Genomic DNA, 45,430 nt, shown 5'->3' on the forward strand with positions numbered 1-45,430 from the left:
CGCACTGCAAATCGCGCTGGCCTATTGCAGTGCGCCGAACACCATAGGCAGGGCAGAGGGCACGCAGATGGTGGTAAAGATCTGCCAGTCTGAAGCGCCGTAGGTTCTCGCCATCTGGATATGAACGGGGTTGGTCATCCTTACGCCTGTATAGGTATTGATGACACAGGGAACAATACCCGAAAGCCAGATGATGAAGACCTTGCCGGGCAAGCCGATGCCGAACCAGAAAATGGTCAGCGGAATCCAGGCAACAGGCGGAATGGGACGGATAATTTCAAAAATGGGGCGCACAAGGCCGCGCACAGTGGTGAACCAGCCCATAGCAAGGCCAAGGGGCAGGCCGACAATCAGGGCGAGCACATAGCCAAGAAAAGCTTCCTGCATGCTGACCCAGGCGTGCTGCAAAAGCACTGCGCCGTCGGGGGCGGGGTTGGTCAGCTTGTCGATCATCAGGCGAAGCACATCCAGCGGAGACGTCAGCAGGGTGCTCGGGATGCGCCAGTCTTCCACGTCTGGCGGCGCAATGCAGATCTGCCACAGGATCAGGAAGCCACAGACGCTGAGAACAGGAAGAATGCGAAGCCGAAAGGGCTTGCGAAATGCTTTATCGTTGATATCCATGAACAAAATCCTTCCTTGCTTTGCCTACCACCAGCGGATGAGGTCTGTGACCTGCCGGCGAAGTTCGATGAATTTCGGATCCCTGAAATCCCTCGGACGCGGCAGGTCAACAACTACCTCCGCCCGGACCTTCGTGGGCTTGGGGCTCAGAACGAGAATACGGTCAGCCACGTACACGGCTTCCTCAATATTATGTGTGACGAAAAGCACGGTGCTCTTCAACGTCTGCCACAGCTTCACCAGTTCGTCTTCAAGGTAGAAGCGCAGCTTGACGTCCAGCTGGCCGTAAGGTTCGTCCATCAGCAACAGGTCGGGATTTACGGCAAAGGCGCGGGCCACGGCGATGCGCTGCATCATGCTGGCCGAAACCTGGTTGGGATAAAGATTGGCGGTATCTTTAAGGCCCACAAGGTCAAGAATGAAGTTCAGGTGCTTTTCCATTTCAGGCTTGGGCATTTTTTTAATGCGCATGCCGTAGGCCACGTTTTCGGCCACGGTCAGCCAGGGAAGGGCAGTGGGTTCCTGAAATACAAAGGCCAGGTTGTGTTTGCGCGGGTTGGCCACTTCGCCGTCAATATAGATATTGCCGGAGGTGGTTTCCGTAAGTTTGGACATGCAGTTAAGAAAGGTAGTTTTGCCGCATCCGGTAGGGCCAACAATGCTGACCAGCTCTCCTCGCTTGATGCTGAAGTTGATCTTGTCCAGAACAACAAGATCCCCATACATTTTGGTGAGGTCCCGGACGGCAATTTTCGCGTCGAAACCGGTACAGTCAGCGCTTTGCTGCACGGTGGCACTCCTTGAATGAAAAAGTAACAAAAGCGGCGGGATAAATGCCGAATAATCGCTGTCCACCATGCGCGCCAGCTTTTGGCGCATCCGAGAAAATACCTGAGGCTATAGGCAGCACAATGGTGGGATAATGGAGGGTTTGCATTTTATATACCAAATTTCACAACCGGTGAGCAATCAAGGTTTCTGGCTTGTTTTGTTTATTCTTTTTGGGCAGGCAGGCCGCTTGCGCCTGTCTGCATGCGGCCTTTTGCGACACCTATGTGGTAGATAGCGACAAATGTGACATATTGTACAAGGCTGGCTGGATTACGCGCCTCACCGATAAAAAACCACTGAAAAAAGGGGTGCTAGAGGCGGGCGAATTGGTTGAAAGCGCGGCCGGGATATTTGGTGCGACAATAGTGTCGCATTGCGGCTCTCATGCCGCGTCCTGCGTGGACAGGGGCATGAGTATTTGGTCACAAATTTCTATCTCTAAACATAGCTTTTCACTTAGTTACACAGCGCAATGCAACTTAGCAGCAAAACCATCGGTGGTCGAACAAAAATAAAATGGTGTCGGAATCAGAGAAGATGAATATATGGGGGAGTAGAGAAGTGTTGGCTTTCACACGGTATTTTGATCAGCCAGTAAAGCTTACAGATATTTTTTTACACGCCTTTCGCCGTCGACACTGATGATATACAGCGTGTCTGCATTGGCATTTTGCATATCATCGCTATCAGTTACGGCAAGAATGCCCACTGCCCTGAGCGATTGCAGATGATTTTCAAGGTTGGTCAGATTAACTTGCTTTTCTCCTCGGTACTGAGGCGCAAGCTCGTCGTACACATTTTGGGCGGTACGGGCTTTGCCATCAAGCATGAGTTCCCCAATGGCAAGCCGCATGGGTGGTTTCATCTGACTTTTCATGCCATTGCAGGGGTGCGCAGATTAACCATTTCACGGGGATTGCCAACAACCAGAATTATTCCGGTAAATATGCCCAGAGCCCCCAGAACCAGATTTGCCGTAATGACCACCTCGGTAAAAAGCGCGCTGAAAAGCACGCCCCACAAGGCGTAAGTGACATTGAGCGCCATAGCTCTGCTGACTCCGGTCATATTCATACCCGCATACCAGCACCTGTAGGAAAGGCAGCCGATAAATCCTGCCAGCGCGAAGAAGATCAGCGCCGGACTGCTGAGGAAGGCCCCGGCCAGCTCAACCGGGGCCTGTATGCCGACCCCGCGGAGCACTAGCGAGGTATAGGCAATTGGTATGATAATCGTAAAGTACAGCAGCGTAGAGATGATCTGGTACACGTTGAGCGCCAGGCCCGGTTCGATGAAATCCATGCCCGATGTCACGCAAACCCCTTCAGCTGCCCAGCCGAAAGCGGCCAGAAAAGCAAAGGCGATACCCGCGTAAAAGGCAGGTCCTGATTCGCCCCCTGGCGGCGGGGTCCAGCCGATGGTAAATGCGCCGATGACACAGAGCGCAAGCCCACACGCTCCTCTGAAGGAAATGTGTTCCTTAAGAAAAATGCGGGCCAGCACTGCCGCCATAGCCGGATACAGGGTGGTGATGGGCAAGGTGTACGCGGGTCCGGCCAGAGAGAGGGACATAAGATAGCCCCCCATACCCAGAGGGGCCCCAAAACATGCGCCGAGGATACACAGCCTGCCGGGTTTGCTGCAAAGGGTACGCCCTATTTCCTTGATTTTTCCCTGCCTGAAGTTGATGACCACAGACATGATGGCAGCTGAAAAATCGTGAAACCCTGCGGCAAACAAGGGAGCCAGCAGCCACAGGGCGGGCGCGTTGAAGGGCTCCGCCACAAGCCCTTGTTTAAGAACAATACCGTCCCAGCAAAAAATTACACCAGTAAGAGCCGCGAGGAACAGACCCTTGCGAACGTAAGCCAGTTCTTTGCTCTGGCGTGGTGTGGCGGTACCGGAAAGGCTTTTCATGAAAATGGCTCCTAAATGAGAGCCTAGCCCTTTTGCAGCAGAGCCTTGTAGGCGGCGCTGTCAGACAACGTGGCGGCGTCAGCGGCGCAGTCGAGCTTGATTCGCAACATCCAGCCCTTTTCATAGGGGGAAATGTTCACGAGGGTCGGGGTGGCTTCAAGCTCTTCGTTGGCAGTCAGAACCGTGCCCGCCACGGGCATGTACAGGGGGTTGACGGACTTGAGGGATTCTACGGTGCCAAACTCGTCGCCAGCGCCAAAGTGCGCGCCTTCAGAAGGCAGGTCTATAAAAGCGATTTCCCCCAACTGGTCCTGAGCAAAATCGCTGATGCCTATCAGGGCTTCCTCACCCTCAAGGTGAAGCCACACATGCTCATCAGTGAAGCCCAGGCCGTCGGGCAGGATGATGTCGTTCAGTTCTTTCATAATCGTCTCCAAAAAATTGGTGTAACGCGTATGCGAGCATTCTGGATGTAAAAGGCTCTGCGGCTGCCAGGCAGACGCCTGCCGTCAAGGCGCAAACGCTATTTATTGCGTGATTACACGCTGTGGTAACCGTGCTTTACACACGGCGATCATACTTTCTTCAAGCTGACCAGCTCTAGAAAAGGCGCTGTACAGCTTCGCCCAGAGCTTCGGCCAGTGTGGGATGCGCGTGGATTGTTTCGGCCACATCCTTGGCAGAAGCGCCCATGTGCAGGGCAAGCACAGCCTCGGCGATAAGGTCGGTGGCGTGGGCCCCGGCCATATGTACGCCCAGCAGAGCGCCGCTGTCGGCATCGGCCACCACTTTGCAGAAGCCCGGCAGGGCGTCCATCGCCTGGGCCTTGCCCAGTTCACGCACATGAAGCAGGGACGTTTTTACTGCAAAGCCCGCATCGCGTGCCTGACGCTCGCTCATACCCACGCAGCCTATTTCGGGCGAGGTGAAGATGGCCGAGGGCACATGACGGTAGTCCATAATGGGGCTCTGGCCATCGCTCAGGCAGTCTTTTACCGCGCACATAGCTTCCATTGAGGCCACATGGGCCAGCATGACGCGTGAAGGGCCAAGGGCGTCGCCAATGGCGTAAACATTGGGCACCGAGGTGCGCATATGTTCGTTAGCCCTGATCCAGCCACGTTCGTCCACGGCAACGCCAGCTTCCTTGAGTCCAAGGCCTTCGGTATTGGACGTCCGGCCCACGGTGACGAGCACCATTTCGGCGGAAACGGGTTTTTCGGGGCGCGGTTTGGCGTCGGGGCCAGCAAAGGGCGACGTGGCGAGAACACCGTGTACGCCGTTTTCGTCCACGCGGATCTGGGTGAGGGTTTGCCCAAGTTCGCAGGTGATGCGGCGTTTTTTCATTTCGCGCTGCAAAAGCGTGCTGATTTCTTCGTCTATGGAGGGCATGGGCAAAAGGCGGTTCTGCCCTTCAACCACAGTGACCGTAGAACCGAAAGCCTGATAGATGCAGGCCAGTTCACAGCCAATAACGCCGCCACCCACAATAATCAGTGATGCGGGCACGCGGTCGAGCTTGAGGGCGTCGTCGCTGGTGAGAATGTGCTTGTGGTCGGCGCGCAAGCCGGGCAGGTCCACGGGGCGCGAGCCAGTGGCAAGAATCACGTAGTCAGAGGCGATTTCCTGCCTGCCTTCGGGGCAATCAACCTCGACCATGCCGGAGGGAAGCAGTCGGCCCCTGCCGCGCACCAAGGTAACCCCAAGGGCGGCGCAAGTTTTTTCAAGGCCAGTGCGCAGAGTGTCGCACACGCGCTCTTTTCTGGTCAGCACGGCAACAGGGTCAACGCTGACGCTGCCTTCAAGCCGAAGGCCAAATCGGGCGGCATTCTGGGCGGTTTCAAGCGCTTCGGCAGAAGCCTTGATGGTCTTGGTGGGGATGCAGCCGTTGTTAAGACAGGTGCCGCCCATAGCGTGGCTTTCCACCAGGGTCACGGCCATGCCCGAGCGCGCGGCTTCAAAGGCTGCCGTGTAGCCGCCGGGGCCACCACCAATAACAGTAAGTTTCTTTTTCTGGTCGGACATTGCAGGCACCTAGTCGTCGGCTTCAGCAAGCTTGAGATTGTATGTGACGGGAAAAGCCTGGTGCAGTGAGGCAGTCACAAGGCAGCCCTGCCGCATGACTTTTTCCACACGGTCAAAAATGAACTCGTATTCCTCGTCCATACGAACAGTCACATCAATGGCAATGCCGGTCACGCGGCCGCGGCCCATATCGTCTGTGCCTGTCTGCAATGTCGCCTTGCCTTCGATAATTTCATATTTGGCGTTGCGGGTATCCAGAGCTTTGTCCAAAGCGGCACAATAGCAATACAGAGCAGAGGCAGCCAAAAGCTTCTTGGCTGTTCCCGCCTTTTCATCAGGGGAGGCGGTGCTGCCGTCAATGGTGAGTACGCCAAGGACGCCGGACTCCATGTCCAGATCTACCTTGCTGCCCTGACGGGTAAGAGAAACGCTGAGTTCGTGAGACATAAAAATCCTCCGGTTCGGAAAAAAAGCGGGAGCCCGGCGGCTCTGGTTGGTATTGGCCTGCCTATTGCACTATTGGTGCCACAAATCGCACTGCGTGAGGAAAGCGCTTTTGTGGTTGTGTTTTTCAGCACATGAGTACAGAATGGCTTTAAGTTACGACAAATAAGTCGCGTCTTGCGACAAATTCCGCAAGGGTGGTGTTTTATGTTCCCGGTTGCCGCTTTCCCTGTTCTGGACGTTGAAAAAAGTTATCGACGTTTGCTTAACCACCTTCCAGGGATGGCGTACCGCTGCCGTATTCTCAATGGAAGTGAGGTGCCCCTAGGCTTTCTTGTGAATGAGCTGGAATTTGTAAGCCGTGGCACGTACGAACTTTTGGGCGTTACCCCGGACGAAATGATGGGCGGACACCACAATACCATCGAGCGGATGACCCACCCTGACGACCTGGATGCCAGCAGAACCGCTATACGCGACAGTATTGTCGCGCATGAGCCGTATCAGGTCATGTACCGCCTGCTTTTGCCCTCTGGCCGCGTGAAGTGGCTGTGGGATCAGGGCGAGGGCGTATACGATGAAGAAGGCTGTCCACGGTATCTGGAAGGCCTGATTATGGATGTCAGCGAGCAGAAGTTTCAGGAGCTCGCCCTGCTTGAAGAAAATCAGGCCTTGCGCACGTCGGTTATCAATCTTTACGGCCTTGGCAACATCGTGGGAAAAAGCGAACCCATGCGCCGCATATACAGCCAGATTCTCAAGGCCGCAGAAACTGATTCCAACGTCATCATTTACGGTGAAACAGGCTGTGGTAAAGATCTGGTGGCGCAGAACATCCACGAATACAGCGGGCGCAAGGGGCGCTATGTGCCCGTCAACTGCGGGGCCATTCCCGAGCAGCTGCTTGAAAGCGAATTTTTCGGTCATGTCAAAGGGGCTTTTTCCGGCGCGCATGCCAATAAAGAAGGTTATATAGGCGCGGCAAACGGCGGTACGCTCTTTCTTGACGAAATAGGCGAGCTGCCGCTGCACCTTCAGGTCAAGCTGCTGCGAGCGCTGGAAAACAAAATGTACACGCCTGTAGGCGGCAATACACCCAAAGAATCTTCCTTTCGTCTGATCGCTGCCACCAACCAGGATCTTTCGCGCATGGTGCGCGAAAAAAAGATGCGCTCAGACTTTTACTACCGCATCAACGTGCTTTCCCTGACCTTGCCCCCGCTACGGGAACGCCAGGGCGACATCCCCCTGCTGGTGGAGGCCTGGCTGGAGAAAAAAGGCCACAACATGGTGCTGCCGCCGCATGTGCGTTTGATCATCGAGCAGTATGACTGGCCCGGCAATGTGCGTGAATTGCATAACTTTCTTGACCGTTTTCTGGCTTTTGGCGAAGAGGCGCTGACGTCGCTTGGCGATGCCGGGCGGGCTGACCTTTTGCTGGCGACGCCGCAGGGCATCACGCTTGATGAAGCCGTGGACCAGCTTGAAGAAAGGATGATTCGGCAGAGTCTTGAGCGCTGCCGCTGGCACAGGGGCAAGGCCGCAGAATCGTTGGGCCTGAATCTGCGCACATTTCAGAGAAAGATGAAGCGTCTGGGTATGAATGCTGACCGCAAGCAGGGGGGCGTTTAGGGCCTTCAGCTTTGAAAATTTAAATGCGTTAACGGTGCATGAGAAGAAAGAACGCCGCAATGCGGCGTGGATTTTGCCGAAATTGTATTTTGTGTCAGTATGGGCACTTTGAAATCACCAACATTTCAAAGAAAATCTGTACCAAAGACGTTTCAGGTAAGACTGGTTAGTCCGAAATTTGTATTTGAAGCCCTTGCCGCCAAGGGCACAGCAAAGCTCCGTTGTCATACGCTTACGCATGACAACGGAGCTTTGCTGTGTATGCCCGTCTGTGGCGGGGGCGCAGGCCGTAAATTTCGTTCTTACTGCCTATAAAAAGCGCGAACGCCCGGGCGGCAGTCCCGGGCGTTCGCCATCGGCATGGAGGAGGTCAGGTATGGCTGTTAAACTGGGCAGTGCGTGCGCTTTTGGTCAGCCTTGCGGCGAACTTCGCCTCTTATCCCGGTCATGCACCTTAGAAGTACACGGGCGTTTTAAAGGTTGAGTCCGCGCTGTACCGCAAAACGCAGTCGCGGCTGTTTTGTTTAGGCGCAGTCGTGTTTGTCCCAAGGTTCGCGGTTGTCGCGCTGGATGACAGATTCCATACGCATGAGGGCTTCCTTGAGCTTTTTAATTTCGTCGAGCTTCAGGTTGGGGTTCTTCATCACCTGATAGATCACAGCGCCAGTGCAGTCTTCGCCCACAGGCAGATCGACAATGGTGGCGATGGTCACGGCGATGTCCTGCGCGCAGACTTTGCGGTCTACGGAACCGGCTTTGCCGTTGATGGCCAGACCGTAGAACGCCACGCCGTCAGCGGCGGCCACCACAATAAGGGTACGGCGGTCGGCGGCTTCAAGAGCGGCGGCCAGGGCGGCTTCATCGCCATGCACCACCAGAAGGGCGTCTTCAGCGCCAGCAAGGGCTGCGCTGTCCACAGTCTTGCCTTCAAGCCCGGCAGCCAGAGCTTCCAGGCCAGTGGCATCAGCGTTGGGCAGAATGGCAGCCTTTTTCTTCAGGGCGGCCAGAGTGTCGGAAGAGCCGTTCAGTTGCAGCGTAGGGAGCAGAAGGAGGATAGATTTTTTTTCAGCCATGTTGTTATTCCTTGTATTCTGCGGCCTCCCGGCAGGGAGACCGCAGATTTTTCCGGCACTTGCGCATTGGCCGGCTGTGGAGGTGGCAGGCCCGCCGCAGACTTTGGGTTCTGCATTTGGGGACTGCGGTAGAACAATTTCAGGTTGAATTGTTCTGACGGCTGCGCAAGCAGACGTCCGCCACGGGGGCATAGCGCAAACTATTGCGCGGTTAAACGTCGAGATAGTCGCCTGTACTCTACCGAGAATGTGTATTCCCGGAATCAAAATGCCTAGGAAACCAGATTGGGGTTGTCCATGATCTGATAGATCGGCGCGCCTTCGGCATCCGCGGGAATGGGGTTGCCCGTGATGTAGCAGAGGGTGGGCACGATATCGGCCAGCCAGCGGGGCCGGGTGTAGCGGAAGCCCTTCTTGATGTTGGGGCCGCGGAACATCAGCAGGTTTTTAAGGCTGCCGCAACCGGATTCGCCAGTGGGCAGGCCGTAGCCGTGTTCAGCCATATACTCGGGCTTGAGCACGTACACCACGTCGCCAGCCTGTGCACCGCCCATGCCGAACACGTGGGCGTCTTCCTTGCGAATGGCCAGCAGCACGGGCCGTTCGCCAGTGTCAGGGTGCTTGTAGTCAAGCAGGGCGTCGATGATCTGGTCGCGCACTTTTTCGTAATCTTCTGCTTCAACGATGCCGCCAGGGTATTTGTCCTTGAGGTTCACGTAGACGAACATGTAGCGCTGCGGCACTGCCACAGACTTGCTCACGTCGAGCACGTAGTTGAAACCTTCGGTTTCTTCGTAAATATCCCAGTAGTTTTCAGATTTCTTGGGCTCGTAGGAGCACAGGCCAGCTTCCTTGAGGGCGTGGGCCGTGTTCAGGATGGGGCCCATTGGCGTGGCGCCGTGGTCAGAGCAGACGCACATGAGGGTTTCGTCGCCCATAATATCCATAAGGCGGCCAAGCAGACGGTCTTCCACTTCATAGATGTGGCGTTCCATCTTTTCAGCGCGGGTGCGCACAACGTCGTCCTTGCTTTCAAGGTCGCTCAGCCAGCCGTGGTAGAACCAGTCAATGGGGTGGGAGTGCATGTACAGCAGATCCCAGTCTGCGTTGGCCTTGATCAGCGATTCAATGGTGTTCCACAACCACGAGCTGTGGTAGTCCACCAGTTCGCACACGGTGTCGGTGTCGATGATGCCGTGCATGTAGGCCACCAGGCCAATGTCGTTGGCAGTGATGTCCTTGGAAAAGTCGATATGGCTGGCGGCTTCAGCCGGGGAAATGAAGCCGCAGCGGCCTGCAATGCCCGAAACATACAGCTTGAATTCTTCAGCGTCGTCAGAAAGCTGCATGAGCTTGCAGCGGAAAACGCCTTTCTCGGTGCGGCCATCAGCCTTGACGGTGAAGTCGTGCTGAATGGGTTCGCTCCATTCGCCGAGCTTGAGGGTGAAGAATGCCTTGGAAAAATCTTTTTCAGGGCACAGAGACATGCGGTCATAACCGTCGTCATCGCTCTGCCACACTAGACAGTGCCAGGTCTGGTCTTCAAGGGTTTCGATAGCTTCCTTGAAATGCATGGTCACGGTCATTTCCAGGGGCTCGTCGCTGTCGGGCAGGTTGCTCCAGCCTTCGGCGTCGTCAAAGCTGCCCTGAACACCCATAGGATAGAAATCGGTGGAAATCACGCCTTCAGAGCACAGGAATTCCCTGTGTTCGTTGCCGTGCAAGGGCCAGCGGGTTTCAGCCGGGCTGAGGCCTTCGCCCATAATCATGACGCCGTGCTGCATCTTGGAAGGCCAGGACATGGGGTAGTTGACCACAATGCACTTTTTGCCAGCTTTGTCCCACGCGTCCCAGATGGTCTGGGCGGTCAGGATGTCAGAACCGAAGGCCTGCGTGGTTTCCTTGTAATCAAGGCTGCGGCCTTCGTGATAGTAATAATAGTCTTCCACCCCATGCGTACGCGGCCACGCGCCGGTGCAAATCGTGGCCCACGAAGGCGGAGTAACCGTGGGCAGATTGAAACCCTCGGGGATATAGCTGCCTTCGCTCATGAACTTGCGGAAGTTGACGAGGCCCCCTTGGGCAAGCAGGACTTCAAGCCTTTTGGGGATAAGGCAGTCATAGCCAATGAGGGCGGCGCGTTTCGCTTTTGAGGCCATAGAAATAACTCCTTGCCGTGCTCGGGGCGCACGGGCTGCAGTGTGTTTTATGGCTGCTCTAGTTCAATTTGTATGCCACCACGCCACAACTTGCCTGTTTGTTAATAAAAACTGGTTCACTGTGGCTTTTTGAACAAAAGCGTCACAAGGATTCCTTTGGTGCTGTTAGGTGGTTTGCGACCATAGTGTCGTGATTTGAGGGGTAGTTATTTTAACATACTTAAATTTAAAGTATTTTTTGTAGTTCTTTTTGTCGCTACCAGCGACATGAATGTCGCAATATGGCAAGCCTTTTGCTGTCAGAACAATTATATCCAATTATTTCAGTCAGGTGATTTTTGGCACGACGGCTGCATTTCATATCCAACACATTTAATCCTGCAAACCTCAAGACTTCACTTGATGAGGCCCTATGGTAAGGCACCTGTTTTACTCGTTCTGCTGCTGGATCGACGCCGCGCGTTTTGGCTGGCAGAAGACAGGCGATTCATGCTGTATTGCGCCTGCTTACGCCGTAACCGCCTGGTATGGCGTTGCCCGCAGGAACTTGTGCCACTCCCTCTTCAATGTACTTATTTGTTGACTCTTCAATGTGCTTTTTGCCCTGCCGTACTTGTTGTATGGCAGGGCTTTTTTCATGTTTTTTGCGGTTTTGACAACATCGGATTTGTGCAGTCCAGGCAGGCTGAAACACAAAAAAACACGTTAAAAAGAAGGTTGTTATGCAAAAAAAGAACAGGGTGCTATGGTGCGTGATAGCCTTGGCGCTGTTTCTGGGCATGGGCATTGCCGGAAAAGCCCAGGCCATTGAATTCAAAGCCAGGGGAATATGGTCTATGGGCTACGGCGTCGGCGACCCCAGCCTGACCCAGGATGTCACCACCAAGGGTGACAAAAAGAAAGTCAATAATGACGACAAGTTCGTGGCGCGTCAGCGCGTGCTGCTTTTCCTCGATGCCGTTGCTTCCGAAAACCTCATGGGCGGCCTGCAGCTCAAGCTTGGCCCGCAGGACTGGGGCAAGGCCAGACAGGGATCTGCCCTTGGCGCTGACGGCACAAACATCAAGCTCACCCAGGCTTACCTGCAGTGGGCCGTGCCGCAGACAGATCTGAAAATGAAAATGGGCCTGCAGTATTTCTCCATGCCCAATGCCGCTGGCGGTTCTGCCGTATTTGACACCCAGGCGGCTGCGGTGGTTGCCAACTATGCTTTCAATTCCAATGTGGGCCTCACCGCCCTGTGGATGCGCCCCTTCAACGACAACTACTCGGGCGGCAATTACAACGGCATTCTCAGTTCAGAAGGGGCCAACTATCTGGACAATATGGATCTCTTTGCCCTGACCCTGCCTTTGACCTTTGACGGCATCAAGATCACCCCCTGGATCATGCCCGGCATGATGGGCCGCAATACCAACAAGTTTGACGGCTTCTGGCAGAACGGCCTTGGCGACGGCTACCCCGCTGTGACCCTGTACCCCTACCTTAACAAGATCGGTGGTGGCCACGGCCTGAACGTGCAGCAGCTCGGCAATACCTCCAAGACCTACGGCAAGGTTTTCTGGGCGGGTATTCCCTTCAAGATCACGGCTATGGACCCCTGGAACTTCGAGCTGGATCTGAACTACGGCTTTGTGGAAGAAATGGGCCGTTTTGACGTCATCAAACGCAACGACGCCAGCGACGTGGTGCGTGGCAGCAGCCAGCGTCAGGGTTGGCTGGCCAAGGCTCTTGTGGAATACAAGCTGGATTGGGGCGTGCCCGGCGTCTTTGGCTGGTATGCTTCTGGCGACGACGGCAACGTGAAGAACGGTTCCGAGCGCATGCCTTCCATCTGCGCGTACGGCAACTTCACGTCCTTCTTTGGCGACGGCAATATGGCCTGGAGCCCGGCCCTCAACTTTATGGACAAGTCGTTGAGCTACGCCGGAACCTGGGGCATTGGCGCTCAGGTCAAGGACATCAGCTTTGTGGAAGATTTGAAGCACGTTGTGCGCGTTGCCTACTGGGGCGGCACCAACAGCCCTTCGATGGTCAAGTATATGGACCATGCCAATGCGTGGGACTCCACCTCGAATCTGAGCGACGGCCCCTACCTGACCACCAATGACGGCATGCTGGAAGTGAACCTGATCTCTTCCTACAAGATCTATGAAAACCTTGAGATGAACGTGGAGCTTGGCTACGTGGCCAACTTTATGGACAGTAGCACCTGGAAGAAGGACTACAACGACTTCGGCAGCTACACCAAGCAGGATGCCTGGAAGGCGCAGGTGGTCTTTCAGTACCAGTTCTAGGGAAACGCTGATTTATTCCGCTTGGCTGCGTTGCTTCACCTTTTTTGAAACAGTCAAGGACGGAAGAGTCCACTCCTGCTTCAAAAAAAGATCGCGCCTTGCCAAACGAAATAACTGCGAGTTTCCAGGAGGCTCTTTAATCAGTGCTTCCCCAGGCAATTAATTTTGAAATTGCTCAGGCGACCACAAGAGCAGACGCCCGCCGTAACGGGTGTGTCGCAAACCTTGAGAATGTTTAAACTCAAAGTTCATCTGCTCTGGATCAGATTGACCTTGAAATGCGTGCATTTCAAAGTTGGCATTCAGCCGAAAACCGTAATTTCCGGCTGAATGCGCGTCGACTTGCGGCGGGCGGTTCGAGCTACTCGCCGTAACATATTATATCGCTTTCAATATCCAATTGCATTAGTTTTTAATTCGTGTTCCAGCCTGCCATACTATGAGAGCCGACGTCGCAAGACGCCGGCTCTTTTTATATAAACAGAAGTTTCCGCTCAGGCGGCTGCTTCTGAAAGGCAATGGTAAAATGGGGCAATGTCAGACGAACAGCGTGGGTTCTTTCTGGCGCAGAGTGTCCAGACCCTCGCCGCTGGCGGCGCTGATGGCGTAAATATTCTGTAACCCGGCGTTGTTGAGAAAACGCGCGGCGCGCTCAATGGAAGCCTCGGGCAGATCCGTCCTGGTGATGATTCCCGCCACATGACGGTTGAAAATACGGGCAAAACCGGGGGGAAATGCCGAAGTGCGCCGTGTGGCGTCCTGAACGAAAAGCAGGGTGCCGCAATCCACAGACACGGTAATGAGGGCGCGGTAAAAGCGTCTGTTCTCAAGAAACTCCGGTGGTGGAATGACAAAGCGCCCGGCGAATGTCACTGCCATAGGCTGCGGCATGAAGGCTGGCGCATGGCCGAGGGCGCGGGCAAGACTTCTCCTGCCCGCGCCCCTTTCGCCCAAAAGCATGATACGGTGCATCAGAGCCTCATGATTTGGTCATTTCGGTAAGGTCGTAGTGCAGCACATCGCCGAAATAGCGCAAAACTTCGCGCAGGGCCGCCTCAACACTGGCCACGTCGCCCGTGATCAGCAGGGAGCCGCCAAAGCGGTCCAGAAAGCCTATGTCCACGTTGGCGGCCTTGGTGGCAATGTCAGCCGCAATAATGACGCCTTCGCAGGGGGTGATGGTCAGTATGCCGATGGCAGTGGCACATTCATCGTCCAGGCCCAGCTTGAGGTAGATGCCTTTTTGCGGGCTGGCGATAAGGTGGGCCAGAGTGATCTGTCTGCCCGGCACATACTCTTGTATGATCCGTTGCTTGGTTTCTTCCATCTGGCCCTCCCCTTAGTGCTGCGTTTGGCGCGGTGCTTGGCGCTGACCGCCCTTGTGCATGCCCGCTCTCTATCTGATTGCCGTATTTGCCTGATTGGGCCTGCTCTGGCCTGTACCGGCATATCTCGACCTGTTTCAGCCTAATCCGGCATGTTTCGGTCAGGCGGCAGCTTACCGCGTGCGTTTGCACAATCTGGCAGCAGCAAGGCAAAGCGCTGCGCCCTGCGTTTTTGCCGCCAGTGTGGCTACAGCAGGTGCTTCTTCAGATCCTCGCTGGGCGAGGGAATGACAATTTTGCTGACCACGGGGCCGCCATCAGAAACGTTGGCTACCCCGGCGTCCACAGAGGACTGCACAGCGCTGACTTCGCCGGTCATGACCACAAAGGCCTTGCCGCCAAGCCCGGCGGAGAGCCGCAGGTCCAGCAGGCGAATGTCGCCAGCTTTGGCCGCACCGTCGGCTGCCAGCACACAGGAGGCCGCCGTATAGGTCTCGATAACGCCGAGGGCGTTGATGCGCCCGTGAATGGCCGTGCCGTTCATAGCCGGAATCACGTCTTCATGCACATTGGGGATAATGAAGCTGTCCACCACCAGGTCCGCACCCAGCGCAAGCCCGGTGTTCACAGAGCTGGTGACGGCTCCGGTGTCGCCAGTGATGATAATAAGGTATCTTCCGGGGCAGGTGGTTTTGGCCAGAACCAGTTCCACATTGGCGGCCTTGACCATTTCGTCCGCCGTCTGCATGCCCATGCCGATGCTGTTCAGTTCAACACAGCCGATAGTCCGTAATTTCATGCTCATACCCCTCAGGCCTTGATAGTGATGATGCCGTTTTCAATGGCGCTGACGGTGCCCCTGATGCTGGCGTGAATACGCGCACCCATAGCCCCTTCGGGAATTTCGCCGATAAGATCGCCCACATTGACGCTCTGGCCCACGCTCACCACGGCAATGGCGGGTGCGCCGATGTGCTGGCGCAGGGGAATGCGCACTTCAGAAGGCTCAAAGTCGCCCGCAAAAGGCGGATGCGCTTCGTAACCCGCAAGGCCAAGGCGGCGTACAAGACTGCTGGTGGGGATGCGCCTTTCGTCACGGAAGCGTGATGCACCCAGAGGACGGCCGTCATATTCCCATTTAACGCCAGCCTGCATGAGTTCTTTTTTCAGCATGGCGTTGACTTCGCGCGGTGAAATACCCATTGGGCAGGCGAATTTTTCGCATATGCCGCACTCGGAGCAGAGCAGCGCTTCCTTGGCAATGGGGCTGTTGACGGTCTGACCATCCAGCACACGCATGAGTTTGTGCGGGTGCAGGCTGTGCCCGAGCAGGCTGCGCGGGCAGAGGTCCGTACACTGCGAGCACTGACAGCACACTGTATTGGTGAGGCGCTTGAGGGCCTTTGCGTCCATAACCTTGCGGGCCACCACGTTATGGTCGGGCGGCAGCACAAGAAGCCCGCTTGTGGTCTTGGTGACAGGCTCGTCGGCATTGGGCAGCACGCGCCCCATCATGGGGCCGCCGTCCACCACGCGGTATTCGCTGATGGTGGGGCCGCCCGCAAAATTGAGCACTTCGGAAACGCGCGTGCCCACAGGCACGCGAACCACCATAGGACGAGCCACTTCACAGCCCACCGTAAGGTAGCGGTGTGTTACGGGTTTGCCGTCCAGCGCGTGGGCAATGTTGTAAAGGCTTTCCACATTACTGACCACGGCCCCGATTTGCAGGGGAATGCCGCGTTCGGGCACAATGCCGCCCAGCACTTCGTACATCATGACCTGTTCGTCGCCGGCAGGATAAAAATCGCCCAGTTCAAAAGCCTCAAAACGGCTCCCGCGGCGGGCCACGGCTTCGTGCACGCTTTTCATTGCTGCGGCGTGCTTGCCCTTGAGACAGACAATGCCCTTGCTTGCGCCAGTGCAGTCCATCATGGCTTCAAGGCCGCGCAGCATGCCGTCTACCTGCTCTTCCATCAGGTAGGGGTCGCTCATGAGCAGCGGTTCGCAGCTTGCGCCGTTAACCAGCACGGTCTGCGCCGAAGCGTCGGCCTTCACATGGGTGGGCAGTCCCGCCCCGCCTGCGCCAACAACGCCAGCCTGGCGTATGGCGTCAACAATCGCTTTTCCCATGATATCCTCTTGGAGTATTTTAGAGCAATTTCAAAGTGAAATTGTTCTGGCTACTGCGTAAACAGACGCCGATTGTCCTTTTGCAAGCGCAGTTTCAGCTATTGGCTGAAGGGCCTGCTTGAGCCGCTGGCGGAGATGTTTTGCGGGCATGCATACTTGCGGATGAAGCCGCAGAGCTGCCAATCGTTCCATCAATGCCGCAACGGCGCTTAAAATATTGGAATCGGCATTCCCACTGTGTAAATACTCTGTAGTTCTGACCTGCCTGGGCAGGATTTGGCCCAGCCCGGGAACCGCCCCGGACTGGAGAATTTACGCCAATTACTTCAGCAAGATCTGTGCCGGATTAATCAAAGTTACCAAACACTTTCCAGCAGCTTGACGATGTCGTCATGTGAAGGCATGCGCGGATTGCTTTCAGTGCAGATGTCTTCAAGCGCGTTGGCCGCTATCGTGTCCAGGCTCTTGCGGTATTCTGCTTCATTGACCTTGAGTTCGCGCACGTGTGCCGGAATGCCCATAGAGGCATTGAGGTCGCGCACAGCGCTCACAAGGTTTCTGGTGCCTTCTTCCACCGTGGCGGCGGGCAGGCCGACCATTTCGGCAATTTCACGGTACTTCACGCCAGCGTCAAAGCTGTTGAAGTCAATGACAACAGGCAGCAGAACTGCATTGGCCAGACCGTGGGGAATATGGAACAGGCCGCCCAGGCTGTGGGCCATGCTGTGCGTGATGCCAAGGCCGCTGTTGGTAAAGGCAAGGCCAGCCATGCACGAGCCGATGAGCATGTTGTCTCTGGCAATCATGTCGTCGCCCTGCGCGTAGGCGCGGTGCAGGTAGGAAAAGACGTTGCGGATGGCCCGTTCGGCATAGATGGCCGTAAAAACGTTGCTGTGGCGGGAGGTATATGCCTCAACCGCGTGGGTGAGCACGTCCATACCCGTGGAGGCCGTCACCTGTGGCGGCACAGTGCGTGTGAAGCGCGCGTCAAGAATGGCGGCATCGGGAATGAGCAGTTCGTCGTTGAGCGGAATTTTAACCGCGTTCACCTTGTCGGTGATGACGGCAATGGAGGTCACTTCCGAACCGGTGCCGCTGGTGGTGGGAATGGCCACCAGAAGGGTCTTCCTGTTCTCGTCGGCCTTGCGGCCAAAGTAGGAGATGGCCTTGGCCATATCAATGGCAGAGCCGCCGCCAAGGGCGAGAATCATGTCAGCCTTGCTGCGCAAAAAGATTCCCGTGGCTTCCACCACGGCTTGCAGGGTGGGGTCGGGCTCCACACCTGAAAAAATGTCAAAAGTGATGCCCTTGCGTTTCAGGTGGCTTACCGCCTGATTGGCAAAGCCGCTCTTGACCATGAAGGGGTCGGTTACCACAAAGGCGTGACTTGCGGGAAAACTCTCAAGAGTTTCCAGTGCGTAAGGGCCGTAGCAGATCTTTGTTTTTCCGTAAAACTGGGTCACGTTGTCCTCCGGGGTGTTCGCGGGGGCGGAGCAGATCGCCCCCGCGTTACCGTCGTGTAAGCTTGGTCAATAAAGCCTTGCACGGCCTTATTTGCATTTGGGCAGAATCATTTCCACTTCTTCGTGAGGGCGGGGAATCACGTGCACGCTCACAAGGTCGCCCACGCGCGAAGCGGCGGCAGCGCCAGCGTCGGTAGCGGCCTTCACAGCGCCCACGTCGCCGCGCACCATAACGGTCACAAGACCGGAACCAACCTGTTCGCGGCCAATCAGGGTCACGTTGGCAGCCTTCACCATAGCGTCAGCAGCTTCCACAGCGCCCACCAGACCACGGGTTTCAATCATGCCCAAAGCGTCAGTCATCATCGCCATTGTCGTCTCCTTACCTCAAGGGGTTGTATTTCGGGGCAGACCCGAAAATCGTTTACAGCGGGCGTTGTGCGCCGCACCGGAAATTTTTCGTCCCGGACGTTGGCCCGGAATGGTCGTTACTATTTGAACCCGCCGTTGATGGCGGCCACGGTTTCCAGCGTGACCTTTTTCAACTCTTCGGGGTCGGTAATATTGTAGTGCTGTTTGATGATGGCAGCCACGCCAATAAGCAGTTCTTCCTGTTCAGGGCTGTGGCAGGCAGTGGCGCTTCCGGTCTTGTGGTCGCCGCAGCAGCCGCAGCAGGATTCCGCCGGGGCGTCGGCCCAGGTTACTTCAATGCCGCGCCGGGTAAGTTCGTCACGGGCTCCGGCAGTGAGTATTTTGGAACCGTCCATAGGCAGGCGGTTGCCGGTGACGTAATCCTGCAAGTTGTCCACAGTTATCAAAGTCTTGCTCATAAGTACCTCTCAGGCCCGCGCGGGGCGGGTTTTATGGTAGCCGCCCTGGAGCAATTTAACTTTTAAATTGCTCTGACGGCTGCGTGAGCAGACGTTCGCTACGGAGGCGTAAGCGCAGTTTATCTGCGCGGTTAAACGCCGAAGTGAGCGTGCCTTTAACTTTGAGAATGTATATTCTCAAAGTTAATCTGCTCTAGTGGCCCGTGCCTGTAAATGCCTTTATAAGTTCCGCATCGGGCTGGGGTATGACCACCATCTGTTGCAGGCTCTTGCCCAGCGCGCCGGCGGCGGCCTGTGCAGCCTCGCGCACAGAGGCCACATCGCCCGTAAGCACAAAATACGATTTGCCGCCAATGCCCTGGCCCATAACAAGGCGCATCAGGCTGACATCGGCTTTTTTAACGGCTATGTCAGCGGCCATAATGCCGTCGGCAGCATTGCGGCATTCAACCACAGCCAAAGCCCGGCCAGCGAGTTGTGCGGGCTGGCGGCGCAGTGCTGCCTGCACCTGGGGCGAAACCGGAGAAATAACGTAGCGTCCGGCCAGATGAAAACCCGTGGCCTCGGCGGCGCGCACGGAGGTTTCCACAGCTTCGCGGTCGCCTTCCACCAAGATGATCAGGCGTCCGGCGCAAATCACCGATGCCCGTATCAGGGCAACGGGAGCGGCCTTGAGCATGGCGTCGGCAATTTCGGCCCCGGCGGCTATGCTGCGGCTGTCCACAATGCCAAGAGTATCCATGACCTAGTCGCTCTCCGGCTTTTTGCCCATCATTTCTTCCTGATCAAGAATGCCTACAATGGCGGCATCCACAGGAGATTCCTGATTGTAGAGCGCCTTGCGGGCAGAGCTGCCAGTGGTGATGAGCACCCGCTCGCCAATACCCGCGCCCACACAGTCAACGGCCACAAAGCTTTCGGCCAGCTTGTTGTGGGCAAGATCAAGCCGCTGTACGACCATGAGCTTCAGCCCGTTGAGGGAATCTTCCTTGCGGGTAGCCCAGACGTTACCGACAACAATGCCTATGAGCATGTGACACCTACAGATTTTTCAAAATGGTCATATGGTGGCTGGCCGCGGCCTCTTGGGCCAGTGGCGTTACCACTGCCTGACGGGGCACGCGCAGGGTCTGCGCGCCTGTCCGGGCGGCCTCGTTCACATGATCTGCCGTTACAAGGCTCTGGCGCAGCCGTGCGTCCGCCGCAGGCGGGGCAAGCTCCGTCAGGCCAAAACTGGCAAGCGCGGCCTCATAACTTTCATACAGCTGCAAAAGGGCATAAGGAGCCGTTTCAGCATAGGCGCGGTAGGCAAAGCCCAACACGCGCACTTCTTTGCCCTGAAGCAGAAGATCCAGCACCTTGCGCAGGGCAATGCTTGAGGCTCTGCCCTGAGCGAGATCAGCCATGTCGGAACAGGCCAGTTCCGGCAGAACGTAAAAAGCAGCTTCTTCCGTTTGGCCCGCCGTTTCAAAACGCACCCGCGTTTCAGGCAGGCGCGCCGACACTTCGTGGGCCAGCTTTTCGTCAGCCGGAGCCAGAATTTCAACCACTGGCCCGCTGGCAGGCTGGGCACTCTGAGGGGCAGAGGCCAGCTTTGCCAGTACGCGCTGCACCACAGCGTCCACAAGGGACTGCGTGTCCAGTGCCTGCGCGGGCCGTTCAGGATTTACGGCAATATCTTTAGCGTTGGCTTCCATATCTGACCGCTAGTCCGTGCAGTTGAGGGCGATGCCCAGGGGCGTCACCAGAAACGGGTTGGCAGGTTTGAACGTAGGCACGCCAGTGTACTTCTGAATGACCTCTTCCATACCGGGCAGGCAGCAGGTGCCGCCGACCAGATAGAGAGCCGACACGTTGCGCCCCTGCACGTGCCTGTGGATGATGGACCCCATCTTTTCAATGACAGGCCGCACCACAGGCAGGATTTCCTTTTGCCGGGCCTTGTCCTTTTTCAGGTCTTCGGCCTCTTCAAAACTGATGTCGTAGTTGCCCGCCAGCACAAGGCTCACATGGGTGCCGCCAGTGGCCTCGTCAGCCACATAGACGACCTTGCCGTCTTCAAGCACAGCAATGCCTGTGGTGCCGCCGCCGATGTCCACAATGGCGCCGTCGCGCACATTAAGCACGCTGTTGGCCGCCGTGGGTTCGTCAAGCAGGGCTGTAACCTGATAGCCCGCGCCTTCCGCCACATGGCGGTGGGTGGCGCAGTCGCGTTCGCTGGTGCCCGGGGGCACGGCGATGGCGGCTTTTTCAAGCTTGCGGCCCAGCTTTTCTTCCAGTTCCTGCGTAAGCTCGCGCACGATGCGCAGGCCGCCCGTGTAGTCGACGATAAGACCGTCCTTGACCACCTGGGCAAAGCGCATGGCACAGGCCACAGGCTGCTTTTTGGCATTGACCGCCACCACGACAATATAGGCCGTGCCGAGGTCCACGCCTACATAAAGCGGTTCCGAAGGCGTGACCTTGCGGGGCTTCTTGCGGCACTTCTCAAGGGTATCCATAAGCTTGTCAGCGGCGGTAAAGTCCATGTCTAGCCTCTGCTCATTCCGATGATTGTTCCGTTGGTGCCGGGCTTCCAGCCAGAGCTGTTGCCTTCGTCGGCATCAATGTGCATGGCCAGCTTGAAATCGTCGCTGACGCGCACCAGCACGTTTTCCAGAATCATAGGACGTTCGGTTTCAAGCCGCACATCGACCATATCCTTGTCTTTGAGGCCAAAACGGCGGGCGTCGTCCGTGTGCATGTGGATGTGGCGCGAAGCCACGATAACGCCGCATTCCAGCCCGACAATGCCCGTGGCTGAAGCCAGGATGATGCCCGGCGTGCCGTTGATGTCGCCGCTTTGGCGAACGGGCGGGTTGATGCCCAGGGCGCGGGCGTCCGTGCGGGAAATCTCAACCTGCGAAGTGCTGCGGGAGGGGCCGAGTACGGCCACGTTGTCCATAACGCCCTTGGGCCCGATGAGGCGCACGCGCCCGGTGCTCAAAAACTGCCCGGGCTGCGAAAGCGGCCTGTCGGGGCGCAGGGCTTCGCCAAAAAGCGTCATGGCGTCGTTCACGCTCAAATGGGCGTGACGGGCGGAAATTTCTACCGGAATAGGCCCGGCATTCATTGCGGCGGCAGGGGAGCTTGCACATTCCTGAGTCAGCACCTTGCGCACCACGCCAGCCAGAATATCTTTAAGGACTTGCTCGTTCATCTGCGTATTCATTTCGGCTCCACCGCCCGGCGGCGAACGGGGTAGGGAATCCGTAAGCCGCCGGGGTCGGGTGTGTGGGTAAGGGGTAAACTAGCCTTCGCGGTGGGGCAGAATCATCTCTACTTCGCTGTGGGGGCGGGGGATGACGTGCACACTCACGAGCTCGCCCACTTTCTTGGCAGCGGCAGCGCCAGCGTCGGTGGCGGCTTTCACAGCGCCCACGTCGCCACGCACCATAACGGTGACAAGTCCGCCGCCTACCTGGCTGCGGCCGATAAGGGTAACGTTGGCGGCCTTGACCATAGCATCAGCAGCTTCAACAGCGCCGACGAGGCCACGGGTTTCGATCATGCCAAGGGCGTTGGATGAATTGGTCATAGCGGTATCTCCTTAGATTTTTACAATAGCTTTTTGATTTGCTGGTTGCGGCGGCTACGGCGTGGCCGGGCCGGGGCTTATAAAACTTTTTTCAGTTCCGCCACGATCATTTCCGTGACGGCATTGATGTCCAGTCCGCCCACGGCCGCTGCTGCGGCAGCTTGCGGGGCCACAACGGCCTGATGGCTGGCGCCGTGGTGGCAGCAGCCTGAAAGACCGGCGGAAGGCGGATAGCCCCCCGCCGGAGACCCAGAGGGGGAAACGCCCGCCACGGTGGAAACACCGCACGAGGCGGGGGTTGTGCACGAGCAGCCCTGCGAATGCAGATCATAGGCCACCCGGCGCACGTTCAGGAGATTCAGGGGCGTCACGTTGTCGGACGTTGCGCTGCCGCCGACCGCGCCGCAACCCAGGGTGAAAGAGGGGAAGAGCCCTGTGGAAAGGCCCACTGCGCCCTGGGTGGAGGGGGTGTTAACCAGCATGCGCGAAACAGGCTTTTTGAGGCCGAATTCGCGAATGACTTCTTCGTTCTGCGAGTGGATGGCAAGGGAATGGCCCACGCCGCCGTTGTGCAGAAGAGAAATGCACAGTTCGCAGGCTTCGCGCCAGTCTTCAACCACATAGAATCCCAGCAGGGCGGTGAGCTTTTCCTTGCTGAAGGGATACTTGGGACCAACGCCCTTTTCGTCGGAAACCAGCAGGCGGGTGCCCTGCGGCACGTCGATGCCAGCGACACGCGCGATGCTCAGGGCGTCGCGGCCCACGATGGCGGGGTTCATGCTGCCGTTGCCGCGTTCCATAACCTGCTTGACCTTGATCAGCTTGTCGCCGGTAAGGAAGTAGCAGCCCTGGGCTTCCATTGTGGCGCGCACCTTGTCGGCAATGCAGGCATCGGTAACAACGGACTGCTCCGAAGCGCAGATGGTGCCGTTGTCGAAGGTTTTGCTGCTCATGATCTTGGTCACGGCGTCTTCAACATTGGCACTGCGTTCGATGTAGGCAGGTACGTTGCCAGCGCCCACGCCCAGAGCGGGCGTGCCGGAGCTGTAAGCGGCCTTGACCATGCCGGGGCCGCCGGTGGCCAGGATGAGATCGCTGATCTTCATGAGCTCATTGGTGCCTTCAATGGAAGGCATGCTGATGCTGCTCACAAGATCGGGCGATACATGGCAGGCGCGCAGGGCGCTCTGGATGGTCTCCACAGTTTTGGCGATGCAGTTGCGGGCGCTGGGGTGCGGGGTAAACACAATGGCATTGCCCGCCTTGAGCGCGATAAGCGATTTATAGATAACCGTGGACGTGGGATTGGTGGAAGGCACAATGCCGGCAATGACGCCCACGGGCACGGCGATTTCCACAATTTTGCTGACCGGGTCGGAATGCAGCTCGCCTATGGTCTTCATGTCCTTGATGCAGGCATAGACCTTTTCGCTGGCAAGCAGGTTCTTGATCTTTTTGTCCTGGGGCTTGCCGAAGCCGGTTTCTTCAACAGCCATATTGGCCAGGGTTTCAGCCTGGGCCGCAGTGGCTTCAGACACTGCCCTGACAACCTCGTTCACGCGGTCCTGAGTCAGTTGCGCGAATTCGGGCTGAGCTTTACGCGCCGCACGCACAAGGGCGCGGGCCTCCTGAATGGAGAGTAAATCCTTATCAACCATGTTTTACTCCTTTTCCTTCCGTGCCGCCCGGTCGATGGCGTTCATCAGGGTTTGCCTGTTGGATGAGGCGATCTGCTCACGGGTGAGTTCAACCTTCATTGTTCTGGCAAGCTGACGAAGTTTGTTCATGCTCATGGCTTTGCATTTTTCAGGATCATAGGCTTCCTGCCCGTTCTGGGCCGTGGCCTGTGTTCCGTCTCCGGCCTTCGCGCCGCCTTGCGGGGCTGCGGGGGCCGGGGTTTCTTCCACTATTTCCACAATTTCAATAATTTCAGTTTCAACGGTTCCGGCCTTTGCCGCAGCCTGTGCAGCAGGCGCTGCGCTGGCCGGAGCCACCGGGGTCGCCGGGTTATGGCCGCCGGGCTGCAAGAGCAGGATATTCTCAAGGCCGCCGTCAGGACGGGGGATAACGTGGCAGGATACGCACACGGCTCCCTCAAGGCGTGACAGCGACGCCCGCGCCGCATCAACCGCCGACTGCACCGCAGCAACCTCGCCAGCAATGGTGATAGTCACAAGGCCGCCCGTAGCCAGGGTTTTTTCCAGCAGGCGCACATCCGCTGCCTTGAGCATGGCGTCTGCCGCTTCAATGGCTCCTATGAGCCCCTTGGTTTCTATGAGTCCCAGTGCCAGCATGGCTTTCTCCTAATTTTGGCCGTGACTAGTGCTTGATGACCTTCACGGCCAGGCCGTAGCCCTTGAGAATATTCTCAATACGCTGCAAGTCGGTGTCGTCGAGTACGGGGTTGTCCCTGATGGGATACTCCACATCGATCTGGGCGTATTTGCTCACTCCCATCTTGTGATAGGGAAGCAGATCAACGCCCTTGAAATTTTTTCTGTGAGCATGCCCGGTCAAAAAACGTCCTACAGCGTGAATTTCGGCATCATCATCGTTATATCCCTTGAGCAGGGGCATGCGGATGTTCACATTACAGCCGTTTTCAAGCAGCCATTGCAGGTTGGCCAGTATGCCTTCGTTACGGACTCCGGTGAGTTCGTGGTGCTTGTCGGCATCCATATGCTTGATATCGAAGAGAAAAAGATCGCACACCTCTGCGATGTCGCGAACCACGTCAAGTTTGGCGTAGCCCGAAGTCTCCATTGCTGTGTGGATGCCCTTGTGCCTACAGGCCAGCAGCAAATTTGCCACAGCCTCGTGCTGGGCCAGGGGTTCGCCGCCGCCAACGGTAAGGCCGCCGCCGGAGTTCTCGTAAAAAAGCCAGTCCTGCTCCACCACTTCAAGAAGTTCAGAAATACCTTTCTGTTCTCCGGCGATGGCCAGAGCCGCTTCGGGACAGGCATGCACGCATTTTCCGCAGTTGATGCAGTCCTTGGTTCTGTCTACAACGTGGCAGGCTCCTGCATTGACCATGCCATGAATGCCTACGGGGCAAACAGGAACGCAGGCTCCGCAATTGATGCACACGTCTTTCTTGAACATGACTTCGTAGCGGCGGGTCTGGCTTTCAGGGTTGGAACACCACTGGCAGCGCAGGGGGCAGCCCTTGAAAAAGACCAGAGTACGTATGCCCGGACCGTCATACATATTGTATTTCTGTATGTTGAAAATTCTGGCTTTTCTTTCGATCACGCTGCTACCCTTGCCGTCTGTTCTGTCTTTTCACAGTTGCTGTCAGTCTTTTTGGCCGCGCCCCCTCCACGAGAACTAAGGGGGCGCGGCCTGCGCCATTGGGGTTTAGAAGTGGCGCAGTACTGTTCTGCTGATGATTTCGTCCTGCACGTCCTTGCACAGCTCCACAAAGAAGGCGCTGTAGCCAGCCACGCGCACCACCAGGTCTCGGTAGTCTTTGGGGCTTTTCTGGGCTTCAAGCATGGTCTTGTTGTCCAGGTAGTTGAACTGCATTTCGCCGTTGCCGAGGATACTGGCCGAGCGGATGAGGGTGATGATGCCCTGTTCGCCTTCGGGCGTGTCCAGCAGGCCCGGCAGGAGCTTGAAGTTGTGCACCATGCCGATGTTCATGTTGTCGTTGGACATCTTGGACACGCTTTTGATGATGGCAGTGGGGCCCTTGAAGTCCGCACCCTGGGTGGGACTGATGCCGTCAGAAAGCGGCAGCCATGCCTTGCGGCCGTTGGCGGATGCGCCCAACAACTGGCCGAAGGGCGTGTTGTTGGAGATGGAAAGGGTGCCGTGGCTCAAAATGGAGTAGAGCGTCTTGAACTTACGGTGTTCGCGTTCGGTGAAGGCAACGAGGTCGGCGGCGATATCGTCGGCGAAGTCGTCGTCGTTGCCGTACTTGGGTGCGGCAAGGCAGTCTGCCAGAATGGCGTCGTAGCCTTCAAAGTTGGCCTTCAGGGCCTCGTTCATCTGCTGCAGGGTGTATTTCTTGTCTTCGAACACAAGCTTCTTGATGGCAGCCATCGAGTCCGCGTAGGTGGCAAGACCGCTCCAGACAACGCCGGGGCCGAAGTTGTACATGGCGCCGCCAGCGGCCACGTCACGCCCCTGTTCCATGCAGCCTTCGTACATGATGGACATGAGCGGTTTGGGAGCCAGATCGCGCTGCACGCGCTGCGTAATAACCGTGGCAACGCTGGACCACTTGGTAATGTACTTGATCTGCTCCTTGACGGCGTCGTCGAATTTTTCATAGGTGTCGAACTGGCTCAGATCGCCAAGATCGGGGCAGACCTGCTTGCCGTACCACAGGGGCACGCCGTGGTTGAGCACCAGTTCGATGCAGATGGGCCACTGGGTGTAGGCGGTGGAGGTCCACTGATACAGACGCCCGGCCTTTTGCGGTTCCACGCAGCCCATAAGGCAGTAGTCGCGCGCGTCTTCAATGCTCACGCCCTTGGCGAGCATCATCTTGATATGCGTGTCGTCAAAGTGCACGGCGGGGAAGCCCATGCCGGAACGGATGACGGAAACAATCTTTTTCAGGTAGTCCTGCGGCGAGGAGTTATGCACGCGGGTGGCCAGTGAGGGCTGGTATATGCGAACGTGACGCACAGCATCCATGAGCAGGAAGGTCAGCTCGTTGGTTGCGTCGCGCCCTTCGCGGGTGACGCCACCCACGCACATGTTGACGAAGGGCTGATAGCCCGCGAAGAACTTGGAACTGCCTTCGCTGGTCAGCCACATCATTTCAGACATCTTGATGAGCATGCAGCCCGAGAGGTCAAAGGCCTCGTAGGGAGTCATGCGGCCAGATTCAATGTCGGCCTTGAAGAAGGGGTACATGTACTGGTCAACGCGGCCAATGGACATGCCTGTCTGGTTTTCTTCGACCACCAGCAGGGACTCCACTGTCCACACAGACTGGATGGCTTCCCAGAAAGTGCTGGGGGCGTGGGCGGGCACGCGGGCGTTGACTTCAGAAATCTTGAGCAGTTCGGCCTTGCGCTTGGGGTCATTTTCGCGGGCGGCCAGCTGCGCGGCGTATTCGGACATGCGCCGGGCGTAGATCATGACGCCTTCAGTGGTTTCAATGACCGACTTGTAGAAGTAAATCTTGTCGATGTCTTCAGGGCGGTCGTAGTCCAGATGCTCCAGATGCTCGCGGGCTTCGCGCTGGATGTCCAGCATGCCCTTCTTCATCAGAATGACGTCGTAGCCGGGGTTGGAGTCGCCGCCGCCGTTCAGGGCGTGGTAAGAGCAGTCGGACACGAAGGATTCGCCCGACAGTTCCCACAGGCCAGCTTCACGGAACTGGGCTTCGCAGTATTCGTCAACGGACTTGCCTTCCCAGTAGGGGAAGATTTCTTCGCGCAGAATTTTTTTGTCTTCTTCAGCAATATGGAAGGGGTCCTGGGGGCGGTTGGAAATGGTGTCCATTTCGTCACGCAGCCAGCGCCAGGAAATATCGGGCGAAAAGGCTCCGGCGCGGGGAGCGCCGTTGGGAGCGCCCACAATGAGTTCGTGGTCCTGAATAACCAGGGGCGCGGTTTCGCAGCTATGGCGAAAAGCCGTGGCGCGCAGCAGGGCGCGCGGCATGCCGGGATTTTCCTTGTCAATCTTGGTGATGGTGCGCGCACGGTGGATGGTAATGAGCGGCACCTGCTTGAGGTAATTTTCTTTCAGCAGCACGTGGCGCTGCGTGGGGCCTTCAGGCACGCCGGGGCCGGAATGCGCAGCGGGGGCAGCCTGAACCGCAGTGGAGGCAGTGCTGTGCGAAGGCAGGGTGACAGTAGAGAAAATCTGGCGCAGCTGTTCGCGCTCAGCGGGCGAAAGATTTTTTGTTACTTCCGCTATTTTGCTTGAAAAATCATGAAGATCCACGTTGTATCCTCCATATTGTGCGGTCAGAACGGCCTTGGGGTATGCAGCTTATCCCGGGCTACCGGGCTTGGGGCAGAGTGCCCAGAGCTTCGCGCAGCACGCGCCTGAGCAGGTCAAAGTTCTGCTCGTTGCGGGTCACGCCCTGAGTGGGTGCGGACTGTGGGGTAAGGTCCGCCAGTTGGGCGAGATCGCGCACGCCGTAGCCTATCTTTCTGCGGTAAATGAGATTCATTGGCGAAATATTATCCGACGTGATGCCGTAGCCCGCTATGCCGCTACCCTGGGTCATGGCGGGAGTAAGATTGGTTGTCAGGCCCATGCCGCCAAAAGCCGCGCCCGTGTTCACCAGCAGCCGGGCCACTGGCTTCTTGAGGGCGAACTGGCGGATAACCGATTCGTCGCGGCTATGAATGGCAAGGGTCTGGGCGTGGCGTTCCTGCAACAGCAGTTCCACACATTTTTCACAGGCGTGCATCCAGTCCGGCTCCACGTAGTAGCCGAGCACGGGGGAGAGAAGCTCCCGTATATAGGGATCGCGGCCAGCGACGTATTTGCGCTCGGCCATGAGCACTTTTGTTCCGGCGGGAATGGTAAATCCGGCCTTGGCTGCAAGGGCTGCGGCAGACTGGCCCACCATGTGGCGGTGGCGGCGGCCATCCGCATGAAAGAGCACGCGGCAAATGGCGTCTGCCTCTTCGTCAGTCATGAAGTACGCGCCATTGTCCTGAAACGCCCGGCGCACCTGACGTTCAATACAGCCGTCCACAATAACGCATTGTTCGGCAGAGGGGGCCAACCCGTTATCAAAGGTTTTGCTGGCCACGATGTGCCTGACGGCAGCAGGAATGTCGGCGCTGCGTTCGATAAAGGCCGGGCCGTTGCCCGTGCCGCCATAGATGAGCGGCTTGCCGCTGGCCTGGGCTGTGCTGAACATGCCAAGCACGCCCGTGACCATTATCAGGGCCACTTCGGGGTGGCGCATAAGTTCTTCAGTGCCGCTTTTGGCCACGATGTCCAGGTAGGAAATAGCCCCTTCGGGCAGACCCTGGGCCAGACCCGCGGCAATCATGATGTCGAGGGCGCGGCGCATGCTGTCTATGGCGCGGGGATGCAGGGAAACTATGATGGCGTTGCCGGACTTGATGGCCAGCAGTACATTATAAATAGCTGTGGACACCGGGCTGGTCACGGGGCACAGGGCCACAATGACGCCCAGGGGCACGCCCACGTCGTACACGCCTTCCGCTTCTGTGCCGCCCAGATAGCCGACACAGCGCATGCCGCGCAAACTCTGGCGCACCTGACGGCAGACAAAGAGGTTCTTGACCATCTTGTCCTGCCACTGGCCGCAGTCGCTTTCTTCGTGGCACATGACGGCGAGGGACTGGGCATGGGATTCCACGGCGTCGGCCATAGCCTCCACCACTGCGTCCAGGCTTTCCTGGGGCATGGCGGCCAGCTTTTTGCGGGCCTCGGCGGCGTTTTCCGCCAGAATCCGCGCCTGCTGTATGGAAATGAGGTCCTTATCGCCGATCATGCTCTTTGCTCCGTAGTATGTGCCCGTTTAGGACAGGGCGTACCGTCGCACCAGTTTGACCAGATGGCGGTGGGGAGTGGGGATGACACATGAGCTGTACACATCCGCTCCCATATTTTTTACGGCCTTGATTCCGGCTTCCACGGCGGATTTGCAAGCCGCCACGTCGCCTTGCACCAGGGCAGAGCAGTAACCCGAAGCCACGTTTTCATAGCCGATGAGTTCCACGTCGGCAGTTTTGATCATGGCGTCGGCCGCTTCCATAAGATAGATGATGCCGAAGGTTTCAATCATGCCCAGCGAGCGCAGACCGGGATCGTCTTCAGGTATGGCATCCAGGGCGTGGGCCATAGCAATGCTGCCAACGCCACGCACAGGGCGCGGCATGACATTTTGCGCTGTGAGTTTGCCCACGCTGGCTGCGGCTGTTGCGCCTGCGGCTACTGACGCCTGCACGGCTGCAACGTCGCCCTTGACCATAATGGTCACAAGGGTGGAGCCGACGTTTTCATAGGCGACAAGATCTACATCTGCGGCTTTAAGCATGTAGTCTGCACCATATATGGAGGGCACCATGCCCAGCGTCTCAATGAGGCCCAGGGCCTCTTCACCTGCATATCGCATATACGCTCCGTTGAGATTCGCATTTGTGCCGCAAGCCACTCCTGGCGGCAGTGGAAATAGTTCTTGTGTACCTTGTAACCTTTCCCCTATAGGGCAAAGTCAAGCCCTTTTTGTTTTTTTATGTGGGAAACTTTTCAAGGTCTGATGGAAAACGTAGCTAATTGATTGGTGGTTGGGCATACAATCAAAAATAACCGCTGAATTTACAGCTAATTTGATTTTATCATTTTTACGATAAAATAAATAAAATTTTGGATATGAGGAGAAAAGGCGACAAGCGTGTCAGAAAAAGTGCAATTTGTGACAGCTAAAAGTCTAAATCATGTTGACCTTCCCGTTTGGGGTAAGCTTATGCTTGTTCCCAGTCAGGCGAGGCGGTCTTTGCCGGGGCAAGGGCGTTCCCTTCGTCATTTTTTTACCATCCATTTGCGAGAGAAGGAGTTCTGCCATGGAGCACACGGCAAAACCTGTCGTTGCATCAGCTCTGCGCGACACCCCCGCAGCGGAGGCCGCCAAAGACAAACTGGTCACCAGTTTTAGAAGGCGCGGCATTCTTACGGCTATTATGTCGGGGATGACCTACGGTACCTACACGGCTTTCATGACCCTGGCGATGACCATGGGCGTCTGGTCTGTCTGGTACGGAGGCGAATCGGGACTTTCAGATTTTTCAACCCTGTTTCTGCTGGGGGCGCTTGGCGCGGCCACAACAGATACGTGCAGCGCCCTGTGGGCGGTGCTTATCGCCTCTTTCAGAGGCAAGATGGGCGACTTTTTCCGGTGCATTAAAAGCAAGCCCGGCGCCATTCTTATCGGCGCCGCCATCATCGGCGGCCCCCTGGCCAGCACATGCTATGTGCTGGGCCTGAAAAGCGCAGGTTCCATCATTGTGCCCATCAGCGCGCTTTGCCCGGCCATCGGCGCAATTCTGAGCCGTTTTCTTTTCAAACAGGCTCTCACGCCCCGCATGCTGCTTGGCATTTTTATCTGCTTTGGAGCCAGTGCGCTCATCGGCAGCACCGGCCTTGCTGAAAATGCCCCGCCGAACCTTTTCCTGGGTCTGTCTTTCGGTTTTCTGGCCGCCTTTGGCTGGGGCCTTGAAGGTTGCGTTGGCGGTTACGCCACGTCTATGATTGATCCTGAAATCGGCATCACCATCCGCCAGGTTACTTCCGGCCTCGTCAACCTTGGCGTGCTGGTGCCGCTGTTCGCCCTCATCGGCGGTGACAGCGCCTTTACAATGATAACCACGGCCTTTACCGATACCACTGCCATGCCGTGGTTCCTCGTTGCCGGTCTTGGCGCATGGTTTGGCTTCATGCTGTGGTACAAGGGCAACGCTATGTGCGGCACGGCTTTGGGCATGGCGTGCAACGGCGCATTCTCCTTCTGGGGACCTTTCTTCTGCTGGATAGTGATTGGCCTGTGGTTCGGTCAGGACGGTTTCGCCCTGCCGCCCATTGCCTGGCTGGCTGCGGTGGTTATGGTCATCGGCATTTTCATTATTGCCGTCAATCCTCTGGAATATTTTAAGAAAAAAGGATAGACTGCCATGAAACCATTGAACTATGCTATCCTTAAATATATGACTACGGTTAGCGAAGCCTGCACAGAAGATGTGATGGCTGCGCTCAAGGGTCAGTACAGCTCTTTCCGGGCCTTCACCAAGCCAGCCGTGCTTACGGCCCTGATGACGGCGCAGGCCAATGGCCTTGTGGAAGAGTCGCGCTTTGAACTGGACGAGAACGATGAAGTGCGTATGTATTTTCGCGCCAATGCCGAAAGCGTCGCCACAATAAATAAATACATACCTGAATAAACAGCAGATATGGCTCCGGGGGCGGGGAACGCCTCTCCCCCGGAGAAAATCGCAAATTTCATGCGATTTTTGACCTTTCGCGCTGCCGCCTGCTATGATGGACGCCAGGCGCTGCCCGCAAAACGTGGCTGGCCTGTCCATACCTTTCCTGCGCCACGCTGTTATGAATCAGGCCCTTCCACTAGCCTATACAGGAAGTTTCGGGTGATGCCATGACAAAACGAGGCTATTCAATCAGCCAGATGAGCGAGGCCTCCAAGATATCAAAGAAGGCCTTGCGCTTTTATGACGATCTTGGACTCATTTCGTCCAAAAGGCACGGAACAAACAACTACCGTTATTATACGCAGGAAGACCTGCTGGCCGTGCCTCCCTTGAAATACTACAAGCAGATGGGGTTTCATCTGGGCGAAATTCGGGCGGCTTTCGAGGTGGGAAGCAATACTTCTCTCACAGCGCTGCGCGAAATGTTTATGGAAAAGATTGGCGCGCTTCGTGAAGAAGAAAAGGTGCTGCACCTGCGGCTTACATCGGTGAGCGACTGGCTTGGCCTGTTGCATGAAGCCGAGATGGTGCTTGAAAACAGCCTGCAAAGCGTGTCGGTGAAGTATATTCAGCCAGCGCGGCTGCTTTTTCAGGACCAGATTTTTAATCTGGACATAAAATCGGCCATCATCAACATGGAATTTACCAATTATGTTGAAGCGGTAGGGAATAATATCACCGGACCTGTCATCATCTGCTTTTCTTCCATTGAAGACCGCATAAAAGACGTGGAACAGCAGATGCAGATACTGCAAAAGAATATTTTTCCGTGCTCGCAGGAGCAGACCAGGGATTTTGGCGGTTTTCTGGCGGCCAGCTGCTATCATATCGGCCCGCACGAAACGATCAGGGATACCTACAGGAAGATTCAGCGCTGGTGCACCGCCAACAACTATATTTGCGATAAAAACGTGTATGAGCGCTATGTCACCGATTTCTGGACGACCAGCCATGAAGACCTTTTTGTTACCGAGGTTATTGCAAAAGTCAGCCGCCCGGGCAGCGTTCGCGTAATTCCGGGGCCATAGCATCGTCTGCCAAGGCAGAAACAAGACAACGCGCGGCGGAAAGAATGCTCACCGTCGCCCATATCCGGAGATCCGCCATGCAGGGACTTGCTCTGGCCCGCGCTTTTTACAACGACTGTCGCCCCATTCTGTGGCGCGAAATGCCCGATGTCATGTCACGCGCCGCCGTGGGGCTTGTGGGTGAAGGGTCTGAATGCTTTGGCTGCGACGATGCCGCTTCGCGTGACCACGATTTCGGCCCGGCCTTCTGCCTGTGGCTGCCCCGTGAGGAACTGCGCCAACATGCGGCCCGCATTGAATCAGTTATTGGCATGCTCCCGCAGCGGTTTGACGGTCTTGAAAGCAGGCTTGTTCCAGAGCGCCGCCTAGGCCGTGTGGGGCCGCTGCCTCTGGAGGACTTTTACGGATTCTTCACCGGCCTGCCCCACCTTCCCGGCACCTGGCAGGAATGGCTTGCCATTCCTGAATACCAGCTGGCTGCCTGCACCAATGGCGAGGTTTTTGAAGACGCCGCAGGAGACTTCACACGCTGGCGTGAAGTCTTGCAGGGTTGTTACCCGAAGGATGTTCGCCTGAAAAAAATGGCAGCCCGCTGCATGGTTATGGCTCAGGCAGGGCAGTACAATCTGCCCCGGTGCCTCCAGCGCGGCGACGGGCTGGCAGCCATGCTGTGCGCTGCCCGTTTTGCCGAGGCTGCGCTTTCTATGGTTTATTTGTGCAACGGGCGCTACATGCCATTCTACAAGTGGGCAGGCCGCCTTGTCGCCTCCCTGCCTGTGCTTGGCGCGGAAACTGCACGCACTTTGTCGGCTTTGGCCGGGCAGCCATTACGCGGCGCTGAAGATATGGAAGCCGCCCACATGGCCGAATCCCTTTGCGCTCAAGTGGCCCGGCACTTGCGCAGCGAAGGTCTGAGCGACGACCCCGGCGACTGGCTGTGGGCTCATGGGCCGCAGCTCATACGGCGCGTTGAAGAACCGCAGTTGCGGCAAATGGATATGCTGCAAGGCTAGGGAAACACTGATTAAAGCGCCTTCTGGAAACGCGCAGTTATTTTGTTTGGCAAGGCGTGATCTTTTTTTGAAGCAGGAGTGGGATCTTCCGTCCTCGACTGTTTCAAAAAAAGTGAAGCAACGCCGCCAAACGGAATAAACCAGCGTTTCCCTAGAAACAGATCATCGGGGCTGGCAGTAAATAAGGATGCCGGGCAGCGGGAACTTTGAAAAAACGCCCCGCGCGAACCCGTTGTGACGGATGTTGATTTCTGGCGCAGAGCGGTCCGTCAGTAGCGGCAACAATTATCTGCCAGCAAAACGGCGTGTACTCTGCCATAAAATGTGTGAAGAGGGCTGACATGAACGCTAACGGACACTGGAACGAAGAACTGCAGGCCGCGCTGGATCTGCTGGCGCAAGGCCGCCCCGAAGACTGCACAGCCAAATTGCGCACCCTGCTGCGGTCTTGCGATAATGCCCCCCTGTGCCGGGCTATGGCTCTGGAAGGGTTGGCGCGTGCCCTTTTTGCGCAGCGTCAGGCTGCCGAGGCTGTGGCTGCCCTTGAAGAAAGCCTTGCCTTGCTTGGCGTTGCTGCCGGGCCTTCCTCGCCGTTGACTCTGGGCGTTATGCAGAATCTGGCCCACATCCGGCTGGAGCTGGGAGATTTTGAAGGAAGCGCCGCACTGGGGCAGGATGCCGTTAAAGCGTGCGAAGCCGCCTTTGGCGCACAGTCGCCGCGTGTCGCCAGTGCCTTGCTGCATCTTTCCGCCGCCTACTATCGCAAGAAGGACTGGAACACGGCAGAGCAGTGCCTGCTGCGCGCCAGAAGCATCTGGGAAGAATGCGCCCGCACCTCTGGTGTGCCTGATCAGCAGATGGGGACATGCCTGAATAATCTGGGCCGCCTGTATGAAGAATGCGGGCAGCTCGACAGGGGCATCGCCCTGCACCGCAAAGCAGTGGCTCTGCGGCAGGACGTTTTGGGCGACCACGAAGATACGGCCTTTTCGCTGGGCAATCTGGGCGTGGCCCTGGCCTCGGCAGGCCAGTGGGACGAGGGCGCACGCACGCTGGAGGCTGCCGTAGCCTGCTACGAACGTGTGGGCAAGGGAGCCAGCCGCGAGGCTGAAAGTTACAGGCAAAATCTCGATCTTTGCCGCCGTGCCCTGCATGAGCAGAGCGCCCGGCCAGTAGTGGAACACACGGCAGACGTTCAGGATGCGCGTGATGGCCTGCTGGCCGAGATCATTGAACGGGAGCTTGTCATGTTTCTGGCAACGCCCAATGAAGGCGGAACCGCCTCCTGCCAGCAGCAACCCGACAGTTTCAGGATCATGCGGCGTATGGCGCACGAACCCCTGAGCCGGGCGACGCTTGTTTCCTATCTGGAAGACCTGCGCCGTGCCGAATCTGAAGGCCGTAACTTCATGATCGAAAAATACGCCCGCATGGACAACCGTTTGCCCCCTCTGGGCGACAGCCCCCTGCTGGACGAAATTGCCAATGCTGAAACCGTCTTTATGCGTGAAGCCTCAGCCCTGTACCCGCATGTGATTGTTTCCGATGGCAGCGGAGCCTTCAAAAATTACCTGCGTTGCGAACTGGAGACACTGTCTCCCGCTACTCTTGAGCTGTACGCGCAGGATCTGGACAGGGCCAGGCGAGAAGGGCGCAATGCGGCGATGGAGCGCTATGCCTGCCTGGCCCGCCTGCTAGGCAAGGGCAGCCTTGAAAATTTTGAAAAGTCTGCGGCGCATGCCGCCGCAAGCCGGTGATCTCTGGCCGCTGGAAACTTTGCCGCCGCTACCTGAAAGCAGCGTTGAGGTTTTTGTCCCCAACTATTAGGTAAACAATAAGCCGTGTTCTTGCAGAAGAACACGGCTTTTCATTTTTCTATCTGTGCCATGCTGCAACGCATGCTGCTGTACAATGTCTGCCATGTCTGGTTTCCACAAGAATTTGCGAATAATTCCTCACGGCTGTCTCACATCTGAAATGTTCTGGCGGCAGGCTGTGCAAGGCACAGACTGGTTGCTGCGGCAGAAAAGACGCGCAGCGCGATGGAAAAGCGTGGGACACGCAATAGGTGCGCTGCACCCTGCGGGGCGAGTAAAGGCTCTGCAGAGCGTTCATGCCCATACCGCAGGAGTATGTGTTTTAGACATGCTTGCCTTGCCTGCAACTGACCAATATTTCAAAATTTTCCGCACTATTTCTTCACGTCTTGCCAGACGTGTTGCTCTGCTATAGTGTCCGCTTTGCTTAGTGGAGGCTTCAATGGATATGCAAAAAATTTCTCCGGCCAGTGTCGTCAAGTCTCTTGGACTTGTTTTCGGCGACATCGGGACAAGTCCCATTTACACCCTGGCCGTTATTTTTTTGATGACAGAAAAGACGGAGGCCAATTTTATAGGCATCCTTTCATTGATCATCTGGACTCTTATGCTGCTCGTTACTGTCGAGTATGCCTGGCTGGCTATGAGCCTGAGCAAGGGGGGCGAGGGCGGCACCATTGTGCTGCTTTCCATTTTGCGTCCCATGCTGCGGTCTGGAAAAAAAATAGGCGTGGCTTCGGTGCTGGCCTTTATTGGCGTTTCACTGCTGGTGGGCGACGGCGTCATCACGCCTGCCATCACCACACTGTCGGCGGTAGAGGGGCTGGTGTTGCTTCCAGGTATGGAAGACACTCCGCAATGGGCGCTGGTGTCTCTGGCTCTGTTGGTAGCCGTATTTCTTTTTTCTGTGCAAAAAAAGGGCAGCAGCAAGCTTTCCGCCCTGTTCGGCCCTGTCATGCTCGTATGGTTCGGGGCCCTGGCCTGTTCCGGGCTGGCGGCGATCAGTGAGGCTCCCGCAGTATTGAAGGCCATCAACCCCTGGTATGGCATTGAATTCATGCAGCGCAACGGGTTGGCCGGATTCTTTGTACTGTCAGAAGTCATTTTGTGCGCCACTGGCGGCGAAGCCCTGTACGCCGATATGGGGCATATGGGACGCAAACCCATTCTGGCCGCCTGGGGACTGGTTTTCACGGCGTTGATTCTTTCCTATATGGGGCAGACGGCCTATCTCATTCATCACCCTGATACCAACAACGTCCTGTTTGAAATGATTCGCAGCCAGTCCGGCTGGCTGTACGCGCCCTTTCTGGTGCTAAGCCTGCTGGCGACCATCATTGCGTCCCAGTCTCTTATCAGCGGGATCTTTTCCATCATGTATCAGTGCATGGCTACGCACGTCATGCCTCTGTTCAAGGTGGACTATACCTCAAAAGAAATGCATTCGCAGATATACATAGCCTCTGTGAACTGGGCGCTTTTTGTGGCTGTGAGTCTGGTGATCATCGGTTTTCAGGAATCACACAAACTTGCGGCCGCCTATGGTCTGGCCGTTACCGGCACAATGACCATCACGGGTATTCTTATGGTCTGGATTTTCCACCTGAGAAAGCGCCCCTGGCTATGCGCCGCTGCAGCGGGCATCTGTGTGCTGGACGTAATTTATCTTGTGGCCAACTTCTACAAACTGCCCCACGGCGGCTACTGGTCGCTGGTCATCGCTATGATTCCTCTTGCCGTCATTCTCATTTACACGCAGGGGCAGAAGGCCGTGTACCAGCGCATGCTGCCCATGAACAGGCAGGACTTCATTGAAGAGTTCACAAAGCAGAAAAAAGAAGGCCATACCATCAAGGGCACGGCCATATTCTTTCTGCGCAGCTTGGACAGCGTATCGCCGTATATCTGCAAGACCATGTTTGATAACGGCATTATTTATGAGAACAATGTCATGCTGAGTATCTCGCGCACGTACGAGCCTCTTGGGCTTGAGTGCCACTTTGAGGACTCGCCTATTGAAGGCATACAGATGTTTACGGTTACGGCGGGCTATATGGAAGTTGTGGATGTAGACGCCATTCTTGGCGAGGCGGGCATCAAGTCGCGCGCCATTTTCTACGGAGTGGAGGACATTCTGACCCGCTCGCCCCTGTGGAAAATCTACGCAGTCATCAAAAAACTGGCTCCCCCCTTCGTGCAGTTTTATAAGCTGCCGTTGCAGTCTGTGCACGGGGTCATCAGCCGAATCGTTCTGTAGACCGTGCTGTCCCGAGGGTCTTTTGAGTTGTTCTTGTGTTGAACGTTCCTTTTACTCTGGGGCGAACAGCCTACTCTGGTCGGGCAGCATAAAAAGCGCACACACTGCATAAAAGGTTTGTTCTTACAGATACAGCGTTGACGTTCATCTTGTACTGACATTGCCCGAGAGACCGCCCGAAAGTACCGTTTATCAAGGGCGCGTCGGTGCTGCGTTTGACGCAACGCCGTCAAACGGAAAGAAATCAGCATTTCCAGGAGGCTCTTTAATCAGTGCTTCCTTAGTGAACTGTTCCTGTTGCCTGAGCTTATTGGGCAGCAGGAGCAGTTTTATTTGTGGTGCCGCTGGTGGTCGCATCGGGCTGGGTTTGTTCCGCGCCTTCCGGTTGAGCAGGACCTGTCTGGGGTGCCGAAGTTGTCGTGTCGGGCGTAGTTGTCTGAGGCGCCGGGGATGCCGGGGCGGGCGCAGTTTCCGTCTGGGCAGGCGGGGTTGTATTGGGGGCTTGGGCGGCGCGTTGTTCCAGCATTATCTGCACCAGAAGTGTAGCAATAAAGACAATGACGGAAAGCAGAATGGCAATGGCAATTTTTTTCTTATCATGCATGAGCAACCTCGCCGCTGTTTTGTATATTGCCTGATATTGTTATATAAATATATCGCTGTGTAAAGTATGGGAGACCGAAAAAACGGCTGCCTGTCCGGCTTTATGCGGCCTGATTTCGGCTGCGCCCTGTGCAGTATCTGGCCGTTGCGACCTGGGTACTATTAGGATAGAAAAAATAAAGCGGCAGTAGATGGTGAAAAGCCCGAATGGCCGCATAAGCGCGGGCCCTGTGCCCGAAAGGAGATGCTATGACCGTCAAAAACGAAGAAAATATTGATGTTCTGAAGGACGAAGTGCAAGCTCTGCGCAAACAGATGGAAAGCCTTGCCAAGGCCGTGGAGAAAAACGCTTCCGGCAAAGCCGCGGCTATGACCGCCGGGCTGGAAGAAGAGATAGACAAGTATCAGAAAATGGCGGCGGACAAACTGCAAAAAGCGCTGAACGCAGGCAGCGACGGCGTTGAAAACATCAGCGACCGCATACGCCAGAATCCTCTTGGTAGCTTGCTGCTGGCCTTTGGCGCTGGCTACGTCATTTCCCGTTTCTTCCGCCAGGACAGGTAATTTACGGCGTGAATGGCCTTACTGAAATAATTATCCGTTTCTTCGATCTGCTGGAAGCAGAAGGCCGGTTGTTGCAGCGCAACGCCCTGTCCACAGTGCGCATGGCTGTGCTGCTGGTGCTTGGCTTGATTTTCGGGGCTGTGGCCGTGTTTTTTCTGGTCGCAGCCCTGTATCAGGCTCTTGTGACGGTTCTGCATCCAGCCTGGGTTTTCTGCATTCTGGCCCTGGCATGTGCGGGTATAGCCGGAGGGTTGCTGTGGCTGTCGATTCCACGCAAGAAACAGGTTCCGTAGAGGACGCCAAGCGCCGTCTGCGCGAGGCCTCGGCGGGGTTTGACCCCTACGCCCTTGTGCGGTCGCGGCCGCTCTCCTGCACTGGCGGGGCCTTTTTGCTTGGCCTGGGCTGGAAATGGCTGCGGCCGGGGCGGGCTGTGTCTGGTCTGACGGCTCTTTCGCTGCAGGCCCTGGGCAAGGTGTTTGCCCAGAATATGGCGGTTCGCCTGAAGGACGGCCTGACCGGAGAGCGTCTGGCCGAAGAGCATTCGGATGGAGAGCGCCCGGCTGACACCGCCTCCGCCGTTGGGGATGGACAGGTTGGCACTGCCGGCAACGGCGCGTCAGTCCAGAACAGCTGACGCCTGAAATCGCCGTAGGCGGCGAACAAGGGGCAGTTGTTGCCTGGTGAATTGTTTGAAATGCTCCCTGAGGGAATTTCAAGTGCGAAATGCCTCAGATGCGGGGCAGAATTTGGAACAAGGGCATGGACGAAAAAGAAATTATTGCGCTTCTTACCGACAGGTATGCCATCGCGGCGGTTGTGGCTGTCATACTGTTCTACTTCACTGTCCGGGGAGAAAAGCGCAGCGCCAATATCGTGGTTCACCTTGCCCGTGTGTGTGCGGCGTGCGCTCTTGTTGTCGCCACAAGCCTCTGTGCCCGCGAACTTGCGGACAAACTCGGCATTACCGCCATTAATCCCAGATATATTGATGTTTTTCAGCGCGTCGCCATTATTCTGATCCTGATGCGCGAAGCTTTTTTGGGCATCAACCGTTTTTGCGATCATCTGGCGAAAACCAGTGGCGACGCCACGCTGGGGCGTATGGTGGCGCGTCTTCTCAAGGCGGGCATCTGCCTTTGCGCCATGCTGCTTTTCGGCGAATATCTTGGCATAAGCTTCGCGGGTTTGCTGACTTTTGGCGGTATCGGCGGCATTGCTATTGGTCTGGCGAGCAAAAATATTCTGGGCAACTTTTTTTCCGGCCTGATGCTGTATTTTGACCGTCCCTTTGACATCGGTGACTGGGTGAAATCCCCGGATCGCAAGGTTGAAGGCACTGTGGTGGAAATTGGCTGGCGCATGTGCAAGATCATGACATTCGAGCACTATCCGCTGTATGTGCCCAATGAGGTTTTTTCATCCATCTGCATTGAAAATGTGGGCCGCATATCCACCTACCGCATAAAATTGCAGGTAGGCCTGCGCTATGAGGACGCTGACAGGGTGCAGGCTGTTACCGAAGGTCTGGAAAAAATGCTGCAGCAAGAAGAGGGGATAGACAAGGGACAGACGATTCTGGTCTGCTTTAACGAATTTGCCGATTCTTCGCTGAATATTATGGTGTACTGCTACGCCCAGACGGCGAACTGGAATCTCTTCATGCAGATCCAGCACCGCGTGTATTTGAAGATTATTGAAGTAGTGCACGGTCTTGGGGCTGATTTCGCCTTTCCCACGCGCACGCTTTATCTTGAAAAAGATGACGACACTCCATCACCGGGCGCTGCCGCGCAGGCGTAATTTTCAAACTGCCTGGGGTCGTTATTCCAGAACCCTCAGAGTTCAAGCCTGCGCGTACTTCGCTTTAAGGTCCGGGACGCTGCGTGAAAGGTTTGTGCGCGTCTGCCCATGCCTTGCGTAGCGTGGGCTAATTGGGCATAATCATTGGGGTGACCCATTCCAGCTCAGACCTTCGCGGAGGTGCCCGATGCAGCCCGAACTTCTGCTTTTTGATATAGGCAATACGTCTATTAAAGTCGGCCTTGCGCATGAGCGGCAAGTGCTGACCTCATATACATTGCGCACTGATGTGGGGCAAACGGCGGATGATCTCGGTCTCAGCCTGATTTCCCTTCTCGGGCATGCGGGCATTGTGCCGCATACTATCAAGGCCTGTGTAGCCTCATCGGTGGTGCCGGGATTTGATCCCTTGCTGCGTGAGGCCGTGGCCCGATATGTGGACTGCCCCTTGCTCCGTGTGGGCATGGACCTGCCAGTTCCTCTTGAAAACCGTTATGAACGCCCCGGCGAAGTGGGTGCCGACAGGCTGGTGGGGGCCTATGCGGCGCGCCGCCTGTGCCCCGAAGCGCCCGGCCTGCTGGTGGTGGACTTCGGCACGGCTGTGACCATTGACTGCGTCAACGGCGATGCCTACATGGGCGGGCTGATTTTTCCCGGCCCGCGCACTGCGCTGAGCGCGCTTTCGCGTGAGGCCGCCAAACTGCCCAGAGTCAATCTGGATGTGCGTGCCGACGAGCCCACGCCGGGGCGCAACACAACCACCAGCATACAGCACGGACTGGTTTTTGGGTTCGCCTGTATGGTGGAAGGGCTGACGCAGCGGCTGAAAAGGCAGTTGCCTGGCCCGGTAAAAGTGCTGGGCACTGGTGGGTTTGCCGCTTCCATTGCCAGGGTGAGCCCGGTTTTTGACCAGGTGTTACCCGCCTTGCTGCTTGAGGGTTTGCGGCGGCTGTACTATGAAGAGCGCACGGCGCTCTAGAGTAGACTAACTTTGAAATGCCTTGCATTTCAAAGTTGTCATCCTGCCGAAAAATGCGATTTTTGGCAGAATCCACGCCGCGTTGCGGCGCGCTGCATTCTTGTGCAGCAGACGGCTCGGCCGCCTGGTTCCTGGTGAAGTGACAGCGCTTTTTTGCGCCATAGATTATAGAAAGAAAACAAGCCCAAGAGGGCAAAGGAGCCACACATGAGCAGCATTGCCTCGGTTTTTGGCCGTGAAATTCTGGATTCGCGCGGCAACCCCACCGTCGAGGTGGAAGTGACCCTGGAATCCGGGCTCAGAGCGCGGGCCGCCGTTCCTTCCGGGGCTTCCACCGGCAGCCGCGAAGCTCTTGAAATGCGCGATGGTGACAAAGCACGTTATTGTGGCAAAGGCGTCACCAAGGCCGTGGACCATGTGAACGGCGAAATCGCCGATGCCCTGCTGGGTATGGATGTGCTGCGCCAGGTGCAGATTGACAACACCCTTATCGATCTGGACGGCACGGACAACAAGTCCCGTCTGGGCGCCAACGCCATGCTGGGCGTGTCAATGGCTTGCGCCAGAGTGGCAGCTTCCTTTTTGGGCCTGCCGCTGTACAAGTATCTTGGCGGCATCAACGCCAAGGTGCTGCCCGCACCCATGATGAACATCATCAATGGCGGCGCGCATGCCCCCAACAATCTGGATATTCAGGAATTCATGATCATGCCCGTTGGGGCTATGACCTTCCGCGATTCCCTGCGCATCGGCACGGAAATTTTCCACACACTGCAGGGCATTCTCAAGAATGACGGGCATGTCACCAGCGTGGGCGACGAAGGCGGCTTTGCCCCCAACCTCAAGAATCACGACGAAGCCTTTACCTACATCATCAAGGCCATTGAAGAAGCTGGCTACAATCCCGGCACCGAAGTGGCCCTGGCTATTGATGTGGCCTCCAGCGAGTTTTACAAGGACGGCAAATACGTTTTGGCCGGTGAAGGCAAGACCTTCAACAATGCCGAAATGAGCGAATGGCTGGCCGAGTTTACCCGTAAGTATCCCCTTATCTCCATCGAAGACGGCATGGCCGAAGGCGATTGGGACGGCTGGGGCATGCTGACCGCCAGCCTGGGCGACCATGTGCAGCTGGTGGGCGACGACGTCTTTGTGACCAACCCTTCCATTCTGGCTGAAGGCATTGCCGAGGGCGTGGCCAACTCCATTCTCATCAAGCTCAACCAGATCGGTACCGTAACCGAAACCTTGGACACCATTGAAATGGCCAAGGAAGCGGCTTACACCACCGTGATTTCGCACCGCTCCGGCGAAACGGAAGACAGTTTCATTGCCGACCTGGCCGTGGGCGTCAATTCCGGCCAGATCAAGACCGGTTCCCTGTGCCGTTCCGAGCGTATGGCCAAGTATAACCAGCTGCTGCGTATTGAAGAAGAACTGGGCGACGACGCCGAATTCTTCGGTCCCATGCTGGCGGAATACTATTCCCTCGGCACGGAAGACTAAGGAAACGCTGATTTATTCCGTTTGGCGGCGTTGCTCCCCTTTTTTTGAAAAAGTCGAGGACGGAAGAGTCCACTCCTGCTTCAAAAAAAGATCGCGCCTTGCCAAGCGAAATCACTACGCGTTTCCAGGAGGCTCTTTAATCAGTGCTTCCCTAAGTTTCGGGCAGATATAAAAATTCAGAGCCCGTGGCCGCTAAAATGGACACGGGCTCTGAATTTTTTTGCTGCACCGGGCGGGTTTAATTGGGGGCAGCGTGCAGCAACAAAATGTGGTGCGCCGCTTGAGCTTGAACGCCGGGCAGTCTATACTGGCAACATTGCGTGACAAAAAGATATTGGCCGTTCGCGTGCCTGCGGACGGTAATAAAGATATGGAGCAAGCAATGATAGTGATTGACGGCAAGAAGACTGCGCTGGATATCCGCGCTGAACTGGCTGCCGAAGTGAGCGCGGCCACGGCCAAGGGCCGCCGTGCTCCTGGCCTGGCGGTTATTCTGGTTGGTGAAGATCCTGCATCACAGGTGTATGTGCGCAATAAGGAAAAGGGCTGCGTCGAGGCAGGAATAGCCTCATTTGCCTATCGGCTGCCCGCAGATACCAAACAGCAGGACCTGCTGAAACTTATTGAAGAGTGTAATGCCCGCCCCGATGTGGACGGCATTTTGCTGCAACTGCCCCTGCCCAAGGGCCTGGACGCCCAGGCCTGCCTGCTGGCCATTGACCCGGCCAAGGATGTGGACGGATTTCACCCAGAAAACGTGGGGCGGCTTTCCCTTGGCCTGCCGGGCTTCGTGTCCTGCACGCCTGCCGGGGTTATGGAACTTTTGCGGCGTTACAATCTGCCCACCCGGGGCAAGAAAGCCGTTGTGGTGGGGCGGTCAGACATTGTGGGCAAGCCCCTGGCCCTGTTGCTGACCCGCTCCGGCGAATTTGGCGATGCCACAGTCACCATTTGCCATTCACGTACCCCTGATCTGGCGGCGGAATGCCGCAGCGCGGATTTTCTCTTTCTTGCCATCGGCAGGCCCCGTTTCATTACGGGCGATATGGTGCGCCAAGGCGCGGTGGTCATTGATGTGGGCATCAACCGTACCCCCGAGGGTCTGTGCGGCGATGCGGACTATGAAAGCGTGAGCGCCAAGGCTTCTGCCATCACTCCGGTTCCCGGCGGCGTGGGGCCAATGACCATTGCCATGCTGCTTATGAATACAGTGCAGTCCTGGCGGCAGCGCACGGCGTAAACGGCATCGTCACAAGCGGTTTTGCAGGTGTTTTTCGTCGCACGTCATTTTTTATCCCGGTCGAGTGCCACAAGAAAACTCTCGCCGTATAAAAGCATGTTCCTGCAAGTACAAGACGGAAACGCATCTTGCAACCGCACTGTTTGGAATATTTGTCTGAGGCACTTTTTTTGCCCCGGTTGTCGTGGGCATTGACCACTTGGCCCGCCGCAAGGCAGCAAGGAGCACGCATGGACTTCAAAACCGCGGTAAGAACTTGTCTGTTTCAAAAATACTGCAACTTCAGTGGCCGTGCACAGCGGTCAGAGTTCTGGTGGTTCGTGCTCTTCGGCGCCATCGTCAATTCGTGCCTGGGGCTTTTCAC

The 45,430-nt window shown here is 56.6% G+C and carries 46 protein-coding genes; 17 read left to right on the plus strand and 29 right to left on the minus strand.

What is annotated here, in order from left to right:
- Positions 1 to 21: 21 nt before the first annotated feature.
- Both QM579_RS07655 and QM579_RS07660 read right to left on the minus strand, forming a co-directional pair.
- The gene (locus QM579_RS07655; protein WP_414998577.1) at positions 22 to 624 is read right to left on the minus strand and encodes an ABC transporter permease; all 603 of its coding nucleotides are present in this window, start codon (positions 622 to 624) and stop codon (positions 22 to 24) included.
- Positions 625 to 648: 24 nt separating this feature from the next.
- Complete coding sequence (locus QM579_RS07660; RefSeq protein ID WP_246388116.1) at positions 649 to 1,350, minus strand: ABC transporter ATP-binding protein; 702 nt, start codon at positions 1,348 to 1,350, stop codon at positions 649 to 651.
- Between the two features lie 329 nt (positions 1,351 to 1,679).
- Here QM579_RS07660 and QM579_RS07665 point away from each other — a divergent pair, with 329 nt between their 5' ends.
- The gene (locus QM579_RS07665) at positions 1,680 to 1,970 is read left to right on the plus strand and encodes a hypothetical protein (RefSeq protein WP_414998578.1); all 291 of its coding nucleotides are present in this window, start codon (positions 1,680 to 1,682) and stop codon (positions 1,968 to 1,970) included.
- A gap of 86 nt (positions 1,971 to 2,056) precedes the next feature.
- On the opposite strand, the gene QM579_RS07670 is transcribed toward QM579_RS07665, so the two are convergent.
- From QM579_RS07670 to QM579_RS07690, 5 genes are all read right to left on the minus strand, one after another.
- The gene (locus QM579_RS07670; RefSeq protein ID WP_414998579.1) at positions 2,057 to 2,308 is read right to left on the minus strand and encodes a hypothetical protein; all 252 of its coding nucleotides are present in this window, start codon (positions 2,306 to 2,308) and stop codon (positions 2,057 to 2,059) included.
- A gap of 20 nt (positions 2,309 to 2,328) precedes the next feature.
- Complete coding sequence (locus tag QM579_RS07675; RefSeq protein WP_414998580.1) at positions 2,329 to 3,372, minus strand: DMT family transporter; 1,044 nt, start codon at positions 3,370 to 3,372, stop codon at positions 2,329 to 2,331.
- Positions 3,373 to 3,395: 23 nt separating this feature from the next.
- On the minus strand, positions 3,396 to 3,797 hold the full coding sequence (gene gcvH, locus QM579_RS07680) for a glycine cleavage system protein GcvH (protein WP_414998581.1): 402 nt from the start codon (positions 3,795 to 3,797) through the stop codon (positions 3,396 to 3,398).
- A 175-nt stretch (positions 3,798 to 3,972) separates the two neighbouring features.
- The gene (gene lpdA, locus QM579_RS07685; protein WP_414998582.1) at positions 3,973 to 5,397 is read right to left on the minus strand and encodes a dihydrolipoyl dehydrogenase; all 1,425 of its coding nucleotides are present in this window, start codon (positions 5,395 to 5,397) and stop codon (positions 3,973 to 3,975) included.
- Between the two features lie 9 nt (positions 5,398 to 5,406).
- Positions 5,407 to 5,844 carry an OsmC family peroxiredoxin gene (locus QM579_RS07690; RefSeq protein ID WP_414998583.1) on the minus strand — a complete coding sequence of 146 codons (438 nt, stop codon included), beginning with the start codon at positions 5,842 to 5,844 and terminating at the stop codon, positions 5,407 to 5,409.
- A gap of 204 nt (positions 5,845 to 6,048) precedes the next feature.
- Here QM579_RS07690 and QM579_RS07695 point away from each other — a divergent pair, with 204 nt between their 5' ends.
- Positions 6,049 to 7,473: a sigma-54 interaction domain-containing protein gene (locus QM579_RS07695; protein WP_414998584.1), complete on the plus strand. Its 1,425-nt coding sequence runs from the start codon at positions 6,049 to 6,051 to the stop codon at positions 7,471 to 7,473.
- Positions 7,474 to 7,997: 524 nt separating this feature from the next.
- On the opposite strand, the gene QM579_RS07700 is transcribed toward QM579_RS07695, so the two are convergent.
- Both QM579_RS07700 and QM579_RS07705 read right to left on the minus strand, forming a co-directional pair.
- Positions 7,998 to 8,546: a hypothetical protein gene (locus tag QM579_RS07700; RefSeq protein ID WP_414998585.1), complete on the minus strand. Its 549-nt coding sequence runs from the start codon at positions 8,544 to 8,546 to the stop codon at positions 7,998 to 8,000.
- 272 nt (positions 8,547 to 8,818) lie between these two features.
- Complete coding sequence (locus QM579_RS07705) at positions 8,819 to 10,705, minus strand: alkaline phosphatase family protein (protein WP_414998586.1); 1,887 nt, start codon at positions 10,703 to 10,705, stop codon at positions 8,819 to 8,821.
- A gap of 722 nt (positions 10,706 to 11,427) precedes the next feature.
- Here QM579_RS07705 and QM579_RS07710 point away from each other — a divergent pair.
- On the plus strand, positions 11,428 to 13,002 hold the full coding sequence (locus QM579_RS07710) for an outer membrane homotrimeric porin (RefSeq protein ID WP_414998587.1): 1,575 nt from the start codon (positions 11,428 to 11,430) through the stop codon (positions 13,000 to 13,002).
- 537 nt (positions 13,003 to 13,539) lie between these two features.
- On the opposite strand, the gene QM579_RS07715 is transcribed toward QM579_RS07710, so the two are convergent.
- The 19 genes from QM579_RS07715 to QM579_RS07805 form a co-directional block, all read right to left on the minus strand.
- Positions 13,540 to 13,974 carry a EutP/PduV family microcompartment system protein gene (locus QM579_RS07715; RefSeq protein WP_414998588.1) on the minus strand — a complete coding sequence of 145 codons (435 nt, stop codon included), beginning with the start codon at positions 13,972 to 13,974 and terminating at the stop codon, positions 13,540 to 13,542.
- Positions 13,975 to 13,981: 7 nt separating this feature from the next.
- Positions 13,982 to 14,329 (minus strand): BMC domain-containing protein, encoded by a 348-nt coding sequence (locus QM579_RS07720; protein WP_414998589.1) that lies wholly within the window; start codon positions 14,327 to 14,329, stop codon positions 13,982 to 13,984.
- A gap of 245 nt (positions 14,330 to 14,574) precedes the next feature.
- Positions 14,575 to 15,126, minus strand: a complete 552-nt coding sequence (locus QM579_RS07725; protein ID WP_414998590.1) for a BMC domain-containing protein — start codon at positions 15,124 to 15,126, stop codon at positions 14,575 to 14,577.
- Positions 15,127 to 15,137: 11 nt separating this feature from the next.
- Complete coding sequence (locus tag QM579_RS07730) at positions 15,138 to 16,460, minus strand: 4Fe-4S dicluster domain-containing protein (protein ID WP_414998591.1); 1,323 nt, start codon at positions 16,458 to 16,460, stop codon at positions 15,138 to 15,140.
- Between the two features lie 356 nt (positions 16,461 to 16,816).
- Positions 16,817 to 17,923 (minus strand): 1-propanol dehydrogenase PduQ, encoded by a 1,107-nt coding sequence (locus QM579_RS07735; RefSeq protein ID WP_414998592.1) that lies wholly within the window; start codon positions 17,921 to 17,923, stop codon positions 16,817 to 16,819.
- An 87-nt stretch (positions 17,924 to 18,010) separates the two neighbouring features.
- Entirely contained in the window at positions 18,011 to 18,289 is a 279-nt protein-coding gene (locus tag QM579_RS07740) for a BMC domain-containing protein (protein WP_183720837.1), read from the minus strand.
- Between the two features lie 125 nt (positions 18,290 to 18,414).
- Positions 18,415 to 18,753 (minus strand): hypothetical protein, encoded by a 339-nt coding sequence (locus QM579_RS07745; protein WP_414998593.1) that lies wholly within the window; start codon positions 18,751 to 18,753, stop codon positions 18,415 to 18,417.
- A 193-nt stretch (positions 18,754 to 18,946) separates the two neighbouring features.
- Positions 18,947 to 19,495, minus strand: a complete 549-nt coding sequence (locus QM579_RS07750) for a BMC domain-containing protein (RefSeq protein WP_414998594.1) — start codon at positions 19,493 to 19,495, stop codon at positions 18,947 to 18,949.
- Between the two features lie 3 nt (positions 19,496 to 19,498).
- The gene (locus QM579_RS07755) at positions 19,499 to 19,786 is read right to left on the minus strand and encodes a EutN/CcmL family microcompartment protein (protein ID WP_183720685.1); all 288 of its coding nucleotides are present in this window, start codon (positions 19,784 to 19,786) and stop codon (positions 19,499 to 19,501) included.
- Between the two features lie 7 nt (positions 19,787 to 19,793).
- Complete coding sequence (locus QM579_RS07760; protein ID WP_414998595.1) at positions 19,794 to 20,450, minus strand: hypothetical protein; 657 nt, start codon at positions 20,448 to 20,450, stop codon at positions 19,794 to 19,796.
- Between the two features lie 9 nt (positions 20,451 to 20,459).
- Entirely contained in the window at positions 20,460 to 21,281 is an 822-nt protein-coding gene (gene eutJ / locus QM579_RS07765) for an ethanolamine utilization protein EutJ (RefSeq protein ID WP_414998596.1), read from the minus strand.
- Between the two features lie 2 nt (positions 21,282 to 21,283).
- A complete protein-coding gene (locus QM579_RS07770; protein ID WP_414998597.1) occupies positions 21,284 to 21,964 on the minus strand; it encodes a phosphate propanoyltransferase in 681 nt (226 codons plus the stop codon).
- Between the two features lie 78 nt (positions 21,965 to 22,042).
- Complete coding sequence (gene eutM / locus QM579_RS07775) at positions 22,043 to 22,330, minus strand: ethanolamine utilization microcompartment protein EutM (protein WP_320351427.1); 288 nt, start codon at positions 22,328 to 22,330, stop codon at positions 22,043 to 22,045.
- Between the two features lie 77 nt (positions 22,331 to 22,407).
- A complete protein-coding gene (locus QM579_RS07780; RefSeq protein ID WP_414998598.1) occupies positions 22,408 to 23,988 on the minus strand; it encodes an acetaldehyde dehydrogenase (acetylating) in 1,581 nt (526 codons plus the stop codon).
- A gap of 3 nt (positions 23,989 to 23,991) precedes the next feature.
- Complete coding sequence (locus tag QM579_RS07785) at positions 23,992 to 24,624, minus strand: BMC domain-containing protein (protein ID WP_414998599.1); 633 nt, start codon at positions 24,622 to 24,624, stop codon at positions 23,992 to 23,994.
- 25 nt (positions 24,625 to 24,649) lie between these two features.
- Positions 24,650 to 25,582 (minus strand): choline TMA-lyase-activating enzyme, encoded by a 933-nt coding sequence (gene cutD / locus QM579_RS07790; RefSeq protein WP_414998600.1) that lies wholly within the window; start codon positions 25,580 to 25,582, stop codon positions 24,650 to 24,652.
- A 105-nt stretch (positions 25,583 to 25,687) separates the two neighbouring features.
- On the minus strand, positions 25,688 to 28,234 hold the full coding sequence (gene cutC / locus QM579_RS07795; RefSeq protein ID WP_414998601.1) for a choline trimethylamine-lyase: 2,547 nt from the start codon (positions 28,232 to 28,234) through the stop codon (positions 25,688 to 25,690).
- Between the two features lie 58 nt (positions 28,235 to 28,292).
- Complete coding sequence (locus QM579_RS07800) at positions 28,293 to 29,771, minus strand: aldehyde dehydrogenase family protein (protein ID WP_414998602.1); 1,479 nt, start codon at positions 29,769 to 29,771, stop codon at positions 28,293 to 28,295.
- Positions 29,772 to 29,798: 27 nt separating this feature from the next.
- On the minus strand, positions 29,799 to 30,395 hold the full coding sequence (locus tag QM579_RS07805; protein WP_414998603.1) for a BMC domain-containing protein: 597 nt from the start codon (positions 30,393 to 30,395) through the stop codon (positions 29,799 to 29,801).
- Between the two features lie 448 nt (positions 30,396 to 30,843).
- On the opposite strand from QM579_RS07805, the gene QM579_RS07810 reads away from it, so the two are divergent.
- The 6 genes from QM579_RS07810 (at position 30,844) to QM579_RS07835 (ending at position 38,374) form a co-directional block, all read left to right on the plus strand.
- Complete coding sequence (locus tag QM579_RS07810; RefSeq protein WP_414998604.1) at positions 30,844 to 31,941, plus strand: hypothetical protein; 1,098 nt, start codon at positions 30,844 to 30,846, stop codon at positions 31,939 to 31,941.
- A gap of 6 nt (positions 31,942 to 31,947) precedes the next feature.
- Positions 31,948 to 32,214 carry a hypothetical protein gene (locus tag QM579_RS07815; protein WP_414998605.1) on the plus strand — a complete coding sequence of 89 codons (267 nt, stop codon included), beginning with the start codon at positions 31,948 to 31,950 and terminating at the stop codon, positions 32,212 to 32,214.
- A 212-nt stretch (positions 32,215 to 32,426) separates the two neighbouring features.
- Complete coding sequence (locus tag QM579_RS07820; protein ID WP_414998606.1) at positions 32,427 to 33,287, plus strand: MerR family transcriptional regulator; 861 nt, start codon at positions 32,427 to 32,429, stop codon at positions 33,285 to 33,287.
- A gap of 77 nt (positions 33,288 to 33,364) precedes the next feature.
- The gene (locus QM579_RS07825) at positions 33,365 to 34,300 is read left to right on the plus strand and encodes a DUF4037 domain-containing protein (protein WP_414998607.1); all 936 of its coding nucleotides are present in this window, start codon (positions 33,365 to 33,367) and stop codon (positions 34,298 to 34,300) included.
- 341 nt (positions 34,301 to 34,641) lie between these two features.
- Complete coding sequence (locus QM579_RS07830; RefSeq protein ID WP_414998608.1) at positions 34,642 to 36,057, plus strand: DUF4125 family protein; 1,416 nt, start codon at positions 34,642 to 34,644, stop codon at positions 36,055 to 36,057.
- A gap of 502 nt (positions 36,058 to 36,559) precedes the next feature.
- Positions 36,560 to 38,374 carry a KUP/HAK/KT family potassium transporter gene (locus QM579_RS07835; RefSeq protein WP_414998609.1) on the plus strand — a complete coding sequence of 605 codons (1,815 nt, stop codon included), beginning with the start codon at positions 36,560 to 36,562 and terminating at the stop codon, positions 38,372 to 38,374.
- A 307-nt stretch (positions 38,375 to 38,681) separates the two neighbouring features.
- On the opposite strand, the gene QM579_RS07840 is transcribed toward QM579_RS07835, so the two are convergent.
- Entirely contained in the window at positions 38,682 to 38,978 is a 297-nt protein-coding gene (locus QM579_RS07840; RefSeq protein WP_414998610.1) for a hypothetical protein, read from the minus strand.
- Positions 38,979 to 39,226: 248 nt separating this feature from the next.
- Here QM579_RS07840 and QM579_RS07845 point away from each other — a divergent pair, with 248 nt between their 5' ends.
- The 8 genes from QM579_RS07845 to QM579_RS07880 all read left to right on the plus strand — a co-directional run.
- A complete protein-coding gene (locus QM579_RS07845; protein ID WP_414998611.1) occupies positions 39,227 to 39,541 on the plus strand; it encodes a DUF883 family protein in 315 nt (104 codons plus the stop codon).
- 8 nt (positions 39,542 to 39,549) lie between these two features.
- A complete protein-coding gene (locus tag QM579_RS07850) occupies positions 39,550 to 39,834 on the plus strand; it encodes a phage holin family protein (RefSeq protein WP_414998612.1) in 285 nt (94 codons plus the stop codon).
- Positions 39,798 to 40,175, plus strand: coding sequence for a hypothetical protein (locus tag QM579_RS07855; RefSeq protein ID WP_414998613.1), 378 nt, complete (start codon positions 39,798 to 39,800; stop codon positions 40,173 to 40,175). Before QM579_RS07850 ends, QM579_RS07855 begins: the two co-directional genes overlap by 37 nt.
- Positions 40,176 to 40,300: 125 nt before the next feature.
- A complete protein-coding gene (locus tag QM579_RS07860) occupies positions 40,301 to 41,341 on the plus strand; it encodes a mechanosensitive ion channel family protein (protein ID WP_414998614.1) in 1,041 nt (346 codons plus the stop codon).
- A gap of 187 nt (positions 41,342 to 41,528) precedes the next feature.
- Positions 41,529 to 42,320 (plus strand): type III pantothenate kinase, encoded by a 792-nt coding sequence (locus tag QM579_RS07865; protein WP_414998615.1) that lies wholly within the window; start codon positions 41,529 to 41,531, stop codon positions 42,318 to 42,320.
- A gap of 207 nt (positions 42,321 to 42,527) precedes the next feature.
- Positions 42,528 to 43,826, plus strand: a complete 1,299-nt coding sequence (gene eno, locus QM579_RS07870; RefSeq protein ID WP_414998616.1) for a phosphopyruvate hydratase — start codon at positions 42,528 to 42,530, stop codon at positions 43,824 to 43,826.
- A gap of 382 nt (positions 43,827 to 44,208) precedes the next feature.
- The gene (gene folD / locus QM579_RS07875; protein ID WP_414998617.1) at positions 44,209 to 45,066 is read left to right on the plus strand and encodes a bifunctional methylenetetrahydrofolate dehydrogenase/methenyltetrahydrofolate cyclohydrolase FolD; all 858 of its coding nucleotides are present in this window, start codon (positions 44,209 to 44,211) and stop codon (positions 45,064 to 45,066) included.
- Between the two features lie 230 nt (positions 45,067 to 45,296).
- A partial coding sequence (locus QM579_RS07880; RefSeq protein WP_414998618.1) for a DUF805 domain-containing protein occupies positions 45,297 to 45,430 on the plus strand: 134 nt, incomplete at its 3' end.

The sequence above is a fragment of the Desulfovibrio sp. genome (genome assembly GCF_047607245.1).
Lineage (GTDB): Bacteria > Desulfobacterota > Desulfovibrionia > Desulfovibrionales > Desulfovibrionaceae > Desulfovibrio.

What these genes read in the sequence shown, in the direction of transcription:
- QM579_RS07655 (WP_414998577.1), bottom strand. Translation starts at nt 624, where the DNA reads ATGGATATCAACGATAAAGCATTTCGCAAGCCCTTTCGGCTTCGCATT.
- QM579_RS07660 (WP_246388116.1), bottom strand. Translation starts at nt 1,350, where the DNA reads ATGTATGGGGATCTTGTTGTTCTGGACAAGATCAACTTCAGCATCAAG.
- QM579_RS07670 (WP_414998579.1), bottom strand. Translation starts at nt 2,308, where the DNA reads ATGCGGCTTGCCATTGGGGAACTCATGCTTGATGGCAAAGCCCGTACC.
- QM579_RS07675 (WP_414998580.1), bottom strand. Translation starts at nt 3,372, where the DNA reads ATGAAAAGCCTTTCCGGTACCGCCACACCACGCCAGAGCAAAGAACTG.
- gcvH (WP_414998581.1), bottom strand. Translation starts at nt 3,797, where the DNA reads ATGAAAGAACTGAACGACATCATCCTGCCCGACGGCCTGGGCTTCACT.
- lpdA (WP_414998582.1), bottom strand. Translation starts at nt 5,397, where the DNA reads ATGTCCGACCAGAAAAAGAAACTTACTGTTATTGGTGGTGGCCCCGGC.
- QM579_RS07690 (WP_414998583.1), bottom strand. Translation starts at nt 5,844, where the DNA reads ATGTCTCACGAACTCAGCGTTTCTCTTACCCGTCAGGGCAGCAAGGTA.
- QM579_RS07695 (WP_414998584.1), top strand. Translation starts at nt 6,049, where the DNA reads ATGTTCCCGGTTGCCGCTTTCCCTGTTCTGGACGTTGAAAAAAGTTAT.
- QM579_RS07700 (WP_414998585.1), bottom strand. Translation starts at nt 8,546, where the DNA reads ATGGCTGAAAAAAAATCTATCCTCCTTCTGCTCCCTACGCTGCAACTG.
- QM579_RS07705 (WP_414998586.1), bottom strand. Translation starts at nt 10,705, where the DNA reads ATGGCCTCAAAAGCGAAACGCGCCGCCCTCATTGGCTATGACTGCCTT.
- QM579_RS07710 (WP_414998587.1), top strand. Translation starts at nt 11,428, where the DNA reads ATGCAAAAAAAGAACAGGGTGCTATGGTGCGTGATAGCCTTGGCGCTG.
- QM579_RS07715 (WP_414998588.1), bottom strand. Translation starts at nt 13,974, where the DNA reads ATGCACCGTATCATGCTTTTGGGCGAAAGGGGCGCGGGCAGGAGAAGT.
- QM579_RS07720 (WP_414998589.1), bottom strand. Translation starts at nt 14,329, where the DNA reads ATGGAAGAAACCAAGCAACGGATCATACAAGAGTATGTGCCGGGCAGA.
- QM579_RS07725 (WP_414998590.1), bottom strand. Translation starts at nt 15,126, where the DNA reads ATGAAATTACGGACTATCGGCTGTGTTGAACTGAACAGCATCGGCATG.
- QM579_RS07730 (WP_414998591.1), bottom strand. Translation starts at nt 16,460, where the DNA reads ATGGGAAAAGCGATTGTTGACGCCATACGCCAGGCTGGCGTTGTTGGC.
- QM579_RS07740 (WP_183720837.1), bottom strand. Translation starts at nt 18,289, where the DNA reads ATGATGACTGACGCTTTGGGCATGATTGAAACCCGTGGTCTGGTGGGC.
- QM579_RS07745 (WP_414998593.1), bottom strand. Translation starts at nt 18,753, where the DNA reads ATGAGCAAGACTTTGATAACTGTGGACAACTTGCAGGATTACGTCACC.
- QM579_RS07750 (WP_414998594.1), bottom strand. Translation starts at nt 19,495, where the DNA reads ATGGATACTCTTGGCATTGTGGACAGCCGCAGCATAGCCGCCGGGGCC.
- QM579_RS07755 (WP_183720685.1), bottom strand. Translation starts at nt 19,786, where the DNA reads ATGCTCATAGGCATTGTTGTCGGTAACGTCTGGGCTACCCGCAAGGAA.
- QM579_RS07760 (WP_414998595.1), bottom strand. Translation starts at nt 20,450, where the DNA reads ATGGAAGCCAACGCTAAAGATATTGCCGTAAATCCTGAACGGCCCGCG.
- eutJ (WP_414998596.1), bottom strand. Translation starts at nt 21,281, where the DNA reads ATGGACTTTACCGCCGCTGACAAGCTTATGGATACCCTTGAGAAGTGC.
- QM579_RS07770 (WP_414998597.1), bottom strand. Translation starts at nt 21,964, where the DNA reads ATGAATACGCAGATGAACGAGCAAGTCCTTAAAGATATTCTGGCTGGC.
- eutM (WP_320351427.1), bottom strand. Translation starts at nt 22,330, where the DNA reads ATGACCAATTCATCCAACGCCCTTGGCATGATCGAAACCCGTGGCCTC.
- QM579_RS07780 (WP_414998598.1), bottom strand. Translation starts at nt 23,988, where the DNA reads ATGGTTGATAAGGATTTACTCTCCATTCAGGAGGCCCGCGCCCTTGTG.
- QM579_RS07785 (WP_414998599.1), bottom strand. Translation starts at nt 24,624, where the DNA reads ATGCTGGCACTGGGACTCATAGAAACCAAGGGGCTCATAGGAGCCATT.
- QM579_RS07800 (WP_414998602.1), bottom strand. Translation starts at nt 29,771, where the DNA reads ATGATCGGCGATAAGGACCTCATTTCCATACAGCAGGCGCGGATTCTG.
- QM579_RS07805 (WP_414998603.1), bottom strand. Translation starts at nt 30,395, where the DNA reads ATGCGATATGCAGGTGAAGAGGCCCTGGGCCTCATTGAGACGCTGGGC.
- QM579_RS07810 (WP_414998604.1), top strand. Translation starts at nt 30,844, where the DNA reads ATGGAGCACACGGCAAAACCTGTCGTTGCATCAGCTCTGCGCGACACC.
- QM579_RS07815 (WP_414998605.1), top strand. Translation starts at nt 31,948, where the DNA reads ATGAAACCATTGAACTATGCTATCCTTAAATATATGACTACGGTTAGC.
- QM579_RS07820 (WP_414998606.1), top strand. Translation starts at nt 32,427, where the DNA reads ATGACAAAACGAGGCTATTCAATCAGCCAGATGAGCGAGGCCTCCAAG.
- QM579_RS07825 (WP_414998607.1), top strand. Translation starts at nt 33,365, where the DNA reads ATGCAGGGACTTGCTCTGGCCCGCGCTTTTTACAACGACTGTCGCCCC.
- QM579_RS07830 (WP_414998608.1), top strand. Translation starts at nt 34,642, where the DNA reads ATGAACGCTAACGGACACTGGAACGAAGAACTGCAGGCCGCGCTGGAT.
- QM579_RS07835 (WP_414998609.1), top strand. Translation starts at nt 36,560, where the DNA reads ATGGATATGCAAAAAATTTCTCCGGCCAGTGTCGTCAAGTCTCTTGGA.
- QM579_RS07840 (WP_414998610.1), bottom strand. Translation starts at nt 38,978, where the DNA reads ATGCATGATAAGAAAAAAATTGCCATTGCCATTCTGCTTTCCGTCATT.
- QM579_RS07845 (WP_414998611.1), top strand. Translation starts at nt 39,227, where the DNA reads ATGACCGTCAAAAACGAAGAAAATATTGATGTTCTGAAGGACGAAGTG.
- QM579_RS07860 (WP_414998614.1), top strand. Translation starts at nt 40,301, where the DNA reads ATGGACGAAAAAGAAATTATTGCGCTTCTTACCGACAGGTATGCCATC.
- QM579_RS07865 (WP_414998615.1), top strand. Translation starts at nt 41,529, where the DNA reads ATGCAGCCCGAACTTCTGCTTTTTGATATAGGCAATACGTCTATTAAA.
- eno (WP_414998616.1), top strand. Translation starts at nt 42,528, where the DNA reads ATGAGCAGCATTGCCTCGGTTTTTGGCCGTGAAATTCTGGATTCGCGC.
- folD (WP_414998617.1), top strand. Translation starts at nt 44,209, where the DNA reads ATGATAGTGATTGACGGCAAGAAGACTGCGCTGGATATCCGCGCTGAA.